We start from the raw sequence: 56,805 nt of genomic DNA, 5'->3' as shown, positions 1-56,805 counted from the left end.
CAGGTTGCGCACCGCGCGGATGCCCTCGGGGTCGAGGCCGTTGATCGGCTCGTCCAGGATCAGCAACGGCGGGTTGGTGAGCAGCGCGTGCGCGATGCCCAGCCGCTGACGCATGCCGAGGCTGTACTTGCCGATCTTGCGGGTGGCCGCGTCGGCCAGGCCCACCGTCTCCAGCACCTCGTCCGCGCGACGGCTCGGCACCCCGGCGAGCATGGCGGCCGTGCGCAGGTGGCCGCGGCCGCTGCGGCCGGGGTGGACGGCGGCCGCGTCGAGCAGCACGCCGGCCACGTGCGACGGGTTCGGCCACGCGGTGAACGGACGGCCGGCGACCATCGCCTGGCCCCTGTCCGGCATCGTCAGCCCGGTGATCATCCGCAGGGTCGTCGACTTGCCGGCGCCGTTGGGGCCCAGGAAGGCCGTCACGGTGCCCGGCTGGAGCTCGAAGCCCACCTGATCAACGACCGTGCGGCCCCCATAGGCCTTGGTCAGACCCCACGCACTGAGCACCAGGTCACCGTAACGGCGGCGACTGCCCCGCGTGGGCTGAACGATCTCGAACCGCCCGTTCGAGATCGTTCAGCGCGAGCGGTCACGCGATGGCGTCGTGCGAGTGGTCGTCGTGCACATCGGCCTTCATCAGAGCAGCGGACGAACGGACCTGCGCCCGCTCGTCTCGCGGCGGCACGCCGTTGACGTCCTCGGTGGACACACCGTAGGTGGCCGTCACGAACGCGATGGCGCCCGCGTTGCGGCCCAGTGCCACGCGGTCGATGTTGCCGAGGTTGTCGCACTTCGAGTGGTAGCACGGGTCGTAGGCCACCCCCGCGGTGCCGCCCCACTTGGCCGCCTGGGCCGCGGTCTTGACGCCCTCGGCACCGGTGAACAGGCCACCGGCCGGGATGCCCTGCAGGATGAACTCGCCGTAGTCGGAGCGACCGGTGAAGTCGGTGCCCTCGGTCGGGACGCCCTTGGCCGCGAAGTAGTCGGCGAAGGCCTTCTCGATCTGCGCCGAGCCGTACGGGCCCGCCGGGGAGCCGACGCCGTCGGAGTTGTCGCCGTCGTAGATGAAGTACGCGGCGTTCGGCGACGCGACCATGTCGAAGTTCAGGTACAGCGCGATGTCCAGCTGCTCCTCGAACGACAGCGAACGGACGTACTCGCGCGAACCGATCAGGCCGCGCTCCTCCGCACCCCACCAGGCGAAGCGGATCGCGTTGTCGATCTTCGGACGGGATCCCAGCTGCAGCGCGGTTTCCAGGAGCGCCGCGGAACCGGAGCCGTTGTCGTTGATGCCGGGGCCGACCTCGACGCTGTCCAGGTGCGAGCCCGCCATCACGACGTTGTTCGTGCGGCCCGTCCTGGTCTGCGCGATGACGTTGCGCTGGGTGCGCTTCTCCAGGTGGTAGCGCATGTCGACGGTGATGGCCGAACCGGCCTTCGTCGCGAGCGTCGTGCCGTCGGCCTGGGAGACACCGCCGGTCGGGATCCTGCCGGGGTTGGTCAGCGTCACGCCGGAGAGCGGGCCCGCGACGTTGTTCGAGACCAGCACGGCGACGGCGCCGGCGGCGAAGGCGTTGAGGTGCTTCTGTTCGAACGTGCACCCGCCGCGGCGGATCAGCGCGACGGAGCCGGTGAAGTCCTGGCCGGCGAAGTCGGACGCCTCGCAGCCGGTGTTGCCGTCCTCAGGGACGACGCGCAGCGGGCCGGTCACGCCGCCGACCGGGGTCTGCGGTGAGGCGGTCATGACGAGCGCCTCGTAGCTCACCCCGTCCACGCGGGCGAACTTGGCGTCGGGGACCTGGATGTCGAAGTCGAAGGTCGGCGTCGAGACGATGAAGCCCTCGTCGCGGAGCTTGCCGGCGACGTAGTCGACGCTCGCGTCGTAGCCGGGGGTCAGGGCGGCGCGGGTGCCGCCGTTGCGGTCACCGATGCGCTGCAACGCGATCAGGTGCCGGTTGACACCCTCGACGGTGACCTTCTTCGCGAGCTTCTTGGCGAGTGCCGGGCCTTCCGGCTCGGCGGCGGAGGCGGTGGCGGTCGGGGCGGCGACGAGTGCGGAGATGGCGAGCACCGTCGCCAGCTTGGATCTGCCGGACATGAACGATCCCCTTCGTTCGAGAGTCGGCTGAACCCTCACAAAAAGGAGACCTGGGCCACAACCGTCGCCCGTCGGGTGTTCAGCCGGTGAGCAGCTGAACACACTCCGCGAGGCCCTCGACCGCGACCTTCCACTCCGGGCGCACGAAGTTCGCGGCGTCCAAGCGCAGTCGCACGTGCTCAAGTCGCTCGCCGCGGGGTGCGACCGCGAGCGTGCCGTCCTGGACGTAGCCGAGCTTCTCGCTGACCCGGTTCGACGCGCGGTTGCCGACCCACGCCGCCGAACGTGCGATCCGGGCGCCCAGGTGGTCGAACGCGAACTGCAGCACGGCAGCCCGCACCTCGGTGCCGAAGCCGTGGCCGTGGAACTTCTGGCCGATCCACGACCCGGTCTCGACCTCGCGCAGCACCGCGAAGTCCTGGGCACGGACGTCCTGCGCGCCGATGACCTCGCCCTCGTGCCGGATCAGGAACGTCACCGACCAGTCGTTCGCCGTCAGCTTCGCGCGCTGGCCCCAGAAGAACTGGAGCATGGCGCGGCCGTCGTCCTTGGCGATCCAGTCGGTCCACGGCACGGTGAACGGCATCTCCGCCGGGTCGTGGACGCCTCCCTTCGCCACCTCGACGAGCTCGAACAGCCCTTCGTCGTCGTCGGGGCGCAGTCCGAGGCGCGGGGTGCGGAGAACGAGGTGTCGCAGAGGCCAGGCGTCCATGTTCCGATGGTGCCTGCCCCGTCGAACGGATTACGGTCGACTGTATGCGTGCCATCACTGTTCGCGAACCCGGCGGCCCTGACGTGCTCGAGTGGACGGAGGTCGCAGACCCGGTGCCCGGCAAGGGCGAGGTGCTGATCGACGTCGCCGCGAGTGCCGTCAACCGCGCGGATCTCCTGCAGCGCCAAGGTTTCTACCCGCCGCCGCCCGGAGCGTCGGACATCATCGGCCTGGAGTGCTCCGGCACCATCGCCGCGCTCGGCGAGGGCGTGACCGGCTGGAACGTCGGTGACGAGGTGTGCGCGCTGCTCGCCGGTGGCGGTTACGCGGAGAAGGTCGCCGTTCCGGCGCAACAGGTGCTGCCGCTGCCGAAGGGCGTTGACGTCGTCACGGCGGCCGCGTTGCCCGAGGTGGCGTGCACGGTGTGGTCGAACGTCGTGATGGACGGCAGGCTCAAGACCGGCGAGACGTTCCTCGTCCACGGCGGCGCGGGCGGCATCGGCACGCACGCGATCCAGGTCGCCAAGGCGCTCGGCGCGACCGTCGCGGCCACCGCCGGGTCCGACGAGCGGCTGCGCAGGTGCGCGGAGCTCGGCGCGGACATCACCGTCAACTACAAGACCCAGGACTTCGTGGCCGAGGTCAAGCAGGCCGACGTGGTCCTCGACAACATGGGCGCCGCCTACCTGCCCCGCAACGTCGACGTCCTCGCGCCCGACGGCCGGTTGATGATCATCGGCATGCAGGGCGGGGTGAAGGGCGAGCTGCCCATCGGCAAGCTCCTCACCAAGCGGGCGATGGTCATGGCGACCGGCCTGCGCGGCCGCAGCGTCGACAGCAAGGGCGCGATCGTGGCGCAGGTCCGCGAGCACCTGTGGCCGTTGATCGAGAGCGGTGCGGTGAAGCCGATCGTCGGCGAGATCGTGCCGATGTCGGACGCGGCGGAGGCGCACCGGCTGCTGGAGGAGGGCGACGTCTTCGGAAAGGTCCTGCTCAGGCGAGAGCGGTAGCCGCGGCGAGCGAGGTCCGGGGAGCCGTGCGGAACTCCAGCCTGAACTCCTCGGACCACCGCGTCAGCACGGCCTGCTCGTCCGGCCGGTCGACGTCGTCGACCAGCACCGTCGCTCCCGGCGCCAGTACCGCGCGCAGCACGGGCAAGGCCGGATAACGCGAGTCGCCGAGCCCAGGGCCGTCGATGAGCAGCAGGTCCACCAGTCCGAACCGGTCGATGTACGCGAGCACCTCGTCGTGGACCTGCTGCGGCGCGTACCACTGGCCGTGCCGCGACAACGCCGCCGGATGCCGGGACAGCGGCGCGTGCACGACGCGCGCGACCGATCCCAGCCCTTCACGTCGCAGCTGCGAGGCGACGAAGGCGGCCGTGCGTTCGTCGTGCTCGATCGACAACAGGTGCCCGAACCCGCGCTGGGACAGCAACCTGGCCAGCAGGACCGAGGAGGAGCCGCAGCCCAGCTCCACCAGCACGGTGCGGGCGCCCAGCACGATCTCGTCCATCACCGCGACCAGGGCCGCCGGTCTGAGGTCGCCGGGGGACCACGGCAGGTACTCCGTGTTCAGCGAGGCGATGCGCTGCAGGGCCGAGAGATCGGCGAGCTCGCGAGCAAGCGAGTCGTCCAAGCAAGATCTCCCAAGTCCCTCAGCCCAGCTCGGCCACCGCCCTCACCAGGTCGTCCACCTCGACCGCGTTCGTGTAGTGCGCGAGCCCGACGCGGATGGCGCCGCCGACCTCGCCGACACCCAGCACCGAGAACACCCCGTGCTGACCGGGGTCGGCGAACGCGCAGACACCCCGTGACGCGAGGTGTTCCACGCCGTCCTCCGCCTTGACCCCGGCGATCGTGAACGCCAGCGCGGGAACCCTGCGCATGGCGTCGCCGATCACCATCACGTGTCGCAGCGAACGCAGTTCGTTGATGAGATTAGCGAGCAGCCCGGCCTGGTACGCCTTCACGGATCCCAAAGATGTGACCAGACGCTCACGGCGCGTGCCCGTGGCCGCGTCGTCGAGGTCCGCGAGGTACTCCACGGACGCGACGAGCCCGGCGAGCATCGGGTAGGCGTGCGGGCCCAGTTCGAGCCGCTCGGGACCGCGGGCCGCGGGGTCGACCGAGCACGACGGCAGCCGCTCGAGCACCGACGGGTCGCGGAACACCAGCGCACCCACCGGCGGACCACCCCACTGACCTGCGGAAAGAGCCACGACGTCGGCACCCATGCCAACGATGTCCAACGGCACGAAGGGCGCGGCCGAGGACGCGTCCACGACCATCAACGACCCGTGCGCGCGAGCCACCGCGGAGATCTTCCCCAGGTCGGGGCGGGTGCCGACCACGCCGGAGGCCGCGGTGATCGCGATGAGCTTCGTGCGGTCCGTGACCAGGTCGTCGTACTGCCAGCTCGGCAGCTCGCAGGTCTCGATGTCTATCTCTGCCCATTTGACCGCGCTGCCGGTGCGCTGGGTGGCGCGCAGCCACGGCGCGATGTTCGCCGGGTGGTCCAGCCGGGAGACGAGCACCTCGTCGCCCATGAACCAGTCGTCGGTCATCGCGTCCGCGAGACGTTGCAGCAGCACCGCGGACGACGGACCGAGCACCACACCGGCCGGATCACCGCCGACGAGGTCGGCGACGGCCCTGCGGGCAGCGTCCACGATGGCTTCTGCCCGTTGCGAGGCAGGGAAAATACCGCCTGGTCCGGAGACCGGGGCGCGCAGCGCGGTGGAGACGGCGGTGGCGACCTGTTCGGGCACCTGCATGCCGGCCGGTGCGTCGAGGTGGACCCAGCCGTCGCCGAGCGCGGGGAAGAGCCCTCGTACCCGTGCGACGTCGAACGCCATGCCACACACCGTACGTATGAAGGCAAACACGGTGTCGGCCAGCCCCCACCCGGATAACCTCCGCTCACCGGAGAAGGCCAGGATGGAGACCATGAACAAGGAGCAGCCAGTCGTCATCGTCGGCGGCCAGGACGGCGACATCACCGACATGGTCGAGCAGCCGGCGAAGGTCATGCGGATCGGCACGATGATCAAGCAGCTGCTTGAGGAGGTGCGGGCGGCACCTCTGGACGAGGCCAGCCGCAACCGCCTCAAGGAGATCCACAAGCGGTCGATCGACGAGCTCGAGGACGGCCTCGCGCCGGAGCTGCGCGAGGAGCTGGAGCGCCTCTCGCTGCCGTTCACGGAGGAGGGCACCCCGTCGGACGCCGAGCTGCGGATCGCGCAGGCTCAGCTCGTCGGCTGGCTGGAGGGCCTGTTCCACGGCATCCAGACGGCCCTGTTCGCGCAGCAGATGGCCGCGCGGGCACAGCTGGAGCAGATGCGCGGCCGCGCCCTGCCCGCGGGCGGCGGCGTCGACGGCCACGACGGCGGCGCCACCGGCAAAGGCACCGGTCAGTACCTCTAGCCGTCCCCCCGTGGAGTGGTTCTACGATGCGCTGACCTTTCCTGGAGAGGAGCCAGCGTGCTCGAGCAGGTGCGCCGCGGCCTGGCGGCCAAGCAGTTACGCCACAAGCTGCGTGTCAAGGCGATCGAAATCGTGAGCGATGCGATGGCCCCGATGCGGGCGCAGATCGCCGACCTGCAGCGCCAGGTGGACGAGCTGCGCGTGGAGATTCGCCACCAGGGCGACCGCGCCGTGGACCAGACCCGCCAGCTCGAGGTCCGCACACGCAGGGATCTCGTGTTCGCGGGCGAGCAGGAGGCCGCGCTGCAGAGTGCGACGTTCGTGCGCGAGCACATGCCGCACGCTCCGCAGTTCGGTCACCCCCACGAGACCCTCGAGCACGCGTTGTCGCTCGCGCCAGAGGGCGGGCTCGCGCTGGAGTTCGGCGTCTACACCGGCACCACGCTGAAGATCATCGCCACCGCCCGCGAGGGCAAGGACGTCTACGGCTTCGACTCGTTCGAGGGGCTGCCGGAGAACTGGCGCAACGGCTTCCCGGCCGGCGCGTTCAACGTCGACGGCCTGCCGGAGGTGCCCGGTGCCGAGCTGGTCGTCGGCTGGTTCGACGAGACGCTGCCCGGCTTTCTGGAGACCCACGAGGGCCCGGTCACGTTCCTGCACGTCGACTGCGACCTCTACTCGTCGACGAAGACCGTGCTGGAGCTGGTCGGGCCGCGGCTGGTCGAGGGCAGCGTCATCCTGTTCGACGAGTACTTCAACTTCCCCGGCTGGCAGGAGCACGAGCACAAGGCCTGGACCGAGTACGTCGAGCAGACCGGGATCGAGTTCAGCTACGAGTCGTTCACCTACGACAACGAGCAGGTGACCATGAAAGTGACCAAGATCCCCGCTCGGTGACCACCCCGTGACGTACCGGCGTCCAGGTCGTTCAACCGGCGCCGGTACGCTCAGTCCTCGTGCAAGCCACCAGTACGCTCGACCACCCCGAGGCGCCGCCTGCCGTCAAGTCGCGCAGCTTCAAGCGCGCGTTCGCCGATGTGCGGGAGGCGTGGGACCACCGCGAACTGTGGGGTCACCTCGGCTGGCAGGACATCAAGCAGCGCTACCGCCGCTCGGTCATCGGTCCGTTGTGGATCACCATCTCGATGGGCACGACAGCCCTGGCGCTCGGCCTGCTGTACTCGGTGCTGTTCGACACGAACGTCCCCACGTTCCTGCCGTACGTGACGGTCGGCTTCATCGTCTGGAACTTCATCCTCGGCTGCATCACCGAGGGCACCGACGTGTTCATCGCGAACGAGGGGCTCATCAAGCACCTGCCCGCGCCGATCACGGTGCACGTGATGCGCATGGTGTGGCGCCAGGTGCTGTTCTTCGCGCACAACCTCGTGGTCTACGTGGTGGTGCTCGCCATCTTCTTCACGTCGCTCGATCACCAGTACCAGATCAGCGAGAACGGCCCGACCCACCCCGGCATCAGCTGGACGATCGTCCTCGCTGTTCCCGGCTTCATGCTGCTCGCGGTGAACGCGGTGTGGATCGCCCTGCTGTTCGGCGTCATCAGCACCCGCTTCCGCGACATCCCGCCGGTCGTGAACAGCTTCATCAACCTGGTGTTCTTCATGACGCCGATCGTGTGGGACGCCGGCGTGCTGCAGCGGGTCACCGGTGGCGGCCAGAACGACTGGCGCATGCTGATCGCCGAGCTCAACCCGGTGTACCACTTCGTCGAGGTGGTCAGGGCCCCGCTGCTCGGCCACGCGATCGACTGGCACCACTGGGTGGTCGTCGGCTCCTTCACCGTCGTCGGCTGGCTCGCCGCGCTCGTCATCCTGCGCAACTACCGCGCCCGCGTTTCCTACTGGGTCTGAGAAGGAGGCCGAGACAACCATGGTCAGCATCGACGTCTGGAACGCATCGGTCGACTTCCCGATCTTCGACGCGAAGTCGAGGTCGCTGAAGAAGCTCGCACTCGGCAAGGTCGGCGGCAAGATCGGCTCAGAGGGCCGCGTCCCGATCATCGAGGCGCTGCACGACATCACGCTGTCGCTCAAGGACGGCGACCGGGTCGGCCTGGTGGGCCACAACGGTGCCGGCAAGTCCACGCTGCTGCGCCTGCTGGCGGGCATCTACGAGCCCACGCGCGGCCACTCGCGCATCGTCGGCAAGGTGGCGCCGGTCTTCGACCTCGGCGTCGGCATGGACCCGGAGATCTCCGGCTACGAGAACATCATGATCCGGGGCCTGTTCCTCGGCATGACCCGCAAGCAGATGGAGTCCCGCGTCGACGACATCGCGGAGTTCACCGAGCTCGGTGACTACCTGCAGATGCCGCTGCGCACCTACTCGACCGGCATGCGCGTCCGGCTGGCGCTGGGCGTGGTCACCTCGATCAACCCCGAGATCCTCCTGCTCGACGAGGGCATCGGCGCGGTCGACGCGGCGTTCATGGCGAAGGCCCGCGACCGGCTCAAGGACCTGGTGGCCCGCTCCGGCCTGCTGGTGTTCGCGAACCACTCCGACGAGTTCCTGGCGGAGTTCTGCGACACGGCTATCTGGATGGACGAGGGCCATGTGAAGATGCACGGCGGCTTGCGTGAGGTGCTGACCGCGTACAAGGGCTTCGACCCGTTCGAGCGGATGCACCAGCACGACGAGACCCCGGTTCTCAGCGGAAACGGCGGCGAATAGAGAAGTGAACCTCCAGGCACTGCCCAAGGGCTCCGTCGTCGCGGTGGTGGTCACCCGCCACCGCCGCGAGCTGCTGGCCTCCTCGCTCAAGGCGCTCGCGACCCAGACCCGTGTCCCCGACCACCTCGTAGTCGTCGACAACGGCCCTGACCAGCCGGTCGACGACCTCGTCGAGCAGTGCCCGCTTCCCACGACCTACCTGCCGTCGCACCGCAACCTCGGCGGCGCGGGCGGCTTCGCGCTGGGCATCCTGCACGCGCTCTCACTGGGCGCCGACTGGGTGTGGCTGGCCGACGACGACGGCCGTCCCGCCGACGAGAACGTGCTGGCCGTGCTGCTCGAAGAGGCCGACCGCCGCAACCTCGCGGAGATCTCTCCGGTCGTCACGAACATCGACAGCCCGGACAAGCTCGCGTTCCCGTTGCGCCGCGGCCTGACGTGGAAGCGGTCCGCTGCCGAGCTCGGCACGACCTTCCTGCCGGGCATCGCCTCGCTGTTCAACGGCGCGCTGTTCCGCGCGTCCACGCTGGACGTCGTCGGCGTGCCGGACTACCGCCTGTTCTTCCGCGGCGACGAGGTGGAGATCCACCGCCGCCTCGTCCGCTCCGGCCTGCCGTTCGGCACGTCGCTGCGAGTCGCCTACGTCCACCCGGACGGTTCCGACGAGTTCAAGCCGATGCTGGGCGGCAAGTTCCACGCCCAGGACCCGGAGAACCCGATCAAGCGCTACTACACCTACCGCAACCGCGGGTACCTGCTGTCGCAGCCGGGCATGCGCAAGCTGGGCGCGCTGGAGGTGTTCCGGTTCGGCCTGTACTTCCTCGCGGTGAAGCGGGACCCGAAGGCGTTCGTCGAGTGGGTCAAGCTCGTGCGCCTCGGTCAGCGGGAGCGCTTCTTCCGCAAGTGATCTGCTGAGGGCGGAATCGCTCCCCGCGAAACCGCCCTCTGCACATCGTCTGGACGCGGTTTGCTGAACGGCATGAGCCGACTTGTGCTGTTCCTCGCCGCAAACCCGAACCCGATCACTCTCACCGTCACCGAACAGACGCGGGACGATCTCGCGCCACGGCTGACCCAGATCGTCCGCAACGGCCACACTCAACCGATCGCGGGCCCGGACGGCCGTGAGTACGTCGTGAACTTCTCCAACGTCGTGGTGGCGCACTTCGAGTAACCGCTCGCGCACGAGAGGTGATCGGAGTAAGACGTGATGGGTGATCTCCCGACGCAGACTTCTCTCCCTGGCAGGAGCGAGCGCCTTGCTCGCGGCGTGCGGATCGAACACCGGCAGGGGCGGCAACGGCCAGGCCCTGCGGCAGTGGTACCACGCCTACGGCGAGCCCGGCGTGCAGCAGGCGGTGGAGAGATACGCCAAGTCGTACCCCAAGACCCCGGTCGACGTGCAGTGGAACCCCGGCGACTACGACTCCAAGCTCGCGACGAGCCTGCTGTCCGACGGCGGACCGGACGTCTTCGAGTCCACCCTGCAGATCAGCTCGGTCCGTTCGGGTCAGGTCGTGCCGCTCGACGACGTCTTCGGCGACGCCAGGAGCGACTTCTCCGAGCCGATTCTCGCCACGCACACGGTTGACGGGAAGGTCTACGGCGTCCCGCAGGCGGTGGACATGCAGATGCTGTTCTACCGCAAGAGCATGTTCGCCCAGGCGGGAGTCCAGCCACCGTCCACTGTGGACGAGCTGATCGACGCGGCTCGACGCCTGACCCGTGACGGGGTCAAGGGCCTCTTCGCCGGCAACGACGGTGGCGGCGGCGTGCTGGCCGGCCCCGCGCTGTGGTCGGCGGGACTCGACTACGTCCGCGACCACCAGGTCGGGTTCGACGATCCTGTTGCGGCCCAGGCGATCGGCAAGCTGCGCGAGCTCTACACCAGCGACAGCCTGCTCCTCGGCGCGGTGAAGGACTGGGCGGAGCCCGACGCGTTCACCCAGGGCCTCGTCGCGATGCAGTGGACGGGCCTGTGGGCCGTTCCCGCCGTGCAGAAGGCGCTGGGCGACGACTTCGGCGTGCTGCCGTTCCCGAAGCTCACCTCCGCCGGCAGTCCGAGCGTGCCGGTCGGCGCGTTCGGCGCGATGGTCAACGCCAAGTCGAAGCGGATCGACGAGGCGAAGGAGTTCGTGCGCTGGCTGTGGATCGAGCGGACCGACTACCAGGAGGACTTCAACCTCGGCTACGGCTTCCACATCCCGCCGCGCAAGAGCATCTCCGCCAAGGCGTCGAAGCTGACCTCCGGCGCGGCCGCCGACGCCGTGAAGTTCGTGCGGGACAACGCGAAGGCGTCCAACCCACCGGACTGGACGTCGGTGATGCGGACCGCGTTCAACGACGCGGTGTCGCGCGTGGTCCGTGACGGTGCTCGCGCGGACGAGGAACTCCGCGGCGCGGCGGCGAAGGTGCGGGACGAGCTGAAGCGCCTGTACGGATGAGGAACGGACGCGCGTTCTGGCTGTTCGTCGGCCCGTTCGCCATCGGGCTGCTCGTGTTCGTGTACGTGCCGATCGTGTGGAGCCTGCTGCTGTCGTTCTTCGACGCCCGCAACACGGTGACGCCCACGTCGTTCGTCGGGCTCCGGAACTACGCGGACATGCTGACGGACAAGCCCTTCCTGTCGAGCCTGGGCACGTTCAGCGTGTTCGCGGCGTTCATCGTGCCGCTGACGTTCGTGCTGGCCCTGGCACTTGCGTTGCTGGTCAACCAGATCAGCTTCATGCAGGCCTTCTTCCGCTCGGTGTTCTTCCTGCCGACGGCGTGCTCGTACGTCGTGGCGTCGCTGGTGTGGAAGCTCTCGATCTTCAACGGCGTTCGCTTCGGCCTCGCGAACACGGTGCTGGCCTGGTTCGGCGCGGAGCCGATCGCGTGGACGGTGTCGACGTCCCCGCCCTGGTACTGGCTCGTGCTCGTGACGCTGCGGCTGTGGCTGCAACTCGGGTTCTACATGATCCTCTTCATCGCGGGCCTGCAACGAATCCCGCACCACCTCTACGAGGCGGCGTGGATAGACGGGGCCTCCCGCGGCTGGCAGACGCTGCGGCACATCACGTTGCCACAACTGCAAACCACGTCGGTGGCCGTCGTGCTGTTGCTGCTGGTGGCGGCCTACCAGGCTTTCGACGAGTTCTACAACGTCCTGGGAACAGACCGCGGCTACCCACCGTTCGCGCGACCGCCGTTGATCTACCTCTACTACACGGCCCTGGGCTCCGGCGGACAGGACTTCGGGCACGGCAGCGCGGGCGCGGTGATCCTCACTCTGCTGATCGCGGGCGTGACTTTGTTGCAGGGACGGGTGATCACGCGATGAAGGCCGTCCGGTACCTGGCGCTGTCAGTGGCCGCGGTGGTGTTCCTGATCCCGTTCTACCTGGTGCTGCGCAACGGTCTGGCGAGCGAGCAGGAGATCACCGCGCCGTCGTGGACGTTCTGGCCGCGCTCGATCCGCTGGGAGAACTTCGCTTTGTTGTTCAGCGATCCCGCGGTGCCGCTGGTGCGCAGCATGGTCAACTCCCTTGTGGTCGCCGTGCTGCAGACGGTGGGACAGTTGCTGCTGTGTGGGCTGGCGGGGTACGGGCTCGCGCGGATTCCTTATCGGTACGCGAATGTGGTGCTGTACCTCGTCGTTGCCACGCTGATGATCCCGGCGGCTGTGACGTTCGTGCCGACGTTCGTGGTGGTGTCTTCGCTGGGCTGGGTCTCGGATCTGCGCGGGCTGGTGATCCCTGGGCTGTTCAGCGGGTTCACCACCTTTTTGTTCCGGCAGTACTTCCTCGGTTTCCCGCGGGAGCTGGAGGAGGCGGCACGGATCGACGGGCTCGGGCACTGGGGGACGTACTGGCGGATCGTGGTGCCGAATTCGCGCGGGTTCTTCGCGGCGCTCGGGGTCATCGCGTTCGTGACGTCGTGGAACCAGTTCCTGTGGCCGTTGGTGATCGCGCAGGATCAGGACGCTTGGACGGTGCAGGTGGCGCTGTCGACGTTCCTGACGGCGCAGTCGATCAACGTGAGTCAGCTGTTCCTGGCGGCTGCCGTGTCGATCGCGCCGTTGGTGGTGGTGTTCGTGGGGATGCAGCGGTTCCTGGTGCGAGGGGTGACGGAGACCGGGATCAAGGGCTGACGTCACTCAACCGGTGGCACCACAGGCTCTGCCCACGCGGCGTATCCGAAGATCGGACGTACCTCCACTCGGCCAACGCGACCCCGCCTACATCGGCGACAACATGACCGACAGGGCCGGCTGGTACAACATCGGCAACACCACCATCACCACCTAACCCCACACACCAAAGCCCGCCTCAGCCATCTGGATGGGGCGGGCTTCAAGGGACATCGACCAAGTCCGGCGAGTTCGGGCTCAGCACAGATCGACGAAGTCGGTCGGCGGCTCCCAGGCGTTGCCGGGCGGGTCGGTGCGATCGACGAGCAGGTACTGCCGCGCCATCGCCAGGAACCAGGCACCCGCGAACAGCTCGGGATCGCGGGGCCAGTACTCGTTCCAGATCGCGGTCTTCTCGTCTCGCCAGAAGCCGAAGACGTTCTCGTCCCACGGCGCGTCGGTCCTGGAGGCCAGGTAGCCGATGTACTCGTCGCGCTGGACCAGTGTGAGGCCCTCTTCGTCGCGGTTCGCCTCGGCTACGAGGAGGGCTGCGGCTGTGTGGTCGATGTGGTCGCCCTCGTGGTGGCCGAGGGTGCTCAGCGTTCTGATGTAGGCGGGTTGGGCCGTGTCGAGGATGCCGCGGATCATGGTGCCGATCGAGGCTCGGGTGTAGCCGGGGCGGCCGTCGATCGGGTGGGCTACGAAGTCCGGGACGTTCCAGAGGCGGTACAGGTCGCCGCAGTTGTCCTCGGGGCCCGAGGCGGCGTGGATGAACGTGAAGACCAGCCTGACGTTCGTGCCGTCCAGGCGGTTGGTGGCTACCGAGTGGTCGCCGAACGCCATCTCTTCGAAGGTCCAGGAGTTGGGCGATCTGGCCGCGCGGGCGTAGGCGGTTCTTGCGCCGTTGATGCGCATGTCGGCGTAGCCCATGCCGCCGTGGCTCTTGCCCGGCCGCAGCGGTACGTCACCTGCGGTCATGAAGACGACCCAGACGTTGTAGCCCGCCTGGATGTCCGAGGCGATGTCCGGGTTCATGAAGAGCAGATCGTCGTCGGGGTGGGCGACGAAGCTCACAGTTGTTGTTTGGCTCACCATGAATTAACGGTTGCACAGTTGCACACGTCTCGTTAGGCAAACCTGGAGACACCCGAGGAGTGGCCCCGTCGCATGGCAACAGGGCCACCCCTCGGGTGGTGGGTCAGCTCAGTTCTCGAACACCTTGCGCCACGCCTCGACCGAGGTCAGCTCGGGCAGGGCGTCGCGGTAGATCTTCTGCATCCGCGGCCACTCGGCGGCGAGGCGGCGGTAGTTGCGAGCGGCGCGCTTGCCCAGCTCGCGGAACTCCTTCGGGTCGCGCTTGCGGAACGCGACGCCGCTGCCGTCCGCGTTGGACACCGTGGCGCTGTCCAGGTTGCCCAGAAGGAACCAGCGGGCGTTCGCGGCCGGCACGTTGATCTGCGGGCGGTCCACCGTGGACGGCTGCGGGGCGCGCAGGTTGTGCACCAGGGCCTTGCCCGCCTCGGTGGCGATGGTGACCGGGTTCGTCGGAGGGGTCAGCATCTGCTCGGCGCGGACCATGTCGAACGTCGGGGCCGGGAACTCCCGCGCCGACGGCAGGACCTGGGCGTCCGTGTAGCGCTTGCGCAGTTCGCGGATCTCCGGCAGGGCCGTGCGCAGCGAGTCGAACAGGCGCGACGGGCCCGCGAGGAAGTCCTCGACTGCCTTCTGCTGGATCGCGACGGTCGAGTACTCCATCGACAGCAGGTGCCGCAGCGACAGCTTCATGCCCTGCTTCATCAGGGTCTTCCGCACGTCGTACGGGCTGTGCAGGGCCGCCATGATCAGGCGGTTGCGGGTGTGGAAGTACGCCTGCCAGTCGGTGGCGTCGTTCTTGTCCGTCCACGGCATGTGCCACACGGCCGAACCCGGCAGCGACACCGTCGGGAAGCCGCGCTCCAGCGCGCGCAGCGAGTACTCCGCGTCGTCCCACTTGATGAAGAGCGGCAGCGGGTAGCCGGTGCGCTCGACGACCTCACGCGGGAAGAGGCACATCCACCAGCCGTTGTAGGTGGAGTTGATGCGGGCGTGCAGTTCCTCGGTCTCGCGCAGCGACTCGGCGCCGAAGTCGTGGTCGGTGACCGCGCCCGGTGCCTCGCGCCAGTAGCACGTGGCCAGGTCGACGACCTCGCCCATGCTGTGCAGACGCGCGCGGGCCTGCAGGTTCAGCATGTGGCTGCCGACGATGACCGGCTGGGCGGCGGCGCGGGCGAACGCGTTCGAGCGCAGCACCGCGTCCGGCTCCAGGCGGATGTCGTCGTCCATCAGCATGATCTGGGCGACGTCGGTGTGCTCGATCGCCTCGTACAGGCCGCGGGTGAAGCCGCCGGAGCCGCCGAGGTTGTCCTGCTCGATGACCTCGAGCTTGTCCCCCAGCAGCTTGGCCGCCTCGGCGAAGCCCTCGGTCGCGCGGACCTTCACGGCGCCCTGGTCGGCGACGAAGACCTTCTGCACGACGTTGAGGACCGTCGGGTCCTCGCCGAGCGCGCGCAACGCGATCACGGCGTCGACCGGGCGCATGGTCGTCATGCCGATGGCGAGCTTCTGCTCGGGGAGCTCCTGCTCGGTGGTCCACGCCGCCTCGTCGATCTCCAGCGTGGAGTCATCGGTGAAGACGTCGAACCAGATCCAGCCGCCGTCCTCGAACGGAGCCAGGTTGATCTTCAGCGACACCTCGGTCCACGCCTTGGGGCTGCGGATCATCGTGCCTTCGAGGTGGATGACGTCACCGCTCGGCTTGGAGCGGTAGACGTCGATGCGCCCGGAGCCGCGCACGGACATGCGCAGGACGACGTCCTCGATGACCGTCCAGCGCTTCCAGTAGCTGGCGGGGAACGCGTTGAAGTACGACGCGAACGACACCTTCGCCGACTTCGGGACCGTGACCGCGCGCCTGCTCGAGACGTGGCTGTGCACGTTCTCGGGCTCGTCGAGGTACAGCGGCCGAACGTCGAGCGGGTCCTCGTCGCGCGGCATGATCACGCGCTGGAGCACCTTGTTCGGGTCGATCGTCTTGGCAGCGGCGGCCTTGGCCTGCTCGGTCACGTGCTTCCTCCGACGAACCGACCTGGCATTGCCGGTTCGAGTCAGCTGTCTTCGATGGCTGCGGCCACTGAGAGAGGTGGCACGACGTCAGGGCGCCCATAGTACCCGTGAGCGCCGAAAGCCCGCCTGACCGGCTGAGACGCAGGTCAGGCGGGCTGAAGGATCAGTCCAGCGAACCGTCGAGGGACTTGCCCTCAGTCAGGTGCGGCGCGATCTTGTTGTCGAACACGCTGAGCGCGGACCCGATCGCCATGTGCATGTCGAGGTACTTGTAGGTGCCCAGGCGGCCGCCGAAGATGACGTTCTTCTCGGAGGCTTCCTTCTTGGCGAGCTCACGGTAGCGCTCGAGCTTCTCCCGGTCCTCGGACGTGTTGATCGGGTAGTACGGCTCGTCGTCCTTCTCCGCGGACCGGGAGTACTCGCGGACGATGACCGTCTTGTCCGTCGGGTAGTCGCGCTCCGGGTGGAAGTGCCGGAACTCGTGGATGCGGGTGTACGGGACGTCCGCGTCGTTGTAGTTCATGACCGGCGTGCCCTGGAAGTCGCCGATCGGCAGGACTTCCTGCTCGAAGTCGAGCGTGCGCCAGCCGAGCCAGCCCTCCGAGTAGTCGAAGTAGCGGTCCAGCGGGCCCGTGTAGACGATCGGCGTGCCGGCGGGGATCTCGTCACGCACGTCGAAGAAGTCCGTGGACAGCTTCACGTCGATGTTCGGGTGGTCCGCCATCTTCTCGAGCCACGCGGTGTAGCCGTCGACCGGCAGACCCTCGTAGGTGTCGTTGAAGTAGCGGTTGTCGAAGTTGTAGCGCACCGGCAGGCGGCTGATGACCGCCGCGGGCAGCTCCTTCGGGTCGGTCTGCCACTGCTTCGCGGTGTAGTGCTTGATGAACGCCTCGTAGAGGGGACGGCCGATCAGCGAGATCGCCTTCTCCTCGAGGTTCTGCGCGTCCTTGGTGTCGATCTCGGCGGCCTGCTCGGCCACCCACTTCTTCGCGTCCTCCGGCGACATGTAGCGGCCGACGAACTGCGAGAGGAGACCGAGGCCCATCGGGAACTGGTAGGCCTGCCCGCCGTGCATCGCGAACACGCGGTGCTGGTAGTTGGTGAACTCGGTGAACTGGTTCACGTACTCCCACACGCGCTTGTTGGACGTGTGGAACAGGTGCGCGCCGTAGCGGTGCACCTCGATCCCTGTCTCGGGCTCGGCCTCCGAGTAGGCGTTACCGCCGATGTGGTCACGACGCTCCAGCACCAGCACCCGCTTGTTCAGCTGGGACGCGGTGCGCTCGGCGACCGTGAGGCCGAAGAATCCGGAACCGACGACGATCAGGTCATAACCTGCGAAGCTCACGGCAAGCGAGGTTACCTGCATGCCGAGAGTGACCGGAATTCAGGGCCGCGCTCGGAGAAGTTGTTCTTCGGCGCTCGTCACTCGCTTGTCCAGCTCGGCACGCACCGCTTCCAGCTCACAACGCAGCAAAGCGATCTCTTCGACCGTCGTGCGCACCTCTTCTTCGAGGTGACCCACTTCACTCGACAGCTGCAGCACGACGAAGAGCAGCGTGAACGCGGCGGCGGCGAAGAGGAAGTTGGCCGCGAGCTGGATACCGGTGAGGTTCGACAACCACGTCGGAAGGCCGGGGATCGCACCCAAACAGACCACGCCGATACCGACGAACAGCCACATTCCCGCGTACTTCTCGCGAAGCTTGCGGCGTCGCATCATTTCGATCACGACGATCAGCACGAGCGCCGCGACCACAATCGCCAGCAATCGGAACGCAGACACGGGAGTCTCCTAAGCGGCTTCGAAGGAGCCGGTCTTGGGCTTGCGGCGAACCAGCGCGAGCGTCAGCGCGAGGGTGGCCCGCAGCAGGTAGACGGCGGACTTCACCGGGGACGTGCTCGGCGTGCCGCCGGCGCGCACCCGCATCTCCACGGGCACCTGCGTGATCTTCAGGTCGGCCCGCGCCGCCATGACGAGCGCCTCCAGCGTGTCACCGAGGTATTCCGCCGGGTAGTGGGAGGCGAACAGGCGCACCGCGCGCGGCCCCGACGCCTTGAACCCCGACGTGACGTCGGTGAGCTTCGTGCCGGAGATCGCCGAGATCACCACGGCGAAGAGCTTCATGGCCCAGCGACGCGGGCCTCGGGCCTTGTAGTCGCCCTTGCCGGCGAACCGGGCGCCGATGACGATGTCCGCGTGGTCCAGCTCGCGCAGCAGCTCCGGCACGTGCGCCGGGTTGTGCTGGCCGTCGGAGTCCACCTGGACCACGACGTCGAACCCGTTGCGGACGGCGTAGCGGAACCCGGTGCGCATCGCGCCGCCGACACCCAGGTTGACGGCCAGGCGCGCCACCTGAGCCCCGCTCTCACGCGCGCGCAACGACGTCTGGTCCGTGGACCCGTCGTCCACCACGAGGATCCCGACGTCAGGCAGAGCGGCTTTCACCTCGGCGATGACTTTGTCGATGTTGTGCTCTTCGTTGAGAGCAGGCAGAACGATCAGCACTCGCCGCAGGTCGACCGAGTCAGACACGGGCGTCAGCCTAACCACCCGTCCGAGCGTCACGAGCATCAGCCCGCAGTACGAGCGCCAGTGCGACGAACACACCCGCGGTCGGCGCGATCACCAGACCGAGCACGGTGCGCACCACCATGTCGGCGGGCGTCAACGCGAGCACACCCATGCTCAGCGCGGCCACGACCGTCCACAGCGCGAGCACCCGACCACCCTGCGCACGGGCCACCAGCACGGCCGCCTGCAGCATCACGGCCCCCAGCAGCACCGAGGACCACACGAGCCCCGCGACCGCCCAGCCGGCGACGACGTACTCCGCGCCGAACAGCAACCGCACGGCCCACGGTCCGACCAGCCAGCCGACGGCCGCGCCGAGGGCGGCCAGACCGAACGCCGCGAGCAAACCCTTGGTCAGCAAGGCGATCAACTTCCGGTGACCGTCCTCCTGATGCGACAGTCGCACCACCGTCGGCACCGCCATCGCCTGCACCGGCGACAGCAGCAGCAGCGGCACGCGGGCGACGGTGAGCGCCACGAACAACCCGCCCAGCGCCTTCAGGTCGGCCTCGGTGGCGAAGAACTTCGCCACCGCCGGGTAGCCGGTCAGCACGGACGCCGTCAGGCCGGCGCTCAGCATCAGCAGCAGCAACCGGCGCGTCACCACGCCCCACGGCTCGGCGTGACCGGTGAACTCGACCAGTCTGCGCGCGGGCAACGCGAACGGCAGGAACGCGAACGAGCCCGCCGCCACCGCCACCGCGAGCGGCACGACACCGCTCCAGCCGAGCACGGCGAACGCACCCACCAGCACGATGCGCACCGCGGCCTCGGTCACCACCAGACCACCGAACGGCTTCGCCTGGTGCGAGCCGATGAGCAGACCGCGGACGCCGAACTGGACCGCGAATCCCAGCGAGGAGGCCAGCGCGACGACGGCGAGCGCGCTGTACGCGCCGTACTGCCGTTCGCTGATCGCGGGAATCGCCATGACCAGACCGAAAAGACCGACGACCACAGCGGCGACCACGACCGTGCGGACGACGGTCGGTCCGGCCCTGCGGCCCGCCACGTCGGCCTCGGCGGCCAGGCGCGACAGCTCCTGTTCGACCGGGCTGAGCGCGCTGCCGACGCCGAACACGATTCCCCAGAACGCCAGGAAGATCGCGTTGTCGGCGGGTTCGAGCAGCCGGGCGGTGACGAGCAGGATCGGATAGCCCAGTCCCGCCGCGATGAGGACCGCGATGCCGACGGTCCCGAGGGAACGGCCCGCGGTCCTCTCGGTCACTTCCCCGCCGCCTTCTTCGCCGCCATCAGCAGACCGCGCACCACGCCCGCGCCGAACACCGCGGCGAACAGCGGCAGCAGCTTGGCCACGGCGAACGACTGGTCCCTGGTCGCGCCCATCCTGCGCACTACGACACCCGCTGCCGCCGAACCGCCGAGGCCGAGCAGGATGCCCGTCTTCGGGAACTTGGCGAGCACGAAGAGTCCGACCAGACCGAGCACGCCGGCACCCGCGGCCGCCGTGCGGACGGGACCGGGCGAGTCGAGGTAGCTGTCGACGAACGTCGTGCCGCGGAAGTACGCGTGCTTCACGAACTTCTGCAGCGAGTCACGGCTGTTGTACTGCGCGGCGAACCCCGGGCTGAGCCAGATCCGGTGCTCGTCGGCGATCGAGCGCAGCATGCGGGTGTCGTCGCTCGCGAGCTTCGGGTCGTCGTAGAGCGACTCGAACGACGTGGCGGCGCGCAGCAACGTGGCGCGCGGCGCGAGGAAGATGCCGGTGCCCTTGGGGTAGGAGTCGAACTCGTCGGCACCGAACGACACCAGACGCGGGTTCGCGACGTACTTCCGCCAGCCCACGGTCACGAGACCGGTCATGAAGCCCGCGTACGGGTTTCCGGTCGTGTCGGTGTTGATGTGGCCGTTCCACACGAGACGGTCGGGGTGCTGCGCGAACTGCTCGCGCAGGTACACGAACGAGTCCGGCTCCATGATCACGCGGCTGTCGAGCAGCAGCACGAACTCGCCGTGCGCCGCCTCGAGTCCCGCCATGCGAGCGGCGAACCGGCCGCCGTTGCACTGCGAGATCACGGTGATGCCGTCGAGCTCGGCGAGGCGCTTCGGGGTGTCGTCCGTGCTGCCGTCGTCGACCACGACGATCTCGGCGGGCCAGTCCGCGTTGCGCAGTGCCGTCTGCAGCGCGCCGATCGAACGGCCGATCCACTCCGGCTCGTTGTACACCGGGATCACGATGCTGAGGCTGGGAGCGCTCGTCATTTCGCCAGTATCCCGAAGGGACACCACCCGGCGGCGGCGCCCCCTTCGTTGGTCAGGAGGTCCCGTTGAGGACGCTCGCGTCGATTTCGTAGATGGACACGGGGCCCGAGGTGAACACCTTTTCCAGTCCTGGCAGGCCGTCGAGGTGCTCGAAACCCTTGGGGAACGAGAAGGTGTTGGTGTCGACCCAGTCCTCTGGCGACGTCGCCGCACCGATGAGCGGTGCGCTCGTGTCGACGTACACCCAGCGGATGTTGAGGTCCTTCAACGACTTCCGGACCTCCGGGTTGGACGGGAAGGTGTTGAGGCTCTTCAGCAGCCGGTAGGTGTGCGGGAGTTTCGCGTTGCCGAGCGACGAGATGTTGACGATGGGGATGCCCTCGTCGACGTAGAGGAAGGTCGAGCCGTCGTTCGCGGAGTTGAGCACCCGCTCGCCCGGCTTGATCTTGTCGCCGAGCCAGGCGATGGCCTTGCCGTCGTCGACGCCCACGCGCACGAAGTTCGGGCGCGCGTAGCGGTTCGCGATGTAGTCGGCCTCGATGCGCGCGTAGTTCACGGCCGGCCACGCCAGGTAGACCAGGCCCATCACGAACGAGAGGCCGAGCGCCGCGAACCGGACGCGGCGGCGGAACACCGGTGCGCGGTTGCCGAGCCACAGCGCGACGCGGGAGGCGATCAGCACCACGCCGACGGCGCCGAGGACCGGCGCGAACAGCGAGATGTGCGACCAGATGCGCAGGTTCGAGTGGTAGAAGAGGCCGGTGATGATCGACTCCCAGCCCTTGCCCGGGCTGGTCCAGTAGGCGATCTCGATGATCACCCACGCGAGCCACGCGGCGAAGACACCGAGTCCCTTGCGGGCGTACAGCACGGCGGCGGCGCCGACCAGCGTGATGACCGCGGCCGCGAGCTGCGGGTGGGCGCGGTGCTCCATCACGAAGCCCCAGTAGACCATTCCCAGCGAGCTGCCGAGCGCGTCGGCGAACGGGATGGGAGGGCTGTCCGCGGGGGCGTTCGGTGCACCGCCGGAGACGCCGAAGAGCTGGACGAGCAGCGGCAGGCCGATCACGACCGCGATGCCGCCCGCCGCCGCGATCCTGGGGAGCTGGCCGAGGATCCGGCGCAGTCCGCCCCTGGTGAAGGCCTCGCCGATCCACCACGCGATCAGGCTGACGCCGACCGTGGCCATGGCGCTCGGGTGGATCGCGAGGATGCCGAGGCAGCTGAACGCGACCGCGACGACCGGGCCCCAGCCCTTGCGCGGGACGGTGAGCAGCACGGCGAGCACGCCCGGCGCGAGCACGAGCGTCGCCGCGTTCGGCAGGACGCCGCCCTCGTGGATGAGCGAGAACACCGGCCGGTACAGGCCGGACGCGACGATCGACGCGATGCCGCCCGCGATCATCGCGCCGCCGCGGCCGATGCCGGCGCGGCGAGCGGCGACGAAACCGAGCGAGGCGACCGAGACGGCCCAGCCGAACGCGAGCACCGCGATGGTGACCGCGTTGATGCCGACGGCCGCGGACCCGGTCAGCGCGCTCGACACCGACATGAGCAGGTGCAGGCCCGCCGGGTAGAACGAGATGGCCTCGCCCGTGAGCACATCGCTCGGCATGAGCTGCCACGGAGCGCCGTGGCCCGTGCGCTCGATGTACGACGTGATCACGTAATGCATGATCATGTCGTGCTCTTGGCTGATGGTGCTGAGCGTGTCGATGCCCGCCATCCAGATGGCGCCACCGAGGCCCATGCCGCACAGCACGAGCAGCAGCCCGAGGACCTCGCCCATGCCGAGCCGGAACCGCCTGCGCGGCTTCTCCGAGGCGGCGGCACGTGCCCTGATCAGGCGCCACACCCCGACCGCTGCCAGCGCGAACGTCACCACGCCGAGCGCGGGAACGCCGTACGGCAGGCCGATCAGGGCGCAGACGATGGCGGTGACCATCGCCACGCCGACGGAGGCGACGGTCGGGACCGCCGCGTACCACAGCGGGCGGCGCACGCCGAGCGCCAGCAGCAGCGACATGCCCGGCAGCACGACGACAGCTGTGCCCACCAGGATGGCGAGCACGTCACGCACGATCACGACCGTCTCCCCTTCGACGTTCGTCAGGCGCTGACCGCGGAGGCGGACCGGACGGCGGCGACGGCGCGGTGCGACGGCAGGATCGAGTCGCGCTCGCGGTCGGCGTCGATCTTGCCGTCGATGAGGTCGAGGAACCTGTCGAGCTGCGTCGCGAGCGGTTCACGCGCCGTCACGAGCTCGGGGATCTCGATGATCGCCTGCTGGCGGTAGCCGCGGCCGTCCGGCGTGGCGGCGTCCTGCGAGACGTGGTGGTAGATCGTCACGGTCTTGGTGAGCAGGTCCACCTCGATCAGGCGGTCGAGCTCGGAGATCGACAGCGTGCGGATCTTGCGCTGGCCGATGCGCGACGCCGACACGGACGCCATGGCGCCGGACGGGAAGTGCAGCAGCGTGTTGACCACGTCCTCCGCGCCGGAGACCGATGACGGGTGGAACTGGCCGACACCTGCGGAGACGTGCTTGGGCTCGACGCCCGCCATGCAGCGGATCGCCAGGTCGACGTCGTGGACCAGCAGGTCCCACGCCACGCCGGTGCGGATGCGCGGCGCGTACGGCGAGTGGCGGACCGCGGAGACGTAGACCGGCTCGGAGATGAGCTCCAGCGCGGTCATCACGGCCGGGTTGTAGCGCTCCAGCAGGCCGCACATGATCGGCAGGCCGCGCTCCTTGGAGAGCCCCAGCACCTCCTCGGTCTGCGCGAGGTCGGCGCACACCGGCTTCTCGACCAGCAGCGGCTTGCCCTGGTTGAGGACCTCGAGCGCGAGGCCGTAGTGCGACTCGGTGGCCGAGGCGATCACGACGGCATCGACGTCGGAGAGGTCGCCGAGCTCCGGCGACCACGAGGTCTCGTAGTTCGCGGCGGCCTTGCGGCCGACCTCCTCGCGCGGGTCGATGATCCGGGCGAGCTCACAGCGCTCGGACTGGTTCAGCACGCGGGCGTGCAGCGACCCCATGGAGCCGACGCCGACGAGCGCGATCTTGGGCAGGCTGCTCATGCTCCCAGCACCTCGCGCACCGTCGTGATGATCGTGTCGATGTCCGCGTCCGTCAGCTTCGGGTGCACCGGCAGCGACAGGGCCTGGCGGGCGACGCGCTCGGCGACCGGGACGTCGGAGATGACGACCTTCGGGTTGTCGCGGTAGCAGTCGTAGTCGAAGACCGTCTTCGGGTAGTACGTGCCGTTGCCGATGCCCTTCTCGGTGAGCTTCGCGGCGAACTCGTCGCGGCTCACGGGGGCGTCGTCGGTGATCAGCACGGTGTACTGGTGCCACACGTGGGTGCGGCCCGGCAGGACCTGCGGCAGCTGGAGGCCCTTGATGCCGGCCAGGCCCTTGTTCAGCGCGTCGGCGTTCGCCTGGCGGGCCTTGGTGATCTGGTCCAGGTTCTCGAGCTGCGGGATGCCGATCGCCGCGTGGACGTCGGTCATCCGGTAGTTGTGGCCCGCCATCTCGTACTGGTAGCGGGCGCGCATGCCCTGGTTGCGCAGGACGCGGAGGCGGTCGGCGATCTTGTCGTCCGACGTCGTGATGACGCCGCCCTCGGCCGTGGTGATGTTCTTGGTCGCGTAGAGCGAGAAGCAGCCGATGCCGAAGCTGCCGGCCGGGCGGCCCTCGAACGTGGCGCCGACGGCCTGCGCGGAGTCCTCGACCAGCGCGAGGCCGTGCTCCTGCGCGAGCGGGACGAGCTTGCCCATGTCCGCGGTCTGCCCGTACAGGTGCACCGGCATGAGCACCTTGGTGTTCGGGGTGACGGCGGCGGCGACCTTCTCGGCGTCGATGTTGAAGTCGTCGTCGCGGATGTCGGCGAACCGGGCGGTGGCTCCCGCCTCCAGGATCGCGTTCAGCGTCGCGACGAACGTGAATGGCGAGGTGATGACCTCGTCGCCGGGCTGAAGGTCGAGCACCTGCAGTGACGCCACCAGCGCGGTGGTGCCGTTGTTGACGGCGACCGCGTGCGGCACGCCCGCGACACCCGCGAAGGCGTCCTCGAAGCGCTTGACCATCGGGCCCTGCGCGATCGCACCGGACCGGAGCACCTGCAGCACGAGCTCCTCGGCCGCGGCAACGTCAACGACAGTAATCGGGATCATTCAGCGTCTCTCGCCTTCGGGGAACCACGCCGGCGGACCCGGCGAAGTGCGCTCTAGCAGCGGCGCGGGGCACTACGGTACCCGTACGGGTGTTGACAGCTGATCCCGGCCATGCGGGGCTGAGTACGGTCTTCCGCGCACGGTGATGGAGACGCCGCAACGGCCTTCGCGGTTGCCTCGCAAGGCCGGTGGCACGCGCCACCCGCAGGTCGGTCAGAACCACCTCTCGAGGACGAGCGCGACGCCGTCCTCGTGGTGCGGTGCGGTGACCTCGTCGGCCGCGTCGAGCGCAGACTGGTGCGCGTTCGCCATCGCGACGCCGTGGCCGGCCCAGCGGAGCATCTCGACGTCGTTGTGCATGTCACCGAACGCGATCACCTCGGACTGCGCCACGCCGAACCGTTCGGCCACGTCGGCGAGCCCGCTCGCCTTGGTCACGCCGGGCACCGCCAGTTCGATCAGGCCGTTGTTGGTCGAGTACGTCAGGTCGACCTGGCCTTCGAGCAGCGGGCCGATCGCCTCCGCCATCGCGTCACCGGTCATGTCCGGGTTGCCGACCAGCAGCTTCATCGCCGGCTTGCCCAGCGTCTCGGCGCGGGTCAGGCCCACGTTCGGGCCCTCCGGCCACGGGTGGACGTAGCTCTGCTCGGCGACGAACGTGGTGTCGTCGAACCCGGTGCCGACCCGTTCGACGGCGTAGGTGCAGCCGGGCAGCGCGCTGTCGATCTCCATCGCGATGTCGTGCATGAGCACCGGGTCGAGCGTTCGCGCCCAGACGATCTCGTCGCGGCCGATGTCGTAGAGCGCCGCGCCGTTCGCGCACACGGCGAGCCCGTCGATGCCCGCCTGCGCGGCGACGCCCGGCACCCACCGCGGCGGGCGGCCCGTGGCGAGGATGAACGGCACCCCGGCGGCGAGCACCCGCCTGACCACGGCTCGAGTGCGTTCACTGATCGACGAGTGGTCGGCGAGCAGGGTTCCGTCGACGTCGGAGGCCACCAGGCGAGGTTGTTCCACAGGTGCCATGTTGCCTGGTCCAAGTTCGTGAGCAGCTGAACAGCTGGTTACCGTACGAGAGTGCGCGCAGGAATCGTCATCCTCCCCGAACACCGCTGGTGGATCGCCGAAGCCAAGTGGCGCGCCGCCGAGGAGTACGGCTTCCACCACGCGTGGACCTACGACCACCTCGGCTGGCGGTCACTGGTCGACGGTCCGTGGTTCGGCGCGGTTCCGACCCTCACAGCCGCGGCGCTGGTGACCTCGCGCATCAGACTCGGGACGTTCGTGGCGAGCCCGAACTTCCGCCACCCGGTGCCGTTCGCGCGGGAGCTGCTGACGCTCGACGACGTGTCCGACGGCCGCTTCACGCTCGGCGTCGGCGCAGGTGGCGAGGGGTACGACACGGCGGTGATGGGCGGCAGGGCGCCGTTGCCGCGTGATCGCACCGCGCGGTTCGGCGAGTTCGTTGAGCTGCTCGACCAGCTGCTGGTCAAGGACCGCACGTCGTGGCACGGCGAGTTCTTCACGGCGGAGGACGCCCGCAGCGCACCGGGCTGCGTGCAGCGGCCGCGGATGCCGTTCGTGGTGGCGGCGAACGGGCCGAAGGCGATGAAGGTGGCCGCGCAGTTCGGCCAGGGCTGGGTCACCACGGGGCCACCCGCCGACGACCACGAGGCGTGGTGGCGCGGTGTCGCCGAGTTGTCGGAACAGTTCACCGAGACGTTGCTCACAACGGGCAGGGTCGCGCGGGTCAACCGGTACCTGAACCTCGACTCGGCGCCGGTGTACTCGCTGTCCAGCGTCGAGTGCTTCACCGACGCCGTCGGGCGGGCGGCTGAGCTGGGCTTCACCGACGTGGTGGCGCACTGGCCGCGGCACGACGGCATCTACGCGGGCAGTGAGAGCGTCATCGAGGAGATCGCGGCGGACGTCCTGCCCGTGCTCGGCCGGTAGATTCCCGGCCCGTGGCGCATGTCGTGGTGGTCGGTGGCGGGATCGTCGGTCTCGCCGTGGCTCGTGAGCTGGCGTCTCGCGGCTCGCGGGTGACGGTGCTGGAGAAGGAACGCCGCTGGGGAGCGCACCAGTCCGGCCACAACAGCAACGTCGTGCACGCCGGGCTCTACTACAAGCCGGGTTCGTTGAAGGCCCGCATGTCCGTGGCGGGCAACGCGTCGATGGTCGCGTTCGCGCGTGAGCACGGCGTTCCGGTCGAGGTGTGCGGCAAGCTCGTCGTCGCCTGTTCCGCCGATGAACTGCCACGGCTGCACGACCTGGCCGCGCGAGCGGAGGCGAACGGCGTGCCCGCGAAGCTGATCTCCGCGACCGAAGCGCTGGAGCACGAGCCGCACGTGTCGTGCGTCGCCGCGTTGCGGGTCGAGTCCACCGCGATCATCGACTTCCCCGCCGTGTGCGAGGCGCTGGTGGGCGAACTGGCCGAGCACGACCTGCGCCTGCAGTCCCCGGTCATGGCGATCAGGGCCGTCACCGGCGGGGTCGAGGTGCTGACGCCGCAGGGCGTGGTGCGGGCGGACGCGCTGGTGAACTGCGCCGGTCTGCACAGCGACCGGGTGGCGCGCATGGCGGGGCTGACCCCGCGGGCGACGATCGTGCCGTTCCGCGGCGAGTACTACGAGATGACGCGCACGGAACTGGTGCGCGGGCTGATCTACCCGGTGCCGGACCCGACGCTGCCGTTCCTCGGCGTGCACCTGACGCGGATGCTCGACGGGAGCGTCCACGCGGGACCGAACGCCGTGCTGGCGTTGCGGCGTGAGGGATACCGCTGGCGCGACTTCTCGTTCGCGGACGTGACGGACGTCGCGAAGTTCCCCGGAACGTGGAAACTCGCCCGCAGGTACGCGAAGACCGGGCTGGAGGAGGTGCTGCGGTCGCTGTCCCGCAAGCGGTTCGCGGCGTCGCTCGCCCGGCTCGTGCCCGAGGTGACCGAGGCGGACATCGTGCGCGCGGAAGCCGGTGTGCGGGCTCAGGCGATGCTGCCGGACGGGTCGCTGGTAGACGATTTCCTGGTCGAGAGCGCACCGCGGCAGGTTCACGTGCTGAACGCGCCCTCTCCTGCGGCAACAGGGTCTCTGGAGATCGCGAAACACGTGGCGGACCTGACGCGGTCCGTGATCGAATAGCCGCTTCGGTATTCTCTGCCGGGTGATTTCCTTCATCCTCGGCACCACCGCGGAACTGATCAAGATCGCACCCGTCTTCCACGCGATCTCCGAGCGCGGGACGAAGCCGCAGATCTGGTTCACCGCGCAGCACGTCGACCACGTCGCGGAGACGCTGGCCGACCTGCAGCTGCCCGAACCCAGCGTGTGGCTGGTGCCGAAGGAGCAGGCACAGCACATCGAGCGTCCGGCGCAGGTGCCCGGCTGGGCCGCCACCGTCATGAAGAACGCGTGGTCGCGCCGGCACGAGCTCAAGGCGATCCTGAAGGACGACGGCCGCCCGCCCCTGGTGCTGGTGCACGGCGACACGTTCACCACGCCGTACGGCGCGTTCATCGGCAAGCGGATCCTGCGCGCTCGCGTCGGCCACATCGAGGCCGGTGCGCGCTCGGGCAGCCTGCTCTCGCCGCTGCCGGAGGAGCTCAACCGCAAGCTCGCCGCGAAGATCGTCGACCTGCACTTCGCGCCGACGGCCAAGGAGGTCAACAACCTCCGCAACGCCCGCGGCGCGGTCATCAACACCGGCGCGAACACGGCGATCGACGCGATGCGCCTCGCCATCGACGCCGAGCCGACGTTCGAGCTGCCGGAGGAGTTCGGTCTCGCGACGCTGCACCGCTTCGAGCTGGTGTCCCGCCGGGACAAGTACACCGAGGCGCTGGAGCTGCTGAAGAAGGCGTCCGAGCGGATGCCGATCCTGTACCTCGCGGGCCCGCCGGAGCAGGAGCGCATCAAGCAGTACGGCCTCGGCCACCTCTTCGACGGCGAGCGCCTGATCATCAAGCCGAAGCTGCGCTACCTCGCGTTCCTGCCGATCATGGCGCGCGCGAAGTTCGTCGTCACCGACTCCGGTGGCCTGCAGGCCGAGTGCAACTACCTCGGCGTGCCGTGCGCCATCCACCGCGAGCGCACCGAGGACAACCACGGCGGCAACACCACGCTGCTGCTGACCGGCATGGACGGCGGCAAGCTGCAGGGCTTCCTGGACGACTACGAGTCGTACCGCCGTCCGTCCAAGATGGACGACTTCCACCCCAGCAAGATCGTGGTCGACACGCTGTCGAACATGGGCTTCTGCTGAGTTCTCGCGCAAAAAACGGGCCCCGCGGTCGCGGGGCCCGTTTTCGTTGTGTCAGAAGGCTTCTACGCCTGGACCGTGACGAGCCTGGTGAACTCGGCCAGCAGGTCGTAGCCGTCCCAGCGCTCGGAGAACGTGAGCGCCGAGCCGAACGGCACGATCCTGTCGATGCCCCTGCCCGCGAGTTCGTGCGCGAGATCTTCCAGCTCCTGCTGGGAGAAGCCGAAGACCGACAGCGTCTGGTCCTTGCGCTCCACCAGGTTCACGAGCGCGTCCAGCGACGGCAGCGTGGCGAGCGGGAACGTGCCGACACCGAGCCATTCGCGCGGCACCTCGCCGGGCGAGGTGAGCTCCAGCGTGGCGACGGCGTTGCCGTCGAACCGGATCGAGGTGGCGTGCCCGTCCGCCGCGACCCCGTACGCCGACACCCGCTTCTGCACGGCCATCGCCGGTTCGACGACGAGTTCCTTCTGCGCCACAACGTCGATGAGCAGGCGGCGGAACTCCTCGCGCCCGGCCTCGGCGCCCTTCTCGTCGCCGACCCAGAACAACGCGCGCGGCGAGGCGCACGCGGCCTGGTCGAACCAGTACGAGTCGTTGTAGAAGCCGACGGCGACATCACGGCGCTGCTCCGGCGTCGCCGCTTCCCAGCCCGCCACGGAGATCGCCGCGAACGAGGCCCGGTCGGGGAACGTGACGTCCCGCGCGTGCGGCGCGAGCGGCATCTTGCGGACCTCGGTCACCGCGCGGTCGCCGCCCCAGATGACGCGCAGGTCGCAGGCGGCTGACAGCGCTGCGGTGATCTTGTCGTCGCGGTCGTAGGTGACCATGACCTGCGTCTGCGCCACCGCCGGGTGCGCGTCCGCGAGTGCCGCGTTCAGCGCCTCGACCACGGCCTCGGCCGCGCCAGCCGACCGCGGCGAGATCCGCACGACGTTCCTGTTGCCCGCGAGCGCGGACAGCGCCCACGAGTAGACGAAGATCGTGTCGACGTTGGCGGGCGGCACGTGGAACACCATGCCGCGCGGGAACCGCAGGACACCGGGGTTCGTCTCGACCGCCCGCAGCACCTTCGCGATCTCACCGCGCCGCAGGAAGAAGCCCAGCGAGGCGAGCTCGGGGTAGCGGCGGGCGGTGGCGGGCGCGAGCAGCTTGCGCGCGAACGACACCAGGAAGTCGACGATCCGCTCGTCGCCGACCTTCAGCCTGCCGCCCTCGGGCTCTGCAGAGAGTCCGGCGAGCAGGTCGTCGACGTTCGTGTCCGGTCCGGCGGGGAAACGGCGCTTCATGCCACAGCTCCAGAAAAGGTGTCCGAGCAGCCGCGGGCCTCTGCGCGCGGCAAGCGGCCGAGCACGGAGAACCGCTTGCCGGGCCAGTCGCCGTCGTCGATCCCGTGCACCACACCGAGGTCCTCGGTCAGCAGCACGTGGCCGGGGTAGCTGCGCGGCAGCGTGCTGATCACCTCGATGACGCCGGGCTCGCCGACCGGCTGCTCCTCCCAGGTGTCCGGGTTGCGGATGATGACCTCCGCGAAGTCCGGGCAGTACAGGGAGTTGCCGGAGGGACCCTCCAGGAAGACCGTGCCGATCTGCTCGATCATCCCGTAGTAGTTGTGGATCTGGGTGAGACCGGTGTCCTCGGCGAACCGGCGGCGGAACTCGCTGTTGTCGACGGCGATGTCGATCAGCTTCTTCCAGCCACCGGAGTGGATCAGGATGCCGTTGGAGAGGTCGAGCTTGTGCTCCTTGGCGACCTCGTAGAGGTACTGCCACACCATGAAGGTGAAGCCGAAGATCAGGAACGGCTCGCCGCCGTGCTTCTCCAGGAAGCCCTTCACGGCCTCGACGTCCGGCTGGTCGTTCTCGTCGAGCGCGTAGACGTGCGCACGGCCGAAGTTCGCCATGCCGAGCACGCCCGCGCCGCGGGCCGAGAACGAGCGGCGGTTCTTGATGATGCTGATCGTGTCGATCATCAGCATCGGCAGGCGCTTGCCGCCGAGCACCTCGCGCAGGGTCGCGCCGAGCATGCGCGGCTGCACCGCGGCGGCCTCTTTGTCGAGGTAGATCCGGGACGCGCCGGCGCCCGTGGTGCCCGACGACGTGAGGACCTTGAACACCTCGTCGTCCGGGATGCTCTTCAGGTCGTGGGTCTTGAACATGCGCACGGGCAGCCACGGCAGATCGGCCAGCCGGTCGAACTTGCGGCCCCTCTCGATGCCGAGCGAGGCCAGAATGCGGTCGTACTGCACCGAGTGCGCCCGGTGGTGCTCGGTCAGCTCGGTCAGTTCGGTCAGCAGCGCCGACTCTCGTTCGACCTGGCTGCGACCGAAAACACTGTCGCTCATACCTGTGCCTCCAGGGACCGGTAGTCGATCTTCCCGCTGGGCAGCAACGGAAAACCGTCGCTCGGCCGCACGTCGAAGCCCGTGACGTGCAGGTGCAGGGTCTCGGACAGCAGCTTCGCCGCCGCCTTGCAGGTGTCGGAGTCCGCCTGGTCGAGCCAGACGACGACCTTGTCGCCCGCGGGCACTGCGACGGCGGCACCGTGCGCCTTCACGATCTGCTCGAGGTCGTCGAGGCTCACGCGGTTGCCGAAGATCTTGCCGATGCGCTTGATCCTGCCCGTGATGAACAGGAAGCCGTCCTCGTCGAGGTGGCCGAGGTCGCCGGTGACGAGCTCGCCGCCGACCACGTCGCCCAGCGCCAGCTCCGCCTCGGACTCGGCGTAGCCCATCATCACGTTCGGGCCGCGGTACACGACCTCGCCGGTGACGCCAGGCTCGGTGATCTCGGTGCCGTCCTCGGCGCGGATCGTGAACGTCCCGCCGGGCAGCGCGGGGCCGACCGACCCGAGCTTCTCGGGAAGCCGCTCGGACGGCAGCGTGGCCATCCTGGGTGCGGCCTCGGTCTGGCCGTACATCACGAACATCCGGCCGCCGACGGCGGTCATCTTCTCGTGGAACTCGGTGATCAGCTCGGGCCGCAGCTTGCCGCCGGCCTGCGTCAGCGTGCGCAGCGTCGGGTACTTGGCCGGGTCGAACCGCAGCCGCCGGAGCATCTCGTAGTGGTAGGGCACGCCGGCGAGCGACGTGGCGCCGTACCGCGTCACGGCGTCCCAGAAGCCGCGGCCGACGACGCCGGACCCTTCCAGCAGCACCGTCGCGCCGCGGACCAGGTGGCTGTTCAGCACCGACATGCCGTAGCTGTAGTGCAGCGGCAGCGTCGTCGGCGCGATCTCGTTCTCGTCGATCCCCAGCACCTCGGCGATGGCCTCGGCGTTGGCCTCGATCGCGGCACGGGAGAGCCGGACGAACTTCGGGTTGCCTGTCGAGCCGCTCGTCGGCAGCAGCACCGCCAGGTCCTCGTGCGGCACGACGCCCTCGGCGTCCTCGCGCACCCAGTCGCCGGAGTAGCCGGGCGCGGGGTCGGCGTCCTGGATGCCGAGCACGGCGGCGGGCCGGAAGCGGGCGATCAACCCGTCCAGCACCTCGCGGTCCTGCGCCGGGTCGAGCAACGCGACCGGGCGGTTCGCCACCAGCGCGGCGAGGTAGCTGAGCACGCCGGGCACGTCGGGTGAGATGCGCGCGAACAGCACGCCGGGTGGCAGGTCGGCGAGCGCCTTGGCCCGCTCCTGCACCCGTGCCTCGAGGTCCGCGCCGCCGATGACCTCGCCGGTCGTGGCGTCGAGCAACCGGGCGCCTGCGTGCAGCAGCTTCACAGCACCAGTCCTCCGTCGATCCCGAGCACCTGGCCGGTCACGAACGACGCGTCGTCACCCGCCAGGAACGCGATCACCTTCGCGACCTCGTCCGCCGTGCCGAGGCGGCGCAGTGCGGTGTCGTCCTTGATCTTCGCGAGCACCTCGTCGGACTGCTCGGCGATGAGATCGGTCTGGATCACACCGGGCGCGACCGCGTTGACCCGGATGCCGCTGCGGCCGAGCTCCTTCGCCGCGGACTTGGCGAACGCGCTGAGCGCGGCCTTCGAGGCGGCGTACACGGCCTGACCTGCGTTGCCGCGCTCGCCCACGATCGAGCCGAGCAGCACGATCGAGCCGCTGCGCTTGCGCATCATGGCGCGGGCGGCGGCCTGGACGCAGGCGATGGTGCCCGCGACGTTCGTGCCCAGCGTCGTGGCGACGTGCTCGTCGGTGAGCATGCCGATCAGCCCGCCCTCCAGCACTCCAGCGCTGGCGACGAGCACGTCGATGCGGCCGTGCTCCTTGGCGATCGCCTTGAAGACGTCCTTCACCGCGGCCGAGTCCGAGACGTCGAGCGCCACGCCGTGCGCGTCGATCTCCTGCGCCCTCTTGGCGGCCGTCTCCGCGTCCCTGCCCGTCAGAACGACGGTCGCACCGGCCTCGCGCAGAGCCCGCGCGGTCGCGAAGCCGATGCCCCGCGTGCCGCCGGTGACGACCGCGACCTTGCCGGTGAAATCACTCACTGACGCCGAGACCCTTGAGCATGTCGACGGCGACCTTGAAGCTGCTCATGTCGATGACCTGCTCGGTCTCGAACTGCACGTCGAACTCGTCCTCGATGGCCGCGATCAGCGCCATGTGGCCGACCGAGTCCCACGCCTCGATGTCGCGGTACTTGAGACTTTCGACGTCGACGTCGTCGTCCAGCTGCAGGGCGTCGACGAAAACAGCGCGAAGGCGGTCGTTCATGTTCTCTCTTCCGAATCGGTGCGTGGACGGCGTCAGTGCTGCTCGGCGCGCTGGGTCCACGCCTTCAGCAAGGTGGTGAGCTCCTCCGGCAGACCGGCGGGAACCTCCTGCTCCTTCCCCGTGAGGAAACCCGTGAGCGCGGCGATTGATTCCTCGCTGCACCCGCGGCGCTGCAGGCCGATGACGTTGACGCCGGTCGTGCGGGCGGGGTTGCCCAGCGTGATCGTGAACGCACCCACCTCCTTGCGGATGGCGGAGCCGAGGCCGACCATCGCGCCGGGCCCGATCTGCACGCCCTGGTGCACGACGGTGCCGAGGCCGATGTTGCTGCCCGACCACACGTGGCAGTGCCCGGCGATCTGGACGGCACTCGTGATGACGACGTTGTTGTCGACCACGCAGTCGTGGGCGATGTGCGCGCGGCCCATGACGTAGTTGTCGTTGCCGACCCTGGTGGCGTCCGTGACGCCCTGGTTGATCGTGACGAACTCGCGGATGCGGTTGCGGTCGCCGATCACCACACCGGGGCCCTCGACCTCGCCGTCCCAGCCCGCGACGTGCGGTGCGCTGAGGTACTCGGCCGGCCCGCCGATGCTCACGTGCGGCCCGATGAAGTTGCCGTCGCCGATCCGGCACGGACCGGCGATCACCGTGTAGGGGCCGATGACGTTGTCGTCGCCGAGCTCGACCTCCGCACCGATGATCGCGGTCTCGTGAATGCGGTTCGCCACCTGGTCCGTCCTGCCCGTCGGTTGCCGTGTAACCCACGCCACCAGCGGATTCGCCGGGCGCGGACGGGTAGCCACTGTACCGGACCGGCTGGTAGGGCCAGTTGGGCCGCCTACACCGGCTTGAGCACTTCCTGGCCGCCCATGAACGGCCGCATGGCCTCCGGGACGGTGACGGAGCCGTCGGCGTTCTGGTGGTTCTCCAGGATCGCGACGATCCACCGCGTGGTCGCCAGCGTGCCGTTCAGCGTGGCGGCGATCTGCGACTTGCCGTTCTCGTCGCGGTAGCGCACGTTGAGCCGGCGCGCCTGGAACGTGGTGCAGTTCGACGTCGAGGTCAGCTCGCGGTACTTCTGCTGCGTCGGCACCCACGCCTCGCAGTCGAACTTGCGGTGGGCCGACATGCCGAGGTCGCCGGTGGCCGTGTCGATGACGCGGTAGGGCACCTCGATCTTGGCGAGCATCTCCTCCTCCCACGCGAGCAGCCTGGCGTGCTCCGCCTCGGCGTCCTCGGGCTTCACGTAGGAGAACATCTCGACCTTGTTGAACTGGTGCACGCGGATGATGCCGCGGGTGTCCTTGCCGTACGACCCTGCCTCGCGCCGGTAGCACGACGACCAGCCCGCGTACCGCTTCTCGCCGTCGAGGATCTCGTCGGCGTGGTAGCCCGCGAGCGGCACCTCCGACGTGCCGACGAGGTACAGGTCGTCGTTCGGCAGGTGGTAGATCTCGCTCGAGTGCGCGCCGAGGAACCCGGTGCCCGCCATGATCTCCGGCCGGACCAGCGTCGGCGTGATCATGAGCTGGAACCCGTTGGCCGTGGCCTGCTGCGCGGCCATGTTGAGCAGCGCGAGCTCGAGCTGCGCGCCGACGCCCTTGAGGAAGTAGAACCGGCTGCCGCCGACCTTGGCGCCGCGCTCCATGTCGATCGCGCCGAGTTTGGTGCCCAGGTCGAGGTGGTCGAGCGGCTCGAAGTCGAACGTGCGCGGCTCACCCACCGTCTTGAGCACGACGAAGTCGTCCTCGCCGCCGACCGGCGCGTCCGGGTGCACCAGGTTCGGGATCTTGGCGAGGAGCTCGTTGACCTCCTCGGCGGTGGCGTTCTGCTCGGCCTCGGCGGCCTTGACCTCGGCGGCCAGGTCCTTCGCCTTGGCGAGCAGGGCGTTGCGCTCGTCGCCCTTGGCCTTGCCGACCTCCTTGCCGAGCACCTTCTGCTCGGCACGCAGGGTGTCCGCGCGGGAGATGGCGGTCCGCCGGCGCTCGTCAGCGGACAGCAGGGAGTCGACGACGCCCTCGTCCTCGCCGCGGGCGCGCTGCGAAGCGCGCACGATCTCCGGGTTCTCGCGCAACACCTTGAGGTCAATCACCCTGAAAAGGGTAGTCCCCGCCCGTTCCACCTCTCATCCGGATATCCGGATGCGGCGGTGCGGGCGGGGACTGCGCGTCTCGGACGGGCTAGCTGATGGCGACCGCCACCACGAGACCGAGGGCGACGTGCGCGGAAGCGACGACGGCCGAGGCGGGCGCGAACCGGTCCGACTCGATGATCGCGCCGATGTCGAGCCGGGTCACGAACTCCAGCAGGCGCACCGCGGCGACCTGCACGACGATGCCGACCAGGCCGTAGACCAGCGCGGACAGCAGGCCCTCGTCGAGCTTGCCGACCGAGCTGGTGATGGCGATGACGACGATGAACGCCATCGACAGCAGGCCGGAGGCGGTCACGATGACCGCGTTCGGGGCGCCGTTGCGGACGAGGGCGGACAGCTTGCCCGGCGTCGTCCAGTCGATCGCGTAGAAGCCGAACACCATGAGGACGAGACCGACGACGGCGTACAGCGCGATCGCGCCGATGTTCCGGCCCAGGGTCGCGCCGAAGCCGGGATCCAACGCGAGCAGCGTGGTCGTCATTAGCTGTTCCCTTTCGGAGTCTTACTCAACAATTCGATGCGGCACGAACGCCGCGCCATCGTCGGTCACGAGACCGACCGTTTCCCGGATGCCGAGGCCTGCCGACGTGTCGCCGACGACCCAGGCGCCCAATGCGGGGCGGTAGCCGTCGAAGTCCGGAAGCGGATCGAACAGCTGGTACACGAAACCTTCTTTGCCGTACACACCACCGGTCTGCGTCTCGTAACCGGGGGCGACGATCTGGATGTTCGACCCCTCGCGGCCGAGCAGCGGTTTGCGCACGTACTCGGTGAGCATGCCGGGGTCGTTCAGGTAGGCCGGGAGCAGGTTGGGGTGGCCCGGGTACATCTCCCACAGGATCGCGAGCAGCGCCTTGTTGGAGAGCAGCATCTTCCACAGCGGCTCGATCCACAGGGTTCCGGGCAGCGACTCGACGGCGTGCCGGCCGAACTGCTCCTCGACCACCCACTCCCACGGGTAGAGCTTGAACACCGTGCTCATCGGGGCCTCTTCGAGGTCGACGAACCGGTTGAGCAGCGTGTCCCAGCCGATGTCCTCCATCGAGATGCCCACCGTGTTGAGGCCCGCCTCGGCGGCCGTCTCCTGCAGGCAGGCCGCGGTGAGGTGGTCCTCGCCGGACGGGTCGGCGCTCGACCAGCTGAAGTGCAGCTCACCGGAGGGCAGCTTGGCGCCGATCTCGGCCCAGCGCTCGACCAGGCGCTCGTGCAGCGAGTTCCACTGGTCGTCGTCCGGGAAGACGTCGGTCTTCCAGTACCACTGGATGTAGGCGGCCTCGAGCAACGACGTGGGAGTGTCGGCGTTGTACTCGAGCAGCTTCGCCGGGCCCGACCCGTCGTAGCGCAGGTCGAAGCGTCCGTAGACGTGCGGGTCGCGGCGGCGCCACGACTCGGCGATGTGCGGCCAGACCCACTCGGGGATGCCGAAGTCGCGGTAGCGCTCGGTCAGCACCACGTTGTCGACCGCGTCGAGGCACATGGAGTGGAGCAGCTCGACGTCGGCTTCCAGCGAGAGGATCTCGCTCATCTCGAACACGTAGTGCACCGACTCGTCCCAGTAGGGCCGGTCGGAGCCGTTCGCGTACTTGGCGGGCAGGCCGAAGACCAACCCCTGGTCCGACACCGTGCGCTGCCAGTTCGGCCGCGGTTGCGAGGTTTCACGACGCAACTTCGGTCAGCCTCCGCTGCTCGACGAGCCGCTGCTGATGCCGAAGCCACCGCGCTGCACCGTCGTGCCGGACTTGGTGGTGACGTTCGCGCCCTTGGGGATGGTGTAGCTGCCGCCCGTCACCTTCTGACCGACCACGCCCGTGCCGCCGTAGTTGTAGCGGTACGAGTTGCTGCCGATGTAGATGAAGCCACCGCTCGAGTACCCGCCGTGACTGCGGTAGTACGAGTCGCTGCAGTAGTCGTCGTCGACGATGACGTTGTTCTGGTCCGTGCACTGCGCCTGGACGTTCTTCGGGCTGGCGGCGGCGTACCAGATCGCGACCAGCGCGACGACGCCCAGCGTGACGCCACCACCGATGAGCAGGCGCTTGCGCGTCTTGCGGCGCTTCTCGAACGCGGCGGACTCGGCGGCGAACCGCTCCTGCTGAGCCTTCAGCGCGGCGGCACGAGCCCGTTGCTCGGCGACCGTCGGCTGACGCGGCTTCGTCACACCGGCCTGCTGCTGGCGGACGCTGCCCTTGCCCTTCTTCACGGGCGGCTGCGGCTGCGGCGCCGGCTGGTACGGCGGCGGCTGTTGCGGCTGGCCGGGCTGCCCTGGCTCGGGCGCCGGCCGGCCAGGTCCTGGCTGGTTGTTGTCAGTCATCACCACTCCCGCGGGCAAGGTACCGAGCGAAGCAGCCGAAACACGGCCGATTGAGTGACGAGTGTCCTAATAGCAACACTCGACCCAACCCGGCGCACAGCCGTCTCACACAGCACGGGCATCATGGATGAGATGTCTCCGAGCGCCGGTTGGTTGAGTCGATCAGGTCACATCCGCGACACGCGGCTTGTGATGGTCGGCGCTTTCGTCGGAGCGTTCGCCCTGCTGATGTTGTCCGCCTTCACGTCCGTGCTGGCAGGAGGCCCGCTCAGCACCAAGCGCGAGCTCGTCAACGCGGCCTACCAGGCGAACGCCGGCGAGTGCCTGAACTGGGACAAGGCAGACCTCTCCGACGCGCAGAAGGTCGACTGCGGCGCCGCCCACCGCTTCGAGGTCACCGGCACGGCGGACATCACTGCGCAGTACCCCAAGGAAGCGCCGTTCCCGAACGCGGAGGCCTGGGAGAAGATCGCGCAGGAGCACTGCACGCAGGCGGCCAAGACGTACATGTCCGACAAGCTCGACCCGGAGGGCAAGTACGGCGTCAGCACGCTGAACCCCGACGAGCACCGCTGGTCGAGCGGCTACCGCCAGCTCCGCTGCGGCCTGCAGGTCACCGCACCGTCCGGAGCGGCCCTGCCGTCGTACGGCAGCGCCAAGACCCAGGACCAGTCGAACGTCTACGACCCCGGCATCTGCGTGGCGCTGGGCGAGAACAACACGGTCGGCGACCCGGTCGACTGCGCCCAGCCGCACGCGTTCGAGATCATCGGCGTCGTCCAGCACCCCGAGGGCGAGTTCCTGCCGACCGACAAGCAGGACGCGATCATGTCGGAGAAGTGCGCGGCCATCGCCAACGAGTACACCGGCGGCGCCGACCTGAAGGCCAAGGGCCTGCTCGTCACCTGGGACACCCGCTCGGAGAAGAGCTGGGCCGTCGGCTCCCGCAAGGCCAACTGCAAGATCGGCGCCGTCCCCCAGGGCAACAACCTGGTGGCGTGGAAGGACAGCGTCCGCAACCCCAACGGCGCCCCGCTGACCACGTCGAACCCGCCCCAGACCACCGCGGTGAAGCCCCAGGACGAGCCGACCGGCGCCCCGCTGCACTCGGACACCAGCAAGCCGTCCGAGTCGGGCAAGCCCACGGAGTCCGGCAAGCCGGACAAGCCGTCGTCGAGCGAGCCCACGACGACCACCGAGAAGCGATGACCGTGGAGATGACCAGGGCTCGTTTCGACGAGCTGGTCGAAGAAGCCCTGGACATGATCCCGCCCGAGTTCATGTACGCCATGAACAACGTGGTGGTGCTGGTCGAGGACCGCAACCCCGAGGAGCCCTCACTGCTCGGGCTGTACCAGGGGATCGCGCTGACCGAGCGCAACACGGACTACGGCGGCGCGCTGCCGGACCACATCTTCATCTACCGCGAGGCGATCCTCGACATCTGCGAGTCGGAGGACGACGTCGTGGAGGAAGTGATCATCACCGTGGTGCACGAGATCGCGCACCACTTCGGGGTGGACGACGCGAAGCTGCACGAGCTGGGCTGGGGCTAAGCCACCTCGACGCCCGCCCACGAGCGGCACACCCAGCCGTCGCCCTCGCTCTCCAGCACCACGACCCCGGTGTTCGGCAGCAGGTTCTCCGCCAGCTCCACCGGCACGTTGTCCGCGAGCGCTAACGCACCCATGCGGCCCGCGCCGCCGTGCGTCACGACCATGACCGTGCCGTCCTGGCGGATGGAGCGGATGGAGTCGATGGCGCCGAGGAACCGGTCCAGCACCTGCTGCCCGGTCTCGCCGCCGCCGGGGAACGCCACGTGCAGGGCGCCCTCCGCCCACTGCATCACGGTGTCGAGGTAGGTCTTGTAGGCCTCGGTGTCGTTGCGGCCTTCGAGGGAGCCGACCTGGATCTCGTGGATGCCGGGGAGGATCTGCACCGGCAGGCCGAAGCGTTCGGCGGTGGGGGCGGCGGTTTGCTGGGCGCGCAGGCCGATGCTCGCGTAGACGGCGGTGATCTCCTCGCCGGCGAGGGTGTCGGCCAGTTCGCGGGCCTGCTTGTGGCCGAGCTCGGTGAGCGGAGGACCCGGCATGGCCGTGTCCAGCTTGCGTTCGATGTTCGACGCCGTCTCGCCGTGCCTGACCAGCAGCAACCTCACCCGCGCTCGCCCTTTCTGACAGCATCGACCCAAGCGGCGGCTGCGGCGAACTCGTCGTTGTGAGCCTCAACGGGCTCGTGGTCGGCCTTCGGGAAGGACCCGAGGAACCGGATCTCGCGCGAGTGTCGGTGCAGCGCGGCCAGCGCGTCACCGATCCTCGGTTCTGCGATGTGCCCCTCGACGTCGATGTAGAAGCGGTACTCCCCCAGTTTGCCCTTGGTGGGGCGCGATTCGAGGCCGGTGAGATTGATCCCACGCAACGCCAGCTCGGTGAGCAGCTCGGACAGGACGCCCACGCGGTTCGGGGTGGTCACGACGACGCTGGTGCGGTCTGCCCCGGTCGGCTCAGGCAGTGCACCCGGTCGGCGCAGCAGCAGGAAGCGGGTGCGGGCGTCGGCGACATCCAGGACGTTCGTCGCGTACTCGTCGAGTTCGTAGTGGTGCACGGCGACGGGGGCGGTCACGGCGGCGTCGAACTCGCCTCGTTCCACGGCGGCAGCGGCGGCAGCGGTGGACGACGTGGCGATCGAGGTGACGCCGGGCAGCGAGTCGGCGATCCACTCGCGGACCTGGGCCAGGGCGTGCGGGTGCGAGGCGATCGTCCTGATCTCGGTCGTGCCCGGACGGACCAGGACGCTGAAGCGGACGTCGAGCACCGTCTCGGCCACCGCGACGACCGGCTCGTCGCGCACCAGGGCGTCGAGCGTCGCGGGCACGGCGCCCTCGACCGAGTTCTCGATGGGCACGCACGCGAACTCGGTTTCGCCCTTGCGCACCGAGGCGATGGCGAGCTGAATCGTGTCCACCGGGACGAGTTCGGAGCCGAAGCGGAGAGCGGCCTGCTCGGTGAAGGTCCCTTGTGGTCCGAAGTACGCAATGCGCTGCATCGCGTCAGCGTAGAGGCGCACATCACGCGTGTGTCAGCGGCCAAACCCGGGTTCCGTCAGGACCGTTCGAACTGGAATGCTTGGGGCGTGCCCGCTCTAGCGCCTGAACTCGTGTTGTGCGCGGTCGACGAACCGATGGCGAACGCCTGGCTCGCCGTCGCGGACGGACGCCTCGGAGTGCGGGTGCATCGCGGGTCGGTGCTCGACATCAACGCGCAGGCGATAGTCAGCCCCGCCAACTCCCAGGGCTGGATGCGCGGCGGCATCGACGCCGTCTACGCCACGGCGTTCCCCCAGGTCGAGAACAACGTCCGCAGTGCGGTGCTCGCCCTGCACGGCGGTGAGCTGCCCGTCGGCGAGGCGCAGATCGTCGCTACGGGCGAGACCGAGCCGGCGTGGCTCATCAGCGCGCCGACGATGCGGGTGCCCGGTGAGCGGCTGCCGGTCGACACCGTCCACCCCTACCTGGCCGCACGAGCCGTGCTGAGGCTGTGGCTCGAAGGACGCCTGGAGGACGGCACGCCGGTGCGCGACGCCGTCCGCACCATCGCGATGCCGGGGCTCGGCACCGGGGTGGGAGGCGTCGCGCCGTCCACGTGCGCGCATCAGGTCGCGGCCGCGTGGGACGAGGCGTTCAACCCGCTCCATGTGTAGAAACCTGTGCACAACCCTGTGGACAAGGGTGTGGACACCTGTGGACTACTGGCGAGGTGCGACCCATCGTTCCAGGTCAACCTCGTCTGTGATGGGGATGCCGTAATCCCCAACCGCGGGGATCTCCGGCTTCAGCTTCCGGGCCTCGCGCACCGCGTCCGGTCTCAACGCCGCCAGCTTGAAGCCGCGGCGCTGGTAGAAGCGCAACGCGTCGAGGTTGTCGTTGGTGGTCGTCAGCCGCACCCGGCTGCAGCCCAGGGTGCGCGCTTGGCGGACCGCAGCGTCGACCAGCGCGGTGCCGACGCCGCGGCCCCGCCGCAGCGCGTCGATCGTCACGATCTCGAGCTGGTGGTTCGCGACCGCGTAGGTCAGCAGACCGAGGACGTGGCCCTGCTTCTCCACGAGGAAGCCCGGCAGACTGGCCGGGAAGAACACCTCGCCGTGCGCGACAGCCGTGTGCGCTCCCCATAGCTCGAGTACCAATCGGGCAACAACTATGCGATCAGCTTCCTCGATCGGTCGTACCGAGCCTTCTGCCATGACAAGAACTGTGCCAATACGAGTCACGCTCAGGAACAGCCATTCGACGTACGGTGGATTCGTGCCAGTGCGAGTTTTGTTGGTCGACGATCACGAGGTCGTGCGCAGAGGACTGCGCGAGATGCTCGACGACGAGGCGGACATCTCCGTCATCGCCGAAGCCGGCTCGGTCGACGAGGCGGTGACCAGAGCTCAGAAGACGCAGCCCGATGTGGCCGTCGTGGACGTTCAGCTTCCCGACGGCAGTGGCGTTGACCTGTGCCGGTCGTTGCGCGACCTGGGCATCCGGTGTCTCGTGCTGACCGCGTTCGACGACGAGGAGGCGCTGATCGGGGCCATCATGGCCGGTGCGTCCGGCTATCTGCTCAAGCAGGTTCGCGGTCAGGACGTCGTCACGGCCGTGCGCGAGGTCGCGGCTGGACGGTCCCTTCTGGACCCCGCGACGACGGCGCGCGTGCTCGAACGGATGCGCAATCCGGCCCCCGTCGGCCTCACCGATCAGGAACAGCGCGTGCTGGAGCTCATCGGTGAGGGCCTGACAAACCGCCAAATCGGTGAACGGCTCTTCCTCGCGGAGAAGACCGTGAAGAACTACGTGACGTCCGTGCTCGCCAAACTCGGCATGGAACGACGGACGCAAGCCGCCGCCTGGGTGGCTAAACGGGGACGGACCAGGTGAGCGTCGTCCCGTTCGGCGAACTCACGACGCGGAAATCGCCACTCGCGGACTTCGCCCGTTCGGCGAGATGCCGCAATCCGCGCTGAGTCACACCGGACGGGATGCCGCACCCGTTGTCCGCGACGCGCAGCAGCAGATGCTTCTCATCGCGCCGTACGTCGATCTGCACGTTCGTCGCGCCTGAGTGCCGTACGACGTTGGACAACGCCTCGCGCAACGCCGCCCGCGCGTCGTCGGCGTGCCTGCGCGGCACGTTCGCCAGGTCGCCCGCCACATGAAGGCGCGGCGAAAATCCGAGCAGCTCGCCTGCCGTGCGGACCTCGGCGTTGATCGAGTCGAGCAGGTCGGCGGAGTCGGCGGGGTCGGTGTTGCGCAGCTTGCGGACGGTCGCACGGACCTCGGCGATCGTCTCGTCGACGAGCTCGACGGCTTCGTCGATCCTGGCGCGCTGGGAGGCGTCGAGCTTCTTGCCCAGGCGCCGTTCCAGCAGGCTGAGCTGCACACCTGCCCCGTAGAGCCGCTGGATGATCACGTCGTGCAGGTCGCGGGCGATCCGCTCGCGCTCCTCGTAGACGGCGACGCGCTGCCGTGCCGTGAAGCCCTCGGCGAGCACGACCGCGAGCCCGGCCTGAGCGGCGAACGCCGTCAGCACGTCCACGGTCTCCTGCGTGAACGGCGGCTTGTCCCGCCTGCGGTAGACGGCCAGCGCGCCGATCTTGCGGTCCGACGTGCCGAACGGCGCCACGGCGAACGGCCCGTAGTTCCGCAACGCCTGCGGAACGTACGGGGCGGTGCGCGGGTCGCTCGTCACGTCGTCGGCCATCACCGGGACGCCCGTGCGCGCTGCCTTCGCGGCGGCGCTGCGCGGGCTCAACGCGGCGGTGATCGGTTCGCCGCTGGACGCCTCGACGGTGAGCGTGCCGTCGTCGGCCGTGGCGAGCATGGCGAGCCCGAGGTCGGCGTCCGCGATCTCCGCGGCCGCCTCCACCACGAGCCTCAGCACGTTCTCCGGGTCTTCCAGCGCCGCCGACGTGATCTCGGTGGACGCGACGAGCACGCGCCGCGCCAGGGAGGGGTCCATGGTCCTCAACGGTATGCGGGCGTGCCGAGGTCCAGCACCAGGTCCGCCCTCGCCGCCTCGTCCGGGCGGTGCGTGATGTGCAAGATCGTCCGCTTGTCGTTCCTGAGCTGCTCCAGCAACCGTTGCGCTGTCGGCTCGTCCAGATGCGCGGTGGGCTCGTCGAGCAGCACCACGTCGGCGTCGTGCAGCAACGCCCTTGCCAGCGCAAGCCGTTGCGCCTCGCCGCCCGACACCTGGTCGGGCCGGATCACGGTGTCCAGCCGGTCCGCCCATTCCGGCAGGCAGGCCTTGCGCAACGCCTCGCGCAGCTCCTCGTCGTCGTGGGGGCCCGACATGCGCAGGTTCTCCCGCACGGTCGTGCTGACCAGCATCGGCTCCTGCGGGCACCAGGTCGCGCGCGGCAGTTCCGCGATGCCGCGCTCCGGCTGCAGGAACCCCAGCAGCAGCGCGAACAGCGTCGACTTGCCGCTGCCCGACGGTCCGACGATCGCCACGTGCGTCCCCGGCTCGATGTTGAGGTGCAGGTCGCGCAACGTCGGCTCGGTCGCACCTGGCCAGCGGACGTCGACGTTGTCCAGCCGGATCCGCCTGCCCCGCGGCGCTTCCGGACGTTCTGGAGCGTCGAACTGCAGCCGCGCGCTCGCCTCCTGCAGCGCCTTCCGCTGCTGAGCTGCCAACGGCAGCGCGGCCAGCGGCTCGGCGAGTGCGAGCGGGACCAGCCCCAGCACGGGGTTGCCGGTCGTGGCGCAGATCAGGGCCGCCAGACCGGTCGCGAGCAGCACGATCGCCGTGGCAGCGCCCGTGCCAAACGCTTGCTTGCGGGTCTCCCCGGCGAGTTCGACGTCCTCGGCGTGGAGCTGCGCGAGCAGTCGGTGGTGGGCGTTGTGCGCGATGAGGTCCGGTGCGGCCGCAAGGGCGTTGATCGTGTCCTGGGCGACCTTCCTGCGGCCACGCGCGAGCTTCGTGCTGGCCCGGCGTTCCGTCCAGACGGCAACCGCCGGGGCGGTCAGACCGGCCGCGAGGAGCAGGCCACCCAGCGTCAGAGCTGCCACAGGATCGATGAACGCGAACAGGACCGTGGTCGCTATACCCGCGCCGATGGCCACGACCGGCGGCACGAGGACGCGCGGCACCAGGTCGCGGACAGTGTCGGTGTCCTCGACGAGCCGCTGCAGGCCGTCGCGGCGCTGGGTGCGGACCAGCCGCAACCACAGCTCGGCGCGCAGATCGGTCGCGAGCTTGAACGCCTCGTGGTGCGTGACCAGGCGTTCGACGTACCGCAGCACGCCCTTGCTCAGCGCGAACGTCCGCACGCCCACGACCAGCACGGTCAGCGTGAGGATCGGCGGCTGCTGGGAGGCCCGGAAGATCAGGTGCGCGGCCAGCGCGGTCAGCGCGATGCCGGCCAGGGTGGCGAGCACGCCGAGCCCAGCGCCCTTCCACGGGATCGGGAGCCGCTTCGGACGTTCCTGCTGCGTCTCCTCGGTGACGACCTTGGCGATCGTCTCCTCCTCGTCCGACGCCTTGTCGCGGTGCGAGGCGAGGACGACGGCGGCCGTGGCACTTGCTCTCTTGATCGCTTTGTCGACTTTGCGACTTGTCACCGGGTCGAGGTGCGCGGTCGGCTCGTCGAGCAACAGAACCGTGGCGCCGTGGCGGACCCTCAGCAAAGCGCGCGCGACCGCGACGCGTTGGCGTTCACCGGTAGAGAGGTCGGTGATGCGGCGGTCGAGCAGATGCTCAGCCACGACCTCACGCGCAACTTCTTCGATGTCGTCGGCGCCGGGAACGGTGAGCTCCAGCTCGGCGCGCGGTGTGGCGGCGGCGAACGCGGGCTTCTGCGGCACGTAGGCGATGTCGCCCGCGACGAACGCGGTGCCGTCCGTCGGCTCCAGGAAGCCGAGCAGCACCTGGAACGTCGTCGACTTGCCCGCACCGCTCGCGCCTTCGAGCCGGTAGATCTCGCCCGGCCGCACGTCGAACGTGAGCCCGTCCGGAGCGAACCCGCCCCTGCGCAGGACGCGCAGGTTGTCGACGTGAACGGACCCGCCGGGGACCCGCGGTCGAGTCCTGTCCTCGTGGTCGACCACCTCGGCGACGCGGCGCACGGCCTCCAGGCCGTCCTCGCTGGCGTGGTGAGCGGCACCGGCCGCACGCAGGGGCAGGTAGCACTCTGGCGCCAGGATCAGCACCACCAGCGCAGTCATCAACGTCATGTCGCCGTGCACCAGCCGGACGCCCACGCCGACCGCGATCAACGCGACAGACAACGACGCGGCGATCTCCAGGACGAGGGCGCTCAGGAACGCGATCTTGAGCGTGCCCATCGTGGCCTTGCGGTGCTGTTCGCCGATCTGGCGGACGGCGGTCGCCTGCTGCTTCGCGCGACCGAACACGGTCAGGACCGGGAGCGCCCTGAGCAGTTCGAGGAGTTGCGCCGACAGCAGCTCGGTGACGTCGGCGGCCTTCTTGACGCGCTTCTCGGTGTACCAGCCGATCAGCGCGGCGAAGAGCGGGATGAGCGGCACGGTGACCGCGATCAGGATCGCCGACGGCCAGTCGGTGAAGAGGATCCACGCGCCGACCAGCGGCGGCACGACCACCGCGGTGACCAGCGCGGGCAGGTAGCGGGTGAAGTAGGCGTCGAGCGCGTCCAGTCCCTTGGTCGCGAGCACCGACAGCTCGGCCGTGCCGCGTTCGGCGATCCAGCCGGGACCGCGCTCGAACGACCTGGCGAGCAGCTGCGTGCGCAGTTCCTCCTTGGCACCGGCGGCGGCGCGGGCGGCTGCCGACTCCGTGGCCCACGAGAGACCGGCACGGGCGACCACGGCGACGGCGAGCAGCGGCAGCAGATCGGTGTTGCCGGTGATCACACCGGCCAGCGCGACCGCCTGGGCGACCAGCGCGAGCGAGTTGAGGAACGCCAGCGCGCCCACCCCGACGAGGGCGCGCCTGGCGTTCTTCGAGAGCTGGGGCAGTGCACCCAGCGGGCCTCGGTTCACGTCAGTGCACCGGGATGTGCCGCACGCCGATGCGCTTGCGGAACACCCAGTAGGTCCAGCCCTGGTAGATCAGCACGGCGGGCGTGCCGAACGCCGCCACCCACGTCATGACGGTCAGCGTGTACGGGCTCGACGCCGCACCCGCGACGGTGAGCGAGTACGCCGGGTCCAAAGTGGACGGCAGCACGTTCGGGTAGAGCGAGGCGAACAGCACCGTGACGGTCGCGGCGACGGCGAGCCCCATGAACGCGAACGCCTGTCCTTCGCGACCCGCCCAGAGCCGCCACAGCGCGAGTCCCGCGAACAGGACCACCGGCAGCGCCCAGAACCCCGCGACGTAGAGCAGCAGCGCCACCAGCGGCAGCAACGCGACCGGCGCCATCGTCAACGCCATCCGGCGTGCCCGTTCGCGGATCTCGCCCTCGGTCTTGAGCGACACGAAGATCGCGCCGTGCACCAGTGCGTAGCCCGCGATCGCCAGCGCGCCGAGCAACGACTGCAGCGTGATCGCCGCGAACGGCGAGCCGACCCGGTCACCGTTGGCGTCGATCGGCAGTCCGATCACGGTGGTCGCGATGACCAGCCCGACGCCGAGCGCGGCGACCCACGAGCCCACGAAGATCACGGTGTCCCAGACCTTGCGCCAGCGCTCCGAGTCCACCTTGCCGCGGTACTCGAACGCGACGCCGCGGCCGATCAGCGCCAGCAGGAACAGCGTTAGAGGCAGGTACGCGGCACTGAAGAGCGCCGCATACCAGCCGGGGAACGCCGCGAACGTGGCACCGCCCGCGACGAGGAGCCACACCTCGTTGCCGTCCCACACCGGCCCGATGGTGTTGATCATGACCCGGCGCTCGGTGTTGTCGCGCCCGAGGAAGGGCAGCAGCATGCCGACGCCGAAGTCGAATCCTTCGAGGAACAGGTAGCCCAGCCACAGCAGGGCGATCACGCAGAACCAGAGCGTTTCCACAGCTTCTCCCCTAGTACGCGAACGCCAGCGCGCCGTCGTCGGTTTTCGCGGGAATGACCCCGGCGACACCACCGCGGACGTACTTGCGGATCAGGTAGACCTCGACGCAGGCCAGCGCCCCGTAGGTCAGCGTGAGCGCGATCAGCGAGGTGAGGATCTCGCCAGGTGCGCTGTTCGAGACCGCCTGCGCGGTGAACATCCAGACACCGTCCACACCGGACGGGTTCGGCACCACCACGAACGGCTGCCGCCCCATCTCGGTGAAGATCCAGCCGAAGCTGTTGGCGAGGAACGGCGTCGCGATGCCGGCGAGCGCGGTGATCGGGAACCACTTGCCCCTGGGCACGCGACCGCCGCGGGTCAGCCACAGCATCACGAGGCCCAGTCCCGCCGAGATCGCGCCGAAGCCGATCATCAGCCGGAAGCCCCAGTACGTCACGGGAAGCGCCGGCACGTAGTCGATCGGCTTGCCGCTCAGCTCACCGAGCCGTTCGTCGACCGGGTAGTTCGTGCCGTACTTCTCCTGGTACATCGGGACCAGGTCCTGGATGCCCTTGACCTCGCTGGTGAAGTCGTTGTTGGCGAGGAAGCTCAGCAGCGCCGGCACCGTGATGCTCTTGACGTTCTCGCAGTCGGGCCTGCGGACGTCACCGATCGCGAAGATCGAGAACGCGGCGGGCTCCTCGGTGTGGCACAGGGCCTCCGCCGCGGCCATCTTCATCGGCTGCTGCTGGAACATCAGCTTGCCCTGCACGTCGCCGCTGATCGCGAGCACCGCGAACGCCACGACGCCGACCCAGGTGCCGAGCTTGAGCGAGCTGCGCCAGACACCCTCCTCGTCCGACTTCTTCCACAGGTGCCAGGCGCCGATGCCCACGAGGAACGTGGCGGCGACCGCGAACGCACCCGCGATGGTGTGCGGGAAGGCGGCGAGCGTCGTGTTGTTGGTCAGCACGGCCCAGATCGAGGTGAGGCGAGGACGCCCGTCCTCCAGCACGATGCCGACCGGGTGCTGCATCCACGAGTTGGCGGCGAGGATGAAGTACGCGCTGGCCATCGTGGCGAGCGAGAACGCCCAGGCACACGCGAGGTGGACCTTCTTCGGCAGCTTGTCCCAGCCGAAGATCCACAGGCCGAGGAACGTCGACTCGACGAAGAAGGCGACGAGGCCCTCCATCGCGAGCGGGGCACCGAACACGTCACCCACGAACCGCGAGTAGGCGCTCCAGGCCATGCCGAACTGGAACTCCTGCACGATGCCCGTGACGACACCCATGGCGAAGTTGATCAGGAGGAGCTTCCCCCAGAACTTCGTCATCTTGTAGTAGCGCTCGTTGCCCGTGCGCACCCACGCGGTCTGCATCGCCGCCACGAGCAGCGACAGGCCGATCGTCAGCGGCACCATCAGGAAGTGATAGACGGTGGTGATGCCGAACTGCCACCGCGCGAGTTCGAGTACGTCCACGTCAACGAGCGTATGTCCGGATCATGGCCCCGATCAGGTACGACGGTCCTGTCCGGACTCGGGACCAAGGTCCCGTGCGCGAAGTCACCCCGGACGGGTGACAAGCGTCGGTTACGATGGTTGCGCCAGAGGGGAGTAGTTCCCACCGGAGTTCGCAGCCGGTGGCGTGGTGATCGACATACTGATCCGCCTTCGAGCGGATCCGGTCCCACACCCGACTTGTACGGGCGAACGAGACCTCCGGCCGGGCTGCAGCACGCCCGGTCGGGGTCTGTTGCGCCTCCGTCCGGGCTCGTATTCGGACGTGGAGGACCTCTTGGCCACCTCATTGCTCGCGTTCATCACCGCGTTCGCGGTGGTGTTCCTCGTCGAGCTCCCCGACAAGACCATGGTCGCGACCCTGGTGCTGACCACGCGCTACCGCGCCTGGCCGGTGTTCACGGGCGTCGTCGCGGCCTTCGCCGCGCAGAGCGTGGTGGCGGCGGCCTTCGGGTCGGCCCTGACGTTGCTGCCGGACCGCGTCGTGTCCGGCGTGGTCGCGGCGCTCTTCGGGGTGGGTGCGTTCCTGCTGTTGCGCGAGGGGTTCTCGCGCGACGACGACTCCGCGGACGAGGCCGGGGCGCGCTCGGACGTGCCGTTCTGGCGGGCGGCCCTGACGTCGTTCGGCGTGCTGTTCGCGGCGGAGTGGGGCGATGCCTCGCAGCTCGCGACCGCCGGGATCACCGCCAGGTACGGGGCGCCGTTGATGGTCGGGCTCGGGGCCTGGCTCGCCCTGGTCTCCGTCGCCGCCCTGGCCGTGCTGGTGGGCCGGAAGCTCGCGGGACGGTTGCCGACGCACTGGATCCAGCGGGTGGCCGGGGTGATCTTCGCGGTGTTCTCGCTGGTGGCGTTGTGGCAGGTGTTCTGATCACCAGACCGGGCGCAGGCCCGGCTGGTCGTCGCCGTGGACGTGCTGCAGGTACGCGGTGAGGCCGGTCTTGATGGTGGCGAGGGTGTCGGGCCCGATCGCCTCGCCCATCTCCTGCTCCAGGTCCGACCACAGGGTGTCCGCGAGCTTGAGGTAGTCGCGGCCCTTGGTGGTCAGCGTGACGTACTGCGCCCGCTTGTCCGTGGGGTGCGGTTCCCTGATGACGTAGCCCCACTCGTCGAGCTCGTTGACGATCTTCGCGGCCGCCTGCTTGGTGACGCCGAGGTGCTGTCCGAGCTCGACTGTGGTGACGCGGTTGTCCTTGAGGAACCGGAAGACGTAGCCGTGCGCCGGGCGCAGCGGTTCGAGGCCGATCTGCTTGAGACGGTCGTGGAACTGGTCGCCGATCGCCCGGTACGACATGGCCAGCAGCATCGTCACCGGTTCCATTTTCGATCCCCTTGTAGACAACCTGGTTGACCTTATTCTATGTTTGGACAACCTGGTTGACTACTTTGGAGGTTGTCTTGCTGGTTACGGGGGATTCCGCCGCTTCCCACTCGTTCGGCGGGTTCGAGTTCAGATCACTGGCCGTGCCGTCGCGCGGCAGCTCCGAGATCGCGCTGTGGACCGTCGACGTGCCGGAAGGAGGCGACGGGACGCCGCACTCCGCCTCGAAGGAGGAGGTGTTCTACGTGCTGTCCGGGTCGGTGACGATCCAGGGGCAGACGGCAGGGCCCGGCGACGTGATCGTGGTGCCCGCCAACACCGAGCTGTCGCTGACCGGCGGACCCGCGCGGGTCCTCGTCGCCACCTCGGTCGGCATCAAGGGCACGCTGGCCGACGGGCAGACGATCACGCCGCCCTGGTCGCTCTAGTTCGCGGGCGAGCCCTCTTCCGGGGGCTCGGCCTCGGTGTCCGGGACCTCCTCGCGGAGCTCTCGGGCGATCTTCTTGGCCTCGTCGATGAGGTGCTGCGACTCGTCGAGGCGTGCTTCGTCCGGTGCGGTCACGGGCATGGGATCGGCGGATTCGGCGATCGCCAAACTCAGGCCAGCAGGCTCCGGACGTGGGCGGCGAGGCGCTGGGCGATCTCGGTGTCCCACTCGTCGTCCGCGGCGGGCTGAGGGGTCTCGCCCGCGACGACGCGTTCGCCGAGCAGGCGCCGCTCGGCGGGCGTGAAGTCGGTGATGGCGCGGCGGAGCAGGGGCAGGGCGTCGTCGAACGCGTCGCCGCGCAGGCCCGTCAGCCACTCGTCGATGAGGCCGAAGAGGCGGGGATCGGCGGCCAGGAGTGTTGCCGAGCCCCGCAGGAAGCCAGCCACGAACGCCGTGGCGACCGATCTGTGCAGGCGGGCTGCCACGTCGTCGCTGGTCAGCTCGCCCGCTTCCCAGAGCAGGCGGGTGGCCCTGCCCGTCGGGAGGCCGTGAGCCTCTGCCTTGACGAGGGCGTGGAGGGCTCGCCACCAGGTCTGCTGGTGGTCGTCGTCGGCCGCGAGGCGGGTGGCCTCGTGGGCGCCGTCGATCGTGGCGAGCGCGTGCTCCGCGGTCTCGTCGTCGACGTTGCGGCAGGCGAGCGGCAGGCCCACCGCGCCTCGGGTGAGGAGGCCGTGCAGGGCCACGCGCAGGAGTTCGGGGTCGGTGCCGCGGACCGAGCCGTAGCGGACCGTCCTGGCCAGGTCCGGGAGAGCTGCGAGGAGTTCCAGGGCGTCGGTGGCCATGGCCGCGCACCGGTCGAGGGCGTTGCGGGACTCGATCACCGCGTTCGGGAGTTCGCAGCCGACCGCCTTGCCGAGGGTGGCCGCGGCGTCGGCCACCCGCTTGGCGTCCTGGGCCGCCTGGGTGAGGACGTTCTCGGCTGCCGTGTGGACGGTGGTGCCGTGGCGGGCGGCCACCGCCACGGACACCGCGAAGATCGGGTCCCAGCGCAGCTGCCACATCTCGGCGAACGTGCCCAGCGAGTTGGAGCGGTCCGGCTTGCCCCACGGGACGCCGAGAACCTCCAGCCGTTGCAGGAGTTTCGAGCGCTCCCGGTCCGTGTCCTTGCGCAGGTCCAGTTTGAGCTGCTTGGGCTGGACGTCCGTGGGGAGGCGGAGTTTTCGTTGCAGGCGTTGGAGATCCGCGGCGAGCGGGGAACGCGGAACCGCCTCGCCGACCTCGCCGAGGCGTTCACCGACGACGAGCTTGCGGTGCACGAGCTGGAGCAGGACCTCGTCGCCGCCGCAGAGGACCGCCAGCGCCGCCTCGTTCACCTCGCTGAGGCCCGCGGACGGACGTTCCCGCAGTGCCGCAAGGGTTTCAGCCAGACGAACGGCTTCCACGGCGCTCGCGGTCGACGCCGGGAGGTCTTCTTCGCGCAGGACGGCAGCGGCCTTCGCGAACCAGCGCGGGACCACGTCGGCCTGGTGCTGCCAGAGGTGCGCGTACCAGCCGGGTGAGTCGACGCCGGCGCCGTAGCCCGATTCCGCCGCCAGCTGGCCGTGGCTCCACGGGACCCAGGTGCCGGAGATCTTGCGGCGGCGCAGTCCCTTGAGCAGTGCGGTGTCGGCGGCGACCGTCGGTTTGGCGAGCAACGCCGGGACGTGCCAGGCACCGCAGACCACCGCGATCGGGCCGTCGGTTTCCTTGCGCGCCTTGCGGATCGTCTGGCGCATGAACGCCTCTCGCCGCAGCGTTCGTTCGCCCACCTCCGACTCGAACTCGGTGCGCACGGCCACCATGGCTTCGGCGATGGCGCCGGCGAGGTCGATCGGATCACTGGCGCTGTGCTCGACGACGTCCTCCCACCAGCGTTCCGGGTCGTCGAAGCCGGCGGCCTCGGCGAGCAGGCCGATGGGGTCGACGTTGCCGCTGGGGCCGTCGTCACCGATCGAGGCCGCCGCCGGGAGGTCGAAGAAACGTGCTGTGACGCCGTTTTCGGCGGCGTACCGGAGGGCCTGCCATTCCGGGGAGAACTCGGCGAACGGCCAGAAGGCGGCGTTCTCCGGCTCCGCCTCGTCGTGCAGCAGGATCGCGACCGGCGGGGTGAGGGCGTGGACGTGGTCGAGGAGGGCGTCGGCCTCCGGCGGCCCCTCGATCAGGACGAGTTCCGGCCGGATCTGCTCGAGCGCTCGCTTGACCATCCGGGCGGAGCCGGGGCCGTGGTGCCGGATGCCGAGCAGAACCGGCTCAGTCACCGCTGACGTCCAGGCAGGCCCGGTAGAGGTCGCGCCACTCGGCGCGCTCCTTCAGCACCGTCTCCAGGTACTCCTGCCACACGGTCGCGTCGGACACCCGGTCCTTGATGATCGATCCGATGAGCCCCGACGCCAGCTCGTCCGCGCCCAGCGTGCCGTCGCCGAAGTGGCCCGCGAGCGCCATGCCGCCCGCGATGACCGAGATCGCCTCCGCCGTGGACAGGCTGCCGCTCGGCTTCTTCAGCTGCGTGCGACCGTCCACAGTGGAACCGTTGCGCAGCTCGCGGAAGATCCGCACGACCCGGCGCACCTCGTCCAGCGCGGGCGGCTCTGCGGGCAGCTGGAGCGCCTTGCCGAGCTGCTGCGCCCGTGTCACGACGATCTCGACCTCCGCGTCCTCGGTCGCGGGCGGCGGCAGCACGACGGTGTTGAACCGCCGCGCGAGCGCCGACGACATCTGGTTGACGCCGCGGTCGCGGTCGTTGGCCGTGGCGATGACCGTGAAGCCCGGAACCGCCTGGACCTGGGTGTTCAGCTCGGGGACCGGCAGCGACTTCTCGCTCAGGATGGTGATGAACGAGTCCTGCACCTCGGACGGCATGCGGGTCAGCTCCTCGACCCGGACGACAGCGCCCTGCTGCATGGCCCTGAGCACCGGGCTCGGCACGAGTGCCCGCTCGCTCGGGCCTTCCGCGATCAGCCGGGCGTAGTTCCAGCCGTAGCGGACCTGGTCCTCGCTCGTGCCGGCCGTGCCCTGGACGACGAGCGTGGAGTCGCCGCTGATGGCCGCGGCGAGGTGTTCGGACAGCCACGACTTCGCGGTGCCGGGGACACCGACGAGCAGCAGCGCGCGGTCGGTGACCAGCGTGCCCACGGCGACTTCCACGAGCCTGCGCGCACCGACGTACTTCGGCGTGATCACCGTGCCGTCGGGCAGCGTGCCGCCGAGGACGTAGGTGACGACGGCCTGCGGGGACAGGTTCCAGTTGGGCGGCCGCTGACGGTCGTCCTGGGCCGCGACGGCTGCCAGCTCGGCGGCGTACTGCTGTTCGGCCGTCGGCCTGAGCACGGCGGTCACTGGGCCTCCTGGATGCGTTGCCTTGGTTCGGAAGTCTGCCCGGTCATCGGGGGACGTCGGCAGGTGGGGCGAACGACTCGCGCAGCCGGATGCGCAGCCGCAGCACCTCCAGCTCCAGCGAGTTCTCCGGCCAGCGGCGCGTCAACCCCTCCCAGTTGGCGCCGAGCAGGTCGGCGTCACCGCGCGCCAGCAGCACGGCCGGCGGACGCCCCGACCGCCACCGCGGGTCGGGCAGCGCCGCGTACCGGTGCAGGAGGGCTCGGGTGGTTTCGGCCGACCACGGCGCCGGAAGCTGCGCACAGGCGTGGTCGAGCAGGTCGTAGTGCCAGTTCACGGACACGGCGACGACCGCCTGCTCGGCCACGCTCGCGGGCAGCGCGGCCAGCATCTCGAGCTGTTCCATGCCGGTGAGCGTCTCGGCGGCGGCCACGGCCCACGGCCGGGGATCGGTGGCGGCGGCGAGCTGGTCGGCGATGCCCCGCAGGAGCGCACCGGCCCAGGGACCGCGGCGGAGGACCTTCGCGGCACCCCTGTCGTCGGTCTGCAGCCGCGTGGTCCAGTAGCTCGGCGGAACGCTGGCCGCCGCGCCCCGGATGCGACCGGCCACACCCCTCTCGGTGCCGTCGTGCATGAGGTCGCGCTGCTCGTCGACGTCGGCCTGGGTGGTCCAGAGCTCGTCGGTCTGGACGTCGAACCCGTCGTCGGTGAGCCACAGCCCCCGGCCGAGGCGGTCGGCCGCTCTCGCCGCGAGGGCTGACGCCGGAAGCTTGCGGAGCAGGCGCAGCGCCTCGTCGTGGACGGCGGCGGCCCGGTCGTCCAGCGCCGCTTCGAGAAGCTCCTCGTCGGCGGGGCTCAGCGCCGTTTCCAGGGCGCTGATCAGGACCTGGCGGTCGGCGGAGCGCCGGGAGCTCTCGAACTCCGCGGCGATGAAGGCCTTCGTCGCCTCCGGTTCGGACCTGCGCTTGCGGCGCAGCGCCCGGACCCGTTGCGCGCTGGGGAGGTCGAGGACCTCCTCGAGCGGAATCTCGTCGACCACAGGCGCGGCACCCGACGCCCAGGCCCACCCCTCGCGGGTGTTCGCGAGCCAGCGGCCGCGGGTGCCGAGGACCTCGATGACGGCGGCGCGGAGGCCGGGGCGGGCGGTGCCGAGGGCGAGCAGGGCGGGGAGCACGCGGTGGTCGGCCACCACGTTGTTGGCCTTGGCGAGCGCGCACCACTCGGTGAGGAGGACCTCGTCGTCGACGCTCATGATCGCTTCCAGCACCGCTCGCGCGGCCGGGCGCGGGAGGTTCGCTGGTTCCGGCGGGGCCTGCGGAAGCGGCTCGGCGGTGACCTCCCGCGGCAGGGTCGCGCCGAACGCGGCCACGCCCAGGGCGGCGCAGTCGGCGAGCAGGGCGTCCGGGGAGCCGCCGCCTCGGGTCGTGCCGATGAGGAGGTCCTGGACGGTCTTGGACCACTCGGCCTTCACGCCGCCACCTCCCCGAGGCCGCAAGGCCGGTGCGGCGGTGGATGAACGGCCTGTCGGCGAACGGGGCGCTCAGCGGGCCGTGGCGGCGTTGGCGTCACGAGACCACCTCCAGGGTGCCGTCGACCGCCACCGCGCCCAGGCGGAGAGCGTGGCCGTCCCACAGGCCCCACGCGTCGAACGGGGCGCCGCCCGTCAGCGCCAGGGCCATGTCCAGGCCGCCGTCGTCGCGCACCGGGAGGC

At 69.3% G+C, this 56,805-nt stretch carries 59 protein-coding genes (2 of these 59 running past the window's edge); 20 read left to right on the top strand and 39 right to left on the bottom strand.

The genetic code is table 11. From position 1 onward, the window contains the following. From IEZ09_RS06400 to IEZ09_RS06390, 3 genes are all read right to left on the bottom strand, one after another. Positions 1–507, bottom strand: the 5' portion of a protein-coding gene (locus tag IEZ09_RS06400; protein ID WP_189252601.1) for an ATP-binding cassette domain-containing protein. Its footprint begins 375 nt before the window's first position; the window shows 507 of its 882 coding nt (coding positions 1–507); its start codon is at positions 505–507; its stop codon lies off the left edge, out of view. 82 nt (positions 508–589) lie between these two features. Next, the gene (locus IEZ09_RS06395) at positions 590–2,098 is read right to left on the bottom strand and encodes a M28 family metallopeptidase (RefSeq protein ID WP_189252600.1); all 1,509 of its coding nucleotides are present in this window, start codon (positions 2,096–2,098) and stop codon (positions 590–592) included. A 79-nt stretch (positions 2,099–2,177) separates the two neighbouring features. After that, on the bottom strand, positions 2,178–2,810 hold the full coding sequence (locus IEZ09_RS06390) for a GNAT family N-acetyltransferase (protein ID WP_189252599.1): 633 nt from the start codon (positions 2,808–2,810) through the stop codon (positions 2,178–2,180). Between the two features lie 44 nt (positions 2,811–2,854). On the opposite strand from IEZ09_RS06390, the gene IEZ09_RS06385 reads away from it, so the two are divergent. After that, on the top strand, positions 2,855–3,820 hold the full coding sequence (locus IEZ09_RS06385; RefSeq protein WP_189252598.1) for an NAD(P)H-quinone oxidoreductase: 966 nt from the start codon (positions 2,855–2,857) through the stop codon (positions 3,818–3,820). On the opposite strand, the gene IEZ09_RS06380 is transcribed toward IEZ09_RS06385, so the two are convergent. Both IEZ09_RS06380 and IEZ09_RS06375 read right to left on the bottom strand, forming a co-directional pair. Then, positions 3,804–4,448 (bottom strand): class I SAM-dependent methyltransferase, encoded by a 645-nt coding sequence (locus IEZ09_RS06380; protein ID WP_189252597.1) that lies wholly within the window; start codon positions 4,446–4,448, stop codon positions 3,804–3,806. The genes IEZ09_RS06385 and IEZ09_RS06380 overlap by 17 nt on opposite strands. 19 nt (positions 4,449–4,467) lie before the next feature. Continuing rightward, the gene (locus IEZ09_RS06375) at positions 4,468–5,667 is read right to left on the bottom strand and encodes a cysteine desulfurase-like protein (protein WP_189252596.1); all 1,200 of its coding nucleotides are present in this window, start codon (positions 5,665–5,667) and stop codon (positions 4,468–4,470) included. A gap of 91 nt (positions 5,668–5,758) precedes the next feature. Here IEZ09_RS06375 and IEZ09_RS06370 point away from each other — a divergent pair, with 91 nt between their 5' ends. The 10 genes from IEZ09_RS06370 to IEZ09_RS06325 all read left to right on the top strand — a co-directional run bounded on the left by IEZ09_RS06370 (position 5,759) and on the right by IEZ09_RS06325 (position 13,211). Further along, complete coding sequence (locus IEZ09_RS06370; protein WP_268247603.1) at positions 5,759–6,235, top strand: bacterial proteasome activator family protein; 477 nt, start codon at positions 5,759–5,761, stop codon at positions 6,233–6,235. 57 nt (positions 6,236–6,292) lie between these two features. Next, entirely contained in the window at positions 6,293–7,132 is an 840-nt protein-coding gene (locus IEZ09_RS06365; protein ID WP_229812282.1) for a class I SAM-dependent methyltransferase, read from the top strand. Between the two features lie 59 nt (positions 7,133–7,191). Further along, positions 7,192–8,106: a galactan export ABC transporter permease subunit Wzm/RfbD gene (gene wzm / locus IEZ09_RS06360; protein WP_189252594.1), complete on the top strand. Its 915-nt coding sequence runs from the start codon at positions 7,192–7,194 to the stop codon at positions 8,104–8,106. A gap of 19 nt (positions 8,107–8,125) precedes the next feature. Beyond that, positions 8,126–8,926, top strand: coding sequence for a galactan export ABC transporter ATP-binding subunit Wzt/RfbE (gene wzt, locus IEZ09_RS06355; protein ID WP_189252593.1), 801 nt, complete (start codon positions 8,126–8,128; stop codon positions 8,924–8,926). A 4-nt stretch (positions 8,927–8,930) separates the two neighbouring features. After that, a complete protein-coding gene (gene glfT1 / locus IEZ09_RS06350) occupies positions 8,931–9,833 on the top strand; it encodes a galactofuranosyltransferase GlfT1 (RefSeq protein ID WP_229812281.1) in 903 nt (300 codons plus the stop codon). A gap of 72 nt (positions 9,834–9,905) precedes the next feature. Beyond that, entirely contained in the window at positions 9,906–10,100 is a 195-nt protein-coding gene (locus tag IEZ09_RS06345; RefSeq protein ID WP_189252592.1) for a hypothetical protein, read from the top strand. Between the two features lie 40 nt (positions 10,101–10,140). Beyond that, positions 10,141–11,370, top strand: coding sequence for an ABC transporter substrate-binding protein (locus tag IEZ09_RS06340; protein WP_189252591.1), 1,230 nt, complete (start codon positions 10,141–10,143; stop codon positions 11,368–11,370). Then, positions 11,367–12,245: a carbohydrate ABC transporter permease gene (locus IEZ09_RS06335; protein ID WP_189252590.1), complete on the top strand. Its 879-nt coding sequence runs from the start codon at positions 11,367–11,369 to the stop codon at positions 12,243–12,245. The genes IEZ09_RS06340 and IEZ09_RS06335 overlap by 4 nt, the downstream gene beginning before the upstream one ends. Then, positions 12,242–13,054 (top strand): carbohydrate ABC transporter permease, encoded by an 813-nt coding sequence (locus IEZ09_RS06330; RefSeq protein ID WP_189252589.1) that lies wholly within the window; start codon positions 12,242–12,244, stop codon positions 13,052–13,054. The genes IEZ09_RS06335 and IEZ09_RS06330 overlap by 4 nt, the downstream gene beginning before the upstream one ends. A 13-nt stretch (positions 13,055–13,067) precedes the next feature. Then, on the top strand, positions 13,068–13,211 hold the full coding sequence (locus tag IEZ09_RS06325) for a hypothetical protein (protein WP_189252588.1): 144 nt from the start codon (positions 13,068–13,070) through the stop codon (positions 13,209–13,211). A gap of 80 nt (positions 13,212–13,291) precedes the next feature. Here IEZ09_RS06325 and IEZ09_RS06320 read toward each other — a convergent pair whose 3' ends face one another. The 11 genes from IEZ09_RS06320 to IEZ09_RS06270 form a co-directional block, all read right to left on the bottom strand. Further along, positions 13,292–14,107 carry a PIG-L family deacetylase gene (locus IEZ09_RS06320; RefSeq protein WP_189252587.1) on the bottom strand — a complete coding sequence of 272 codons (816 nt, stop codon included), beginning with the start codon at positions 14,105–14,107 and terminating at the stop codon, positions 13,292–13,294. A 129-nt stretch (positions 14,108–14,236) separates the two neighbouring features. Next, the gene (locus tag IEZ09_RS06315) at positions 14,237–16,135 is read right to left on the bottom strand and encodes a glycosyltransferase (protein ID WP_253730352.1); all 1,899 of its coding nucleotides are present in this window, start codon (positions 16,133–16,135) and stop codon (positions 14,237–14,239) included. A 163-nt stretch (positions 16,136–16,298) separates the two neighbouring features. After that, the gene (gene glf / locus IEZ09_RS06310; protein ID WP_189252586.1) at positions 16,299–17,504 is read right to left on the bottom strand and encodes a UDP-galactopyranose mutase; all 1,206 of its coding nucleotides are present in this window, start codon (positions 17,502–17,504) and stop codon (positions 16,299–16,301) included. A gap of 18 nt (positions 17,505–17,522) precedes the next feature. Further along, positions 17,523–17,921, bottom strand: coding sequence for a DUF2304 domain-containing protein (locus IEZ09_RS06305; protein ID WP_189252585.1), 399 nt, complete (start codon positions 17,919–17,921; stop codon positions 17,523–17,525). 9 nt (positions 17,922–17,930) lie between these two features. Next, a complete protein-coding gene (locus IEZ09_RS06300) occupies positions 17,931–18,710 on the bottom strand; it encodes a glycosyltransferase family 2 protein (RefSeq protein WP_189252584.1) in 780 nt (259 codons plus the stop codon). Beyond that, a complete protein-coding gene (locus IEZ09_RS06295) occupies positions 18,682–19,938 on the bottom strand; it encodes a lipopolysaccharide biosynthesis protein (protein ID WP_189252583.1) in 1,257 nt (418 codons plus the stop codon). Before IEZ09_RS06295 ends, IEZ09_RS06300 begins: the two co-directional genes overlap by 29 nt. Continuing rightward, the gene (locus IEZ09_RS06290) at positions 19,935–20,933 is read right to left on the bottom strand and encodes a glycosyltransferase family 2 protein (RefSeq protein WP_189252582.1); all 999 of its coding nucleotides are present in this window, start codon (positions 20,931–20,933) and stop codon (positions 19,935–19,937) included. The genes IEZ09_RS06295 and IEZ09_RS06290 overlap by 4 nt, the downstream gene beginning before the upstream one ends. Positions 20,934–20,985: 52 nt before the next feature. Then, positions 20,986–23,019 carry a DUF6541 family protein gene (locus IEZ09_RS06285; protein ID WP_189252581.1) on the bottom strand — a complete coding sequence of 678 codons (2,034 nt, stop codon included), beginning with the start codon at positions 23,017–23,019 and terminating at the stop codon, positions 20,986–20,988. A gap of 23 nt (positions 23,020–23,042) precedes the next feature. After that, positions 23,043–24,014: a Gfo/Idh/MocA family protein gene (locus IEZ09_RS06280; protein WP_189252580.1), complete on the bottom strand. Its 972-nt coding sequence runs from the start codon at positions 24,012–24,014 to the stop codon at positions 23,043–23,045. Continuing rightward, entirely contained in the window at positions 24,011–25,108 is a 1,098-nt protein-coding gene (locus IEZ09_RS06275; protein WP_189252579.1) for a DegT/DnrJ/EryC1/StrS family aminotransferase, read from the bottom strand. Before IEZ09_RS06275 ends, IEZ09_RS06280 begins: the two co-directional genes overlap by 4 nt. 213 nt (positions 25,109–25,321) lie before the next feature. Next, positions 25,322–26,125, bottom strand: coding sequence for an HAD family hydrolase (locus tag IEZ09_RS06270; protein WP_189252578.1), 804 nt, complete (start codon positions 26,123–26,125; stop codon positions 25,322–25,324). Positions 26,126–26,185: 60 nt separating this feature from the next. Here IEZ09_RS06270 and IEZ09_RS06265 point away from each other — a divergent pair, with 60 nt between their 5' ends. Genes IEZ09_RS06265 through IEZ09_RS06255 form a run of 3 tightly spaced genes read left to right on the top strand, consistent with a single transcriptional unit; the run spans position 26,186 to position 29,368 of the window. Beyond that, on the top strand, positions 26,186–27,061 hold the full coding sequence (locus IEZ09_RS06265; protein ID WP_189252577.1) for an LLM class flavin-dependent oxidoreductase: 876 nt from the start codon (positions 26,186–26,188) through the stop codon (positions 27,059–27,061). An 11-nt stretch (positions 27,062–27,072) separates the two neighbouring features. Then, entirely contained in the window at positions 27,073–28,248 is a 1,176-nt protein-coding gene (gene lhgD / locus IEZ09_RS06260; protein WP_189252576.1) for an L-2-hydroxyglutarate dehydrogenase, read from the top strand. A 22-nt stretch (positions 28,249–28,270) separates the two neighbouring features. Further along, a complete protein-coding gene (locus IEZ09_RS06255) occupies positions 28,271–29,368 on the top strand; it encodes a UDP-N-acetylglucosamine 2-epimerase (RefSeq protein WP_229812280.1) in 1,098 nt (365 codons plus the stop codon). A gap of 62 nt (positions 29,369–29,430) precedes the next feature. On the opposite strand, the gene IEZ09_RS06250 is transcribed toward IEZ09_RS06255, so the two are convergent. The 10 genes from IEZ09_RS06250 to IEZ09_RS06205 form a co-directional block, all read right to left on the bottom strand. Then, the gene (locus IEZ09_RS06250) at positions 29,431–30,654 is read right to left on the bottom strand and encodes an acyl-CoA reductase (protein WP_189252575.1); all 1,224 of its coding nucleotides are present in this window, start codon (positions 30,652–30,654) and stop codon (positions 29,431–29,433) included. Beyond that, positions 30,651–31,709, bottom strand: a complete 1,059-nt coding sequence (locus IEZ09_RS06245; RefSeq protein WP_189252574.1) for a LuxE/PaaK family acyltransferase — start codon at positions 31,707–31,709, stop codon at positions 30,651–30,653. Before IEZ09_RS06245 ends, IEZ09_RS06250 begins: the two co-directional genes overlap by 4 nt. Beyond that, entirely contained in the window at positions 31,706–33,082 is a 1,377-nt protein-coding gene (locus tag IEZ09_RS06240; RefSeq protein ID WP_189252573.1) for an AMP-binding protein, read from the bottom strand. The genes IEZ09_RS06245 and IEZ09_RS06240 overlap by 4 nt, the downstream gene beginning before the upstream one ends. Then, on the bottom strand, positions 33,079–33,807 hold the full coding sequence (locus tag IEZ09_RS06235) for an SDR family NAD(P)-dependent oxidoreductase (RefSeq protein WP_189252572.1): 729 nt from the start codon (positions 33,805–33,807) through the stop codon (positions 33,079–33,081). The genes IEZ09_RS06240 and IEZ09_RS06235 overlap by 4 nt, the downstream gene beginning before the upstream one ends. Further along, a complete protein-coding gene (locus tag IEZ09_RS06230; RefSeq protein ID WP_189252571.1) occupies positions 33,800–34,033 on the bottom strand; it encodes an acyl carrier protein in 234 nt (77 codons plus the stop codon). Before IEZ09_RS06230 ends, IEZ09_RS06235 begins: the two co-directional genes overlap by 8 nt. Positions 34,034–34,065: 32 nt before the next feature. Then, positions 34,066–34,764, bottom strand: coding sequence for an acyl-ACP--UDP-N-acetylglucosamine O-acyltransferase family protein (locus IEZ09_RS06225; RefSeq protein ID WP_189252570.1), 699 nt, complete (start codon positions 34,762–34,764; stop codon positions 34,066–34,068). A gap of 110 nt (positions 34,765–34,874) precedes the next feature. Next, complete coding sequence (gene serS / locus IEZ09_RS06220) at positions 34,875–36,128, bottom strand: serine--tRNA ligase (RefSeq protein ID WP_189252569.1); 1,254 nt, start codon at positions 36,126–36,128, stop codon at positions 34,875–34,877. An 88-nt stretch (positions 36,129–36,216) separates the two neighbouring features. Next, a complete protein-coding gene (locus tag IEZ09_RS06215) occupies positions 36,217–36,672 on the bottom strand; it encodes a DUF350 domain-containing protein (RefSeq protein WP_189252568.1) in 456 nt (151 codons plus the stop codon). Between the two features lie 21 nt (positions 36,673–36,693). Next, positions 36,694–37,857 (bottom strand): glutathionylspermidine synthase family protein, encoded by a 1,164-nt coding sequence (locus IEZ09_RS06210; RefSeq protein WP_189252567.1) that lies wholly within the window; start codon positions 37,855–37,857, stop codon positions 36,694–36,696. Positions 37,858–37,863: 6 nt separating this feature from the next. Continuing rightward, positions 37,864–38,502 (bottom strand): hypothetical protein, encoded by a 639-nt coding sequence (locus tag IEZ09_RS06205; protein ID WP_301324787.1) that lies wholly within the window; start codon positions 38,500–38,502, stop codon positions 37,864–37,866. Positions 38,503–38,694: 192 nt separating this feature from the next. On the opposite strand from IEZ09_RS06205, the gene IEZ09_RS06200 reads away from it, so the two are divergent. Both IEZ09_RS06200 and IEZ09_RS06195 read left to right on the top strand, forming a co-directional pair. After that, entirely contained in the window at positions 38,695–39,711 is a 1,017-nt protein-coding gene (locus IEZ09_RS06200; RefSeq protein ID WP_189252566.1) for a septum formation family protein, read from the top strand. Then, positions 39,708–40,058, top strand: coding sequence for a metallopeptidase family protein (locus tag IEZ09_RS06195; protein ID WP_189252565.1), 351 nt, complete (start codon positions 39,708–39,710; stop codon positions 40,056–40,058). The genes IEZ09_RS06200 and IEZ09_RS06195 overlap by 4 nt, the downstream gene beginning before the upstream one ends. On the opposite strand, the gene IEZ09_RS06190 is transcribed toward IEZ09_RS06195, so the two are convergent. Together IEZ09_RS06190 and pheA are read right to left on the bottom strand one after the other, a co-directional pair. Continuing rightward, on the bottom strand, positions 40,055–40,660 hold the full coding sequence (locus IEZ09_RS06190; RefSeq protein WP_189252564.1) for a histidine phosphatase family protein: 606 nt from the start codon (positions 40,658–40,660) through the stop codon (positions 40,055–40,057). The two genes, IEZ09_RS06195 and IEZ09_RS06190, sit on opposite strands and share 4 nt — an antisense overlap. Beyond that, entirely contained in the window at positions 40,657–41,547 is an 891-nt protein-coding gene (pheA, locus tag IEZ09_RS06185) for a prephenate dehydratase (protein WP_189252563.1), read from the bottom strand. The genes IEZ09_RS06190 and pheA overlap by 4 nt, the downstream gene beginning before the upstream one ends. A gap of 135 nt (positions 41,548–41,682) precedes the next feature. Here pheA and IEZ09_RS06180 point away from each other — a divergent pair, with 135 nt between their 5' ends. Beyond that, positions 41,683–42,201, top strand: coding sequence for a macro domain-containing protein (locus tag IEZ09_RS06180; RefSeq protein ID WP_189252693.1), 519 nt, complete (start codon positions 41,683–41,685; stop codon positions 42,199–42,201). A gap of 45 nt (positions 42,202–42,246) precedes the next feature. On the opposite strand, the gene IEZ09_RS06175 is transcribed toward IEZ09_RS06180, so the two are convergent. Then, on the bottom strand, positions 42,247–42,684 hold the full coding sequence (locus IEZ09_RS06175; protein ID WP_229812279.1) for a GNAT family N-acetyltransferase: 438 nt from the start codon (positions 42,682–42,684) through the stop codon (positions 42,247–42,249). Between the two features lie 118 nt (positions 42,685–42,802). On the opposite strand from IEZ09_RS06175, the gene IEZ09_RS06170 reads away from it, so the two are divergent. Continuing rightward, positions 42,803–43,420, top strand: a complete 618-nt coding sequence (locus IEZ09_RS06170; RefSeq protein ID WP_268247602.1) for a response regulator — start codon at positions 42,803–42,805, stop codon at positions 43,418–43,420. Here the strand turns inward: IEZ09_RS06170 and IEZ09_RS06165 are convergent. Genes IEZ09_RS06165 through IEZ09_RS06150 form a run of 4 tightly spaced genes read right to left on the bottom strand, consistent with a single transcriptional unit; the run spans position 43,398 to position 49,938 of the window. Then, a complete protein-coding gene (locus IEZ09_RS06165; RefSeq protein ID WP_189252560.1) occupies positions 43,398–44,501 on the bottom strand; it encodes a GAF domain-containing sensor histidine kinase in 1,104 nt (367 codons plus the stop codon). The genes IEZ09_RS06170 and IEZ09_RS06165 overlap by 23 nt on opposite strands. A gap of 5 nt (positions 44,502–44,506) precedes the next feature. Further along, positions 44,507–47,503 carry a thiol reductant ABC exporter subunit CydD gene (cydD, locus tag IEZ09_RS06160; protein ID WP_189252559.1) on the bottom strand — a complete coding sequence of 999 codons (2,997 nt, stop codon included), beginning with the start codon at positions 47,501–47,503 and terminating at the stop codon, positions 44,507–44,509. A gap of 1 nt (position 47,504) precedes the next feature. Next, positions 47,505–48,473, bottom strand: coding sequence for a cytochrome d ubiquinol oxidase subunit II (cydB, locus tag IEZ09_RS06155; protein ID WP_189252558.1), 969 nt, complete (start codon positions 48,471–48,473; stop codon positions 47,505–47,507). Positions 48,474–48,483: 10 nt separating this feature from the next. Beyond that, positions 48,484–49,938, bottom strand: coding sequence for a cytochrome ubiquinol oxidase subunit I (locus tag IEZ09_RS06150; protein WP_189252557.1), 1,455 nt, complete (start codon positions 49,936–49,938; stop codon positions 48,484–48,486). 328 nt (positions 49,939–50,266) lie between these two features. Here IEZ09_RS06150 and IEZ09_RS06145 point away from each other — a divergent pair, with 328 nt between their 5' ends. Continuing rightward, positions 50,267–50,845, top strand: a complete 579-nt coding sequence (locus IEZ09_RS06145; RefSeq protein ID WP_189252692.1) for a TMEM165/GDT1 family protein — start codon at positions 50,267–50,269, stop codon at positions 50,843–50,845. Here IEZ09_RS06145 and IEZ09_RS06140 read toward each other — a convergent pair whose 3' ends face one another. Next, the gene (locus IEZ09_RS06140; RefSeq protein WP_189252691.1) at positions 50,846–51,280 is read right to left on the bottom strand and encodes a MarR family winged helix-turn-helix transcriptional regulator; all 435 of its coding nucleotides are present in this window, start codon (positions 51,278–51,280) and stop codon (positions 50,846–50,848) included. A 92-nt stretch (positions 51,281–51,372) separates the two neighbouring features. Between IEZ09_RS06140 and IEZ09_RS06135 the strand changes: the two genes are divergently transcribed. After that, positions 51,373–51,723, top strand: coding sequence for a cupin domain-containing protein (locus IEZ09_RS06135; RefSeq protein ID WP_189252556.1), 351 nt, complete (start codon positions 51,373–51,375; stop codon positions 51,721–51,723). On the opposite strand, the gene IEZ09_RS06130 is transcribed toward IEZ09_RS06135, so the two are convergent. The 5 genes from IEZ09_RS06130 to IEZ09_RS06110 all read right to left on the bottom strand — a co-directional run. Continuing rightward, positions 51,720–51,857 (bottom strand): hypothetical protein, encoded by a 138-nt coding sequence (locus tag IEZ09_RS06130; RefSeq protein ID WP_189252555.1) that lies wholly within the window; start codon positions 51,855–51,857, stop codon positions 51,720–51,722. The genes IEZ09_RS06135 and IEZ09_RS06130 overlap by 4 nt on opposite strands. 35 nt (positions 51,858–51,892) lie before the next feature. Further along, positions 51,893–54,019: a DUF5682 family protein gene (locus IEZ09_RS06125; protein ID WP_229812278.1), complete on the bottom strand. Its 2,127-nt coding sequence runs from the start codon at positions 54,017–54,019 to the stop codon at positions 51,893–51,895. Continuing rightward, positions 54,012–55,097, bottom strand: coding sequence for an ATP-binding protein (locus IEZ09_RS06120; RefSeq protein ID WP_229812277.1), 1,086 nt, complete (start codon positions 55,095–55,097; stop codon positions 54,012–54,014). The genes IEZ09_RS06125 and IEZ09_RS06120 overlap by 8 nt, the downstream gene beginning before the upstream one ends. 43 nt (positions 55,098–55,140) lie before the next feature. Then, positions 55,141–56,565 (bottom strand): DUF5691 domain-containing protein, encoded by a 1,425-nt coding sequence (locus IEZ09_RS06115; protein ID WP_189252554.1) that lies wholly within the window; start codon positions 56,563–56,565, stop codon positions 55,141–55,143. A gap of 94 nt (positions 56,566–56,659) precedes the next feature. Beyond that, positions 56,660–56,805: the final stretch of an SWIM zinc finger family protein gene (locus IEZ09_RS06110; protein WP_189252553.1), read on the bottom strand. 1,018 nt of this gene lie beyond the right edge of the window; 146 of the gene's 1,164 nt are visible here — the last part of the coding sequence; its start codon lies off the right edge, out of view; its stop codon occupies positions 56,660–56,662.

Origin of the sequence: Lentzea flava, assembly GCF_014648475.1 — a bacterium.
In the GTDB taxonomy this organism is placed as follows: Bacteria; Actinomycetota; Actinomycetes; order Mycobacteriales; family Pseudonocardiaceae; genus Lentzea; species Lentzea flava.
This window is presented reverse-complemented; position numbering and strand designations above follow the sequence as displayed.

Bases quoted from the DNA above. Each gene is read 5' to 3' on its own strand.
- IEZ09_RS06395 (WP_189252600.1), bottom strand. From the start codon at position 2,098: ATGTCCGGCAGATCCAAGCTGGCGACGGTGCTCGCCATCTCCGCACTC.
- IEZ09_RS06390 (WP_189252599.1), bottom strand. From the start codon at position 2,810: ATGGACGCCTGGCCTCTGCGACACCTCGTTCTCCGCACCCCGCGCCTC.
- IEZ09_RS06385 (WP_189252598.1), top strand. From the start codon at position 2,855: ATGCGTGCCATCACTGTTCGCGAACCCGGCGGCCCTGACGTGCTCGAG.
- IEZ09_RS06375 (WP_189252596.1), bottom strand. From the start codon at position 5,667: ATGGCGTTCGACGTCGCACGGGTACGAGGGCTCTTCCCCGCGCTCGGC.
- IEZ09_RS06370 (WP_268247603.1), top strand. From the start codon at position 5,759: ATGAACAAGGAGCAGCCAGTCGTCATCGTCGGCGGCCAGGACGGCGAC.
- wzt (WP_189252593.1), top strand. From the start codon at position 8,126: ATGGTCAGCATCGACGTCTGGAACGCATCGGTCGACTTCCCGATCTTC.
- IEZ09_RS06345 (WP_189252592.1), top strand. From the start codon at position 9,906: ATGAGCCGACTTGTGCTGTTCCTCGCCGCAAACCCGAACCCGATCACT.
- IEZ09_RS06335 (WP_189252590.1), top strand. From the start codon at position 11,367: ATGAGGAACGGACGCGCGTTCTGGCTGTTCGTCGGCCCGTTCGCCATC.
- IEZ09_RS06330 (WP_189252589.1), top strand. From the start codon at position 12,242: ATGAAGGCCGTCCGGTACCTGGCGCTGTCAGTGGCCGCGGTGGTGTTC.
- glf (WP_189252586.1), bottom strand. From the start codon at position 17,504: ATGCAGGTAACCTCGCTTGCCGTGAGCTTCGCAGGTTATGACCTGATC.
- IEZ09_RS06300 (WP_189252584.1), bottom strand. From the start codon at position 18,710: ATGCTCGTGACGCTCGGACGGGTGGTTAGGCTGACGCCCGTGTCTGAC.
- IEZ09_RS06290 (WP_189252582.1), bottom strand. From the start codon at position 20,933: ATGACGAGCGCTCCCAGCCTCAGCATCGTGATCCCGGTGTACAACGAG.
- IEZ09_RS06280 (WP_189252580.1), bottom strand. From the start codon at position 24,014: ATGAGCAGCCTGCCCAAGATCGCGCTCGTCGGCGTCGGCTCCATGGGG.
- IEZ09_RS06275 (WP_189252579.1), bottom strand. From the start codon at position 25,108: ATGATCCCGATTACTGTCGTTGACGTTGCCGCGGCCGAGGAGCTCGTG.
- IEZ09_RS06250 (WP_189252575.1), bottom strand. From the start codon at position 30,654: ATGAAGCGCCGTTTCCCCGCCGGACCGGACACGAACGTCGACGACCTG.
- IEZ09_RS06245 (WP_189252574.1), bottom strand. From the start codon at position 31,709: ATGAGCGACAGTGTTTTCGGTCGCAGCCAGGTCGAACGAGAGTCGGCG.
- IEZ09_RS06230 (WP_189252571.1), bottom strand. From the start codon at position 34,033: ATGAACGACCGCCTTCGCGCTGTTTTCGTCGACGCCCTGCAGCTGGAC.
- IEZ09_RS06215 (WP_189252568.1), bottom strand. From the start codon at position 36,672: ATGACGACCACGCTGCTCGCGTTGGATCCCGGCTTCGGCGCGACCCTG.
- IEZ09_RS06205 (WP_301324787.1), bottom strand. From the start codon at position 38,502: ATGACTGACAACAACCAGCCAGGACCTGGCCGGCCGGCGCCCGAGCCA.
- IEZ09_RS06200 (WP_189252566.1), top strand. From the start codon at position 38,695: ATGGTCGGCGCTTTCGTCGGAGCGTTCGCCCTGCTGATGTTGTCCGCC.
- IEZ09_RS06195 (WP_189252565.1), top strand. From the start codon at position 39,708: ATGACCGTGGAGATGACCAGGGCTCGTTTCGACGAGCTGGTCGAAGAA.
- pheA (WP_189252563.1), bottom strand. From the start codon at position 41,547: ATGCAGCGCATTGCGTACTTCGGACCACAAGGGACCTTCACCGAGCAG.
- IEZ09_RS06180 (WP_189252693.1), top strand. From the start codon at position 41,683: ATGGCGAACGCCTGGCTCGCCGTCGCGGACGGACGCCTCGGAGTGCGG.
- IEZ09_RS06165 (WP_189252560.1), bottom strand. From the start codon at position 44,501: ATGGACCCCTCCCTGGCGCGGCGCGTGCTCGTCGCGTCCACCGAGATC.
- IEZ09_RS06140 (WP_189252691.1), bottom strand. From the start codon at position 51,280: ATGCTGCTGGCCATGTCGTACCGGGCGATCGGCGACCAGTTCCACGAC.